Here is a 57,070-nt window from a genome sequence, read left to right on the forward strand (position 1 = left end):
CGAAGGGCTTGCTGAAGGGCTTGCTGAAGGGTTTGCCGAAGGACGTTCCGATGGGCCTGCGGTCGACTTTTCGTGCCGGCTGGCGCATACGAAGGCCAGCTTGTTGCCCTCGGGGTCGCGGCAGTAGGCGGCGTAGAAGTCGGGCGCGTACCGGCTGCGCAAGCCGGGCGCGCCTTCGTCCACCGCGCCGTGCGCCAGCGCTGCGGTCCAGCACTGGCGCACCACGTCTTCGGACGGCGCCTCGAAACTGACCTGGCAGCCATTGCCCCAGGTGGCGGGCAAGCCGTTGAACGGGGGCGCGACCACAAACGTCGGCCAGCGCGCCGAGCCCACGCCCCAGATCACGCCTTCCGGCCCTGCGTCGTCGATGGCGTTGCGCCGCGCCAAACCCAGCGGCGCCAACACGGCGTCATAGAAGTCCACCAGTCGCGGCCAATCGCGCGCGCCGATTTGGATGTGAGTGAACATACCGTCTCCTTCAGGAATGGCAGTTGCTGAACCTGTGCCGACGCCGCGCATCCCGCAAGGCACGCAAGCCGCACCCTGCCAGGAGGAACCATGACCGATTCCAAACCCGCGCCCGCCCCCAACCCGCCGCCCTCGCCGCACGTGGACCCCGCCGAAAAGGGCGCCACCGGCCAACCCGCGGCCGACGGGCCTCCGCAAGGCGAAGTCAATCGCGACCCGAATACCAATTCGGGCTATCCGGCCGGCGGCTCGCAAGCCGAGGAAGGCAAGGACGTCTACGGACGTCCGGTCGACCCGGCCCGGCCGAATCGAAAGTAAGGCCAAGGCGCCGGCCTGCGCGTCAGCTCAAGCCGGCGCCCTGCCCGAGCAGCAAGCACGGGGCCGACCCCACCTGCCCGTCCGGCCGCCAAAGCCGCATCCAGCCGAACCCAGCCGCACCCATTACGCCGCCGGCTCCAACTGAACCTTCAGCCAGCCGGGCTGGCGGGTGTCGAATGCCTTGAACGCATCCACCGCCTGCGTCAACGGCTCTTGTCGCGTCAGGATGGCCGCCGGGTCCACCGCGCCTGTGCGCACCAGCTCCATCAGCATCGGCACGTATTTGCGGTGATTGCAGTTGCCCATGCGCAAGGTCAGGTTCTTGTTCATGGCCTCGCCGATCGGAAACGTGCGGTCATTGGGCGGATATACGCCGATGATCGACAGCGTGCCGGCCTTGGCCAGCGCCTGCACCGCCCATTGCAACGCTTGCGACGGCGCGTTGCCCGGCCGCCAGTTCTCGCCGTCCGGCTTGGCATGGGGCGCACCCTTGCGCGCCTCTTCTTCCATTGACGCGTTCGTTTCCGCATCGCCCGCCGGGCCGTCGTGCGCATGCACCGCATCCACGCCCACGGCATCGATGGCGCAGTCCACGCCAATGCCGCCCGTCAAGCCCTTGATGCACGCTACGGGGTCTTCCGCATTGAAATCGATGACCTCGGCGCCCTGGGCGCGCGCCATGGCCAACCGGTCGGGCACGGTGTCCACGGCAAAGATCCGGCCGGCGTGCATGAGCTTGGCCGACGCGATGGCAAACTGCCCCACCGGCCCGCAGCCGAACACCGCCACGGTGTGGCCGGGCTTGATGTCGGCCAGGTCGGCGCCGAAATATCCGGTGGGGAAAATGTCCGACAGCATCAATGCCTGCTCGTCGCTGACGCCGTCCGGCACCTTGACCAGGTTGACGTTGGCAAACGGCACGCGCGCCAGCTCGGCCTGCAAGCCGTTGAACGGGCCGGTGGACTGCGGGCCGCCATAAAACGAGGTGCCGGCATCGCGCCCGTTGGGGTTGGCCACGTCGCACTGCGCGTAATAGCCGGCGCGGCAGTACGAGCAATAGCCGCAGGCGATGGTGGACGGAATCACCACGCGGTCGCCCACGCTCAGGTTGCGCACGCCGGGCCCCAGTTGCTCGACCACGCCCACGCCTTCATGGCCGAGGATGGTGCCGGGCTTCATGGATTCCATGGTGCCGCGAATAAAGTGCAGGTCGGTGCCGCAGATGGCGCTGGCGGTCAGGCGCACGATGGCGTCGTTGTCTTCCTGCAAGACGGGGTCGGGGACGGTGTCCAGACGGATGTCGCCGATGCCGTGAAATACAACAGCTTTCATTATTTGCTCCTTGAGGTGCCCGACCGGTTGTCTACCGGCGGCGCGTCCGGCGTGGAGTTGCCCGGGTCCCAGACGTCGTCGGGGTGCATGCCGGGCGGCACTTGTTGGCCGGCGCCGGTACGGTTGGGGTCCGCGGGGCGCCCCGCCAGCGTGCGTTCCGATTCCGGCACGGGCTTGCGGTCCGCCGCCTGCGGGTCGTCCTGATGGGAGTGTGGCTTGGTAGTCATCACGTGCTCCTTGGTGGGCGATGTGCGCGGCGACAGGATGGCGCCGCATGCGGGAGCACGCAGCAATCGCTATGCCCGGTCTGCGGGCGCGTAGCGGCGCACGCTGGCGCCAGGCACGGCGTGTTCGGGGTGTTCGGCGTGTTCGGCGTGCTGGACCGGCCCGTCCGCCGGACGCGTGCGCTTGGCCTCGGCCGCGAAGTACGCCACCGTGCGCGCGATGCCCTCGGCCGGGTCCACCCTGGGGCTCCACCCCAGCCGGGTACGCGCCAGCGTGATGTCGGGGCATCGGTGCGTGGGATCGTCCACCGGCAATTCGCGGTGCACCAGCGGCACGCGGGAGCCGGTCAGCTTGCGCACCATGTCGGCCATTTCCAGCATCGTCAGTTCGGCCGGGTTGCCCAGGTTGACCGGCTGCGCGAGGTCTTCGGGGCTTTCCATCAGGCGGACCAGGCCGTCGATCAGGTCGTCCACATAACAGAACGAACGCGTCTGGGTACCATCGCCGTAGACGGTCAGCGGCTGCCCCGCCAGCGCCTGCACGATGAAGTTCGACACAACGCGCCCATCATCCGGCGCCATGCGCGGCCCATAGGTATTGAAGATGCGCGCAATCTTCACCACCACGCCTTCGCGCCGCGCATATTCCATGAAAATCGTTTCCGCGCAGCGCTTGCCCTCGTCATAACAAGAGCGCGGCCCCACCGGGTTCACGTGCCCCCAGTAGCCTTCACCCTGCGGATGCTCCAGCGGGTCGCCATAGACCTCGCTGGTGGATGCCTGCAACACCCGCGCGCCGACATCGCGCGCCAGTTCCAGCAGTTGCATCGCGCCCAGCACGCACGTGCGCAGCGTCTTGAGCGGGTCGGCCTGATAGTGCACGGGCGAGGCCGGGCACGCCAGGTTGTAGATGCGGTCCACGCGCACGCGCGGCAGCTTGTCGACCACGTCGTGGCGCATGACGGTAAAGCGCGGGTGCGCGGCCAGCGGCGACACGTTGCACGCCCGCCCCGTCTGGAAATTGTCGACGCATATCACTTCCCACCCGTCGTTCAACAGCCGCGAGCAAAGGTGCGAGCCCAGAAAGCCCGCCCCGCCCGCCACCAGCGCGCGGCCGCTACGTGGAATATCGTTCATCATGCTGCCTCCAGGATCGTGTCGAACACATCTATCCAATCAGAAATAAAGCGGCCCATGCCAAAGCGTTCCAGCGCGGTCCGGCGCCCCGCCGCGCCCCAGGCCCGCGCCAGTTCGGGCTCGGCCACCAGTTGCCGCGCCACCGCCAGCAGCCGGTCAGGCCGCGTATCCACATAGCCGTTTTCACCGTTCTTGATCACGGTCGGCAGTTCGGTGGTGGCAAAGCCCACCACCGGCACGCCGCACAGCATGGCCTCTACCAAGGACAGGCCCAGGCTGGCATAGCGGATGGGGCTGAAAAAATAGCGATACCGCGCCATCACGGCGCCCACTTCCATATTGGGCACTTCGCCCAGCCCGCCCAATTCCTCCGAGCCCATGCCGATCAGGTCCATGGGCGTTTGCGCGCGCAGCTGGTCAAACAGGTCGCGGCCCAAGCGGCGGCCGCGGCGGCCCAGGTGGTTGATGACCACGATGCCTCGCGCGTTGCCGCCGTCATAGCTGACATCGGGCGGCGGCACGCCGTGCTCGACGATGCGCACCGGCATGCCGTCCGAGTCCCACATCGCGGCGTTGAACGGGGTCACGTGCACGACCAGGCCGCGCTCGTGCCGAAAGGGATGCATCGTATCGGTGGGATGCGGCTCGGGCGGGTTGTGTTCCAGGTAGACGCTGGGCAGCGCGCGTTGCGCCTCGTTCAGCCAGCGCGGCGCATCCGCCAGGTTCTGCCGCGACTGGTACAGCACGCAGTCGAACGCCATGCCGCGCAGGTTCTCGGCGGGCACCTGCACCACGTTCGCGGGCCACGGTATCTTGCGGCCCAGCGCGCCATAGCCCGACGGATTGCCCGGCAGGGAAGGCACCACAAAGTCATGCGGCACATGGCTCAGGGCATACAGATAATTGCCATGAACATGCCAGGTCAGAATGCGCAGGCGCCGACGCGGCGCCGCCACGGACTGCGTCATTGCACGGCCCCTTTGAGTTGATGTTGAACTTGCCCCAGTACGTCGGGCACCGTCACCGCCAAGGCGCACGGGTGCCCGATGGGGCATTCCTCGAACGCGCAGGGGCGGCACGCCATGTCGGCGGCCAGCACCACGTGGCGTGCGCTGTCGATGGGCGCCCAGCGCCGCTGGTCGCTGCCGCAGGCGATGACGACACTCATCGCGCCCACGCCCGCCGCCACGTGCGACACGCCCGTGTCGTTGCACACCAGCAGACGGCACATCGTCAGCAGCGCCGCCAGGCTGCCCAGGTTGGTCTGCCCGCACAGGTTGGTCAGCGGCACGCCCGCCTGGTCTTGCAGCGACTGCACCAGCGGCATCTCGCTGTGCATGCCGGTCAAGGCCACCTGCCAACCCTTTCGCGACAGTTCGCCGGCCAGCGCCGCGTATCGCTCCAAGGGCCAACGCCGCGACGGCAGCCGCGCGCCGACGTGCATCAGGATCAGCTTGGCGGGGTCCAGCGCATGCTTGCGCATCAATGCCTCGGCATCGCGCTGATCGGTCTGCGACACCGGAAATTCCAGCGCATCGTCATCCGCTTGCAGCCCCAGGTATCGCAACAAGGCCAGATAGCGGCGCGGCTCGGGCAGGTCGTCCGGCCACAACATGCGGCAGCCGGGAATCTGCGCGGTCGGGTCCGCCACAAAGCCGCCCCAGCGCCCCGCGCCCAACTGCGCGACGATGGGATTGGACTGCGTGCCGCTGCCGTGCAACTGCAAGGCCACGTCGGCGTGCAACGCGCGCACGCGCCGGTAGAACGCCGGCAGATCGTCCGGACGTGGCTGCTGTTCGGGAAAGGCCGGTATGCCGGGAAATTCGATCAGCTCGTCCACATACGCGTGAAAGCGGTCAACGAACTCATGCGCGTTGGGCAGGCCCACCAGAACGATGCGCGTGTGCGGAAACGCACGCCGCAATGCGCGCAAAGCGGGCACCGCGCACAGCATGTCGCCCAATTGCAAGGCGCGAAACACCACGAGCGTGGCGGGCGGGCGCAAGGGATCGAACAGCGGCGTCATGGTTCGCTCCTGGCAAACCGCAGCAGGCCGACCAGCCGCCACCAGATGGACAGCAGCGGGATGCAGGCCGACGTGATCGCCAAGTCGACCACGTTGCGCAAGCTGCGGCGCGTGCCGCGCAAGCGCCGCATGAAGAAATGCACGCTTAACGCCAGCCACGCGCCCGCCGCCGCGACGGCGGCAGTGAAATAGCCCAGCGCCGCCAACGCCACCGCGCCCACCGCCGCCGCCGTCACCCCCAGGTAAAAGCGTGGCGGGCGCGACCGGATGCGGCTGCGATACAGCAGGGGGTATTTCTTGCGCAACAGCATGTCGAACATCACTTTTTTCTGCATGCCCAGGCCCGCCGCGAACCGCACCGGGCGCATCGGATGCAGCACGCGTGCCAAGGGCGCGCGCTGCACCGAAAAGCCATGGTCCAGCAAGGCAAAATGCAAGTCTGAATCTTCGCGCCACGCCATGGTGTAGCGGGTGTCAAAGCCCCCTACCACTTGCAGCGCCGTGCGCCGCACGAAGCAATTGGCGGTGATGAATTCAGACCGCGTCAGGCCGGCCGCATCACGTTCGTAGTCGCTGGGCGGATCGGGCAGCGGCATTTCCGTCACGCCGGTCACCGCCGCCAGGTTGGGCCGCAGCGCCAGCACGCCATGCCCCAGCCAATCGGGCTGGGGGATGGTGTCGTCGTCGGTGAACGCAATGATTTCGCCGCGAGCGCTTTGCCAGCCCTGGTTGCGCGCGCCGGCCGGGCCGCGTGTGCCCACCACCGGAAGATAACGCAGTGCCGGCCGCCCGCCCCAGGCCGCCTGCAAGGCTTCGACCTGGCGACGCGTGCTGGCCAGCGCGGCGTCGTCGCACACCAGCACTTCGTACTGGTCGCGCGGAAAACGCTGGTTGCCCACCGCCTCCAGGCAGCGCGCCAGCAGGTCGGGGCGCCGATACGTAGGCACCACCACCGACACCAGAATGGACGCGTCGTCGCTCATCGTGGTTTCTCGACCAGATACGAACCGATCACCAGCGCATCCAGCGGCGACGTCCAGAAGCATTCCACGGCGTCGCGGGGCGAGCACACCACCGGTTCCCCGCGCGTGTTGAACGATGTGTTCACCAGCACGGGCACGCCCGTCAGCCGCTCAAAGGCCACCAGCAAATCGTAATAGCGCGGGTTCTGATCGTGCCTGACGGTTTGCACGCGCGCCGTGCCGTCTATGTGCCGCACGGCCGGAATCTGCTGCGCGCGATGCGGCAGCACGTCATAGACGAACAGCATGAATGGCGCGCAGATCGAGGGTGCGCCCCGGCCATCAAACCACTCCGCCGCCCGTTCTTCCAGCACCACGGGCGCCACGGGCCGGAAGTCCTCGCGGTCCTTCAAGCCATTCAAGCGCGCCTGCATGCCGCTATCCAGCGGCGAGGCCAGGATGGACCGCGCACCCAGGGCGCGCGGGCCGAATTCCATGCGCCCCTGGAACCAGCCCAGGATCTTTTCCTGGGCCAGCAAGGCGGCCGCCTCGCCCGCCACGTCGTCCAGCCGCCGGAACTCCAAGCGCGAGTTGTAGAGGAAACGTTCGATTTCCTCGTCGCCGTACGAAGGGCCCAGGTAGGCGTGTTCCATCGACCATTCGCGCTTGCAGCCGCGCCGGTGATAGTCCACGTACAGCGCCGCGCCCAGCGACGTGCCGGAGTCGCCCGCCGCCGGTTGCACCCAGACGGAATCGAACGGCCCGTCCTTGGCGATGCGCGCGTTCATCACGCAGTTAAGCGCCACGCCGCCCGCCATGCACAGGTCCTTGGCGCCCGTCTTTTCATGCAGCCACTGCACCATGTGCAGCGCGGTCTCTTCCAACACGTATTGCAACGAGCTAGCGATATCCTTGTGCTTCTCTTCGAAGGGCGCACCGCGCCGGCGCGGCGGGCCGAAGCGCTCGGCCAGGCGAGCGGGCTGCAAGGAATAGCCGCCCTCTTCCTCCAGCCGCAGGATGTCGCGAAATTCGGCGCGGTACTTCGGCTTGCCGAACGAGGCCAGCGCCATCACCTTGTATTCGTCGGAAGAATGCAGAAATCCAAGATAGCGCGTGACGTCTTCGTACAGCAGGCCCAGCGAATGCGGCAGGTCGATCTGCTTGAGCCGCGCGTACTCGCCGCCCGAAAAATGGCCATAGCTGGTGGTGGTCTTTTCGCCGCGCCCGTCCATCGTCAACACCGCCGATTCCTTGCACGGCGCGGCCAGGAACGCGCTGGCCTCGTGCGACAGGTGGTGGTCCAGGTACACCCAGCGGTCCAGGATATGTTCCAGCGTCAGGTCGTCAAAGCGCGGCGACTTCAAGTGGTGCGGCGCCCCATCCAGCAATTGGCGCGGCGCGTTCACCAGATAGGACAAGAACAGCGGGTCCCAGGGGGACTCGCCATTGGGTCCGAAGCCGGCGCGCGATGGCTCCAGCGGCAGCGCGATATCCAGCGGCCGGGGTTGGCCGTCGGCCAGCAGCGCGGGGTCGTACGAATAGACGATGTGATCCACGTCGCGCAGCCGGATATCCGCCACCGACAGGCAGTAGTCGATGGCGTAGTACGGCAGTTGCCAGGTGGTGAAGGGCACCGGGCGCTTGCCGTGCTTGACCCGCGTGAAGCGCTCTTCCTCGGCCGCCGCAAGGACGATGCCGTCCCGCACGAGCGTGGCGGAGCAGTCGTGGTAGGCCGCGTTAATGCCTAGTGTGTACATGGGTGGTCTCCTTGGCCGCGCGAGGACCGAACAGGTCCACGCGAGTCTCGTTCAACAGTTCCCGCGCCGCCGTCGCCACCTGAGTGGGCGCAACGCCGGCAAGGCAAGCTTGGTGTCCTTCCGGGCACACGCTGCGATAGCAGTATTTGCAGGGCACGTCGTGGTTCAGCACACGCGCGGGCGTCTGCCACGGCGTGTGTTGCGGATTGGTCAGGGCGTACAGGTCCACCACCGGCACGCCCAACGCGGCGGCAATGTGCGCCGGCCCGCTGTTGTTGCAGATCATCAGCGCCGACGCCTCAAGCGCCGCGCCCAGTTCGCCCAGCGTCAGGCCGTTGGACAGGTCGATCAGGCCGGGCAGCAGTTGCCGCGCTTCGGCCAGCGCCACGGCCAGCTCGGCGTCCTCGTGCCCACCCAGCAGCAGGATGCGGCGGCCATCGCCGCGCAGCTCGACCAGCGCCTGCACCATCTGCCGCGCCGGATAGCGCCGTGACGACGCGGTGGCGCCCGCATGCGCGCAGATCCAGCCGCCCGTCTCGGTCACGCCCGCGCGGTGCAGTTTGGCCTGTAGCGAAAAACGGTCCGAATCGCTGACCCGGAACGACATGCGGGCGTTGTCGCAATGCGCCCCGACGCTGGCCACCAGGTCCAGCTGGCGCTGCACTTCGTGGCGGATGCCCGAGGCCGGTTCGGTTTCCCGCACCCAGTCGGAGATCAGCCGATATGGGTTTTCGCGGCAGTGCGCCAGCACACGCGGTACGCCGGCCAGGTGGCACAGCAGCGCGGCGGGCAGCGGGCTTTGGCTGTACGCGGTGAAGATCACGGCGGCATCGGGCCGCAGCGCCCGCACACGCGCGATGGCGTCCAGGTCCTGGTCGCGGCCGTGCGAATCGTTCTTGACCCACGCCGGGTCGTACGCCAGCGCGGTGTCTACCTCCGGGATATAGGCTGCAACGCGTGCACCGGAATGGGACGTCAGCAAGGACAGGCGCCGTGCACCCGCCTGGCGCAGCGCGCGAAACGCGGGCGTGCACATCACCACGTCGCCCATGTTGTCCAGGCGTATGCACAGCACGTGCGCGCATTCCTGCCAGTTCCAGGCCATGGTCACCCCTTGCCCGGCGCCAGCGGCACCGGCGGGTTCGACAGCACGATCTGCGCGGCGGCGTCCAGGTCGGGCGCGCGGCAGTGCGGCAGCCGGTGGGGACCCTCGCGCCATTCGGTTTCGTTGCCGACGTCCAGCAAGATGGTGCGGCAGCCGGCCAGGTTGCCCGCTTCGATGTCGTCCAGGATGTCGCCGATGAACCAGGACGCGCGCAGGTCCAGGCCCAGCTCGTCGGCCGCGCGCAGCAGCAGGCCCGGCTTGGGCTTGCGGCAATCGCACTCGATGTCGTAGCCCTGAACCACGCCGTCGGGATGGTGCGGGCACCAATAGAAGCCTTCCAGGTGGGCGCCGGCCGCCATGAACATCGACGCCAACTTCACGTGCACGGCATCCAGGGCGCTGGCCGCGAACATGCCGCGCGCCACGCCCGACTGGTTGCTGATGACCACCAGCGGCAGGTCCGAGGCGGCCAGGCGCGACAGGCCCGCCAGCGCCATGGGCGCGTAGGCCATGCGCGCGGGGTCCACGTTGTAGGGTTCGTCCGCCAACACCGTGCCGTCCTTGTCCAGAAAGACCGCCGGCCTCAAGGCCATGACGTTTCCTTCATCGGCAGCACCATGATTTCAGGCACCACCGTTTCTTCCGGCTGCGTCAACACGAAGCGCACGGCGCGCGCCACATTGGCGGCGTCTTGCAGCGTGTTGGTATCGATGTCCGGAAAGCGGTCAAGCAGGAACGGGGTGCGCATGCCGCCCGCAATCACCGCGCTGACCTTGATGCCCGCGCCGCGCAGCTCGGCGTGCAACGCATGCGACAAGCCCATCAAGCCCCACTTGCTGGCGTGATAGGCGCTGGCATTGGGCCACGCGCGGCGCGCGGCGGTGGAGGCCACGTTGACGATGTGGCCGCCCGGGCTGAGCCGGTCCTTACCCAGCTTGGCCATCAGGAAGGGCCCCGTCAGGTTGGTGCGCAGCACGCGTTCCCACACGTCGGGGTCCAGGTCATCGATGGGCGCGGTCACGTCCACGCCCGCGCTATTGACAATGGCATCCAGCTTGCCGAACTGGCGCACCACCGCGTCCAGCCCTTCGCGCACGTCGGCCACCACACCCACGTCCATGATGCAGGCCATGACGTTGGCGCCCTGCTCCGACAGCCGGCGAGCCAGCGCGGTGGCGCGCTGTTCATCGACGTCGGTCACCGCAACGCTGGCGCCTTCCGCCGCCAACATTTCGCACAGCGCCGCGCCCAGGCCGCTGCCTCCGCCGGTCACCAGCACGCAGCGCCCTTTCAGGCTTTCAAAGTGGTTGTTCGCAAGGTCGGTCATCGTGTACTCCGTGATTGGTCCGGACCCGGTCCGGGGTTATTCGAGGGCTATGTCGGATCAAGCCGCAATGCGCGTGGCGTGGCGATCCGCGTGGACGGCGCCGGCCACCATGTGCCCGTAGACGGACATCAGGTCCTGGCCTACCCGCTTCCAGGTATAGAGACGGCGCGCGCGCATCCGGCCGGCCTCGCCCATGCGGGCGCGCAATTGCGCATCGGCGGCCAGCTCGGCCAGGCGCTGCGCCAGCGCGTCCGGATCGCGGGGCGGCACCAGGAAACCCGTCTTGCCATGCACCACCGTGCTGCGAATGCCGCCGGTGTCAGAGCCGACCACGGGTTTGCCGCAGGCCATGGCTTCGACCGGCGTAATGCCAAAGGGCTCGTACCACGGCGTGGTCACGAACACGTCGCTGGCGCTGTAATAGGTGGCCAGCTGGTCGCGGTGACGGCGCCCGGTGAATTCCACCCATTGCGCTACGCCCTCTTCGTCGGCAATGCGGCGCAGCCGGCCGATCTCGGGCGTCGAGACCTCGTCGGCGCTATCGCTGTTTCCGCCCACGATGCACAGCCGCGCGTTCACGCCATGCTGGTGGCGCAGGCGCCCCAGGGCACGGATGACGTTGTCAACGCCCTTGCGCGGCACCATCCGGCCCAGCTGCAACAGCGTGAATGCGGAATCGTCCCAGCCCAGTGCGGCGCGGGATGCGGCGACGGGACGCGGCGCCATTTCGGCGGCGTCGTAACCACAAGGCACGATCTCGATGCGACGGGGGTCGGCGCCATACAGTTCGATCAGGTCGGCCCGGTCTTGCGGGCACTCGGCCACGATACGGTCGGCGCGGCGCGTGATTTCGTCTTCGATATCAAAGCGCACGTCGGGAAACAGGTCGGCCTCTTGCTGGTGGCGGCGGCGCACCTTGCCCAGCGCGTGGAAGGTCACTGCCAGCGGAATGCCGAAGTGCTGGGCCACGGGAAGCGCGGCCATCGCGGACATGAAAAAGTTGGCGTGGATGACGTCATAGCCGCGCCCCTGCCGGCCGAAATAGCGCAGCAGGAAGGCCGAGAATTCATCCATGTACGGCAGCATTTTTTCTTTGGGCAGGTAGCTGTCGGGGCCTGCCGGCACATGCACGACACGCACGCCGCGCATCATGGTCTGCTCGGCCTCCAACGCGGGGTTGTCCTTGCGGGTGAACACATCCACCTGCATGCCGGCGCGCGCAAGTTCGCGCGCCACATTCGCCACATAAACGTTCTGGCCGCCGCTGTCCACGCTGCCTGCAATTGCAAGCGGCGAGGCATGCTCACTGATGATGGCAATTCTTTTCATGGTCCGACTCCGTTGATCGTGCCTGTTTCCAAGCCAACGATGAGCAAGTGGTGTGCCAAAGCGCACGCCACCACGGCGATGCAACGTGTCGATATTCAGGGGTCGGGTTTTGGACACGGCACTTCTTACACGCACGGTAAGAAGTGCCGTATCGCACGCTCAGGCCTCGGTGCCCTCTGCGCCTTTGTCGGCGCTTTTTTCTGCGCTTTTGTCTGCGCTTTTGTCAGTGCCTTTCTCAGCCCGTTTGCCACCGGCGGGCGGCAGCATTGCGCCCACGGTCGCCAGCAATTCGTTAGGGTCCACCGGCTTGGCCAGATGCACCTGAAAGCCCGCCAGCAAGCTGCGCAAGCGGTACTCGGGGCTGACGTGGCCCGACAGCGCGATGGCCGGCAGCCGATGCGCCAGCGACGCGCCGCGCCGCGCTTCCATGTCGCGAATGCGGCCCACGACCTCGTAGCCGTCCATGTCTCCCAGCGACAGGTCGCAGATCAGCACGCGCGGCCAGTGGTCGGGCGGCAGGTCGGCGAACGCCTTCAACACTTCCTGGCCCGTCGTGCATTGCGAAACGTCGGCGCCGTTGGACCGCAGGATCTCTGCCACCATGTCGCCCGCTTCCGGCTGGTCATCCACCACCATCACCGTGGCGCCTTGCAGGTCGGGCAGGCCGACGTCGGCGCGCAACGCGGTCGCCTCTACCGCGCGCACCGGAAAATCAGCGCAATAGGTCAGCCCGCCGGCCGGCCCCGTGGTGCTGTGGAACGCACCGCCCTGGCGCTGCACCTCCGCCGCCAATTGCGCCGGGTCCAACGCAGCGGCGGCGCGCAGCGGCTCGGGCATGTTCAGCGAAATGTCAGCGGGCACAGCCTCCGGCTCATCCGGCTGCGCCGCCACCGTCCGGCCGTCCGTGACGGCAAGCCGCGTCATCTGCCCTTCGCGTTGCAGGCGTATCTCGATGCGGCCGCCCATCGGCGTAACGGCAATGGCGTGCAGGCACATGTCCCACACCAGCTGCTGCAACGAACTGGGGTCGCCGGTGATGCGCGCGGCCTCGTTGCCGATGGTCGTGTACACGTTCACGCCCTTGTCCTGCGCCAGTTCGCGCGCGGCGTCCAGCACGCCCGCCACCACGGCCACCAGGTTCACGGGCTGGCGCGTTTCGCGCCCCATGGCTTCTTCCAAGGCGGACTGCTGGCGTTGCAGCGCCCACATCTGCGCGTACATGCCCTGCCGCTTGAGCAGGTCTTCATGACGGCCCTGCTCGATCACACGGCCCCGGTCCAGCACCAGAATGTTATGCGCGTGAACAATCGTGGAAAGGCGGTGCGCGATGATCAGCGTGGTGCGCCCGCGCGAGATGCGCTCCAATTCGCCCTGAATGGCGCGTTCAGTGCGCGTATCCAGCGCCGAGGTGGCTTCGTCGAACACCACGATGGACGGGTTTTTCAAGATGGCCCGCGCAATGGCGATGCGCTGCCGTTCGCCACCGGACAGCATCACGCCACGCTCGCCCACCGGCGTCTCGTAGCCGTCGGGCAGGCTTTCGATAAAGTCATGCACCCGCGCGCCCCGCGCCGCTTGCACGACCTGGTCGCGCGTGGCCTCGGGCCGGCTGTAGGCGATGTTGTAGGCAATGGTCTCGTTGAACAGCAGCGTGTCTTGCGGCACGATGCCCAGCGCGCGGCGCAGGCTGCGCACGTTGACCGTGCGCAGGTCCTGCCCGTTGATCAGGACGCGCCCGGCATCCGGGTCGTAAAAGCGGAACAGCAGGCGGGCCAGGGTGGATTTGCCCGAGCCGCTGCCGCCCACCACCGCCAGCGTGGTGCCGGCGGGCACGGTGAAATCGATGTCCCACAAAATCTGCCGGCCGGGGTCGTAGCCAAAGCTCACGCCCTCGAAACGTATTTCGCCCGCGCCCGGGTCCAGCGCGGGCAGGTTGGGGTCATCGCCCGTTTCAGGCGGATGCCGCAGCAGATCGCACACGCGTTCGGCGTTCACAAACGCTTCCTTGGCCTGCCGGAATATCAGGCCCAGCGTATTGAGCGGCAGGCATATCTGGATGATGTAGGCGTTGACCAGCACCAGGTCGCCCACCGTCATCTGCGCGGTGACCACCTGCTGCCCGGCCAGCAGCATCACCGCCGCCACGCCGCAGGCGATGATGCCCGACTGCCCCACATGCAGCCGCGACAACGACCGCTGGTTGCGGATGCCCACCTCGGTCCATTCGTTCAGGATGCGGCTCAGGCGTGAAGATTCCAGCGCTTCGTTCGCGTTGAGTTTCACTGCCTCGTAATTCAGCAAACTGTCAACCATCTGGCCGCTGGCCCGGGAATCCAGTTCGTTCAATCGGCGTTGATATCTGACGCGCTTTCTGACCAGCACCGTGGTGTAGGAAAAATAGGCAACGAACGTCACCGTGACAATCAGCGCGAACCAGGCGCTGTAGCCCATTACCAGGATCAGCACCACGGAAACGATTTCGACCAAGGTGGGCAATAGGGTGAACAAGCCCGTGCCCAGCAGAAAACCCAGGCCGGCCGTGCCGCGTTCGACATCGCGCGCCAGTCCGCCGGTATTGCGGGCGCCGTGAAAGCGCGCGCCCAGCTGTTGCAGCTGCCCGAACACTCGCACCGTGAAGTCGGCGACGGTGCGCTGGGCCACCTTGACGAAGACCACATCCCGCAGCTCGGTGAACACGCTGCCGCCAAAGCGGATCAAGGCATAGGCCAACAACAGGAACACGGGCAGCATCAGCGGGCCTGGCGCGCTGAAGGTGTCAACGATCGTTTTCAGAACGACCGGCACCAGCACCATCAGCAGCTTGGCGGCCACCAGCAATGCCACCGCCGCGCCGGTGCGACGTCGATACTTCCACAGCGCCGCCCAGATGGTGCGGTTGACTTCCTTGCGAGCGAAATCATTCGCGCTGGCGTCTGCTTCTTTCATGGGACCGGCCCTCAAAACGATGAGCGCCGGGGCCAGCAAATGCCGTTCCGCGCGTACCGGTTCCGGGTGAAAGGGGGTGCGGAAAAATCAGGCCGCGCGGACTTGGGCGCTGGCTCAGGCGCTGGCTTGGGCGTCCACCTGGGCGTGCACGCAGGCTTTGAACAGATGCGCGATGGCGCCGGACAGTGCTTCGTCAAACCAGGGGTTGGCGCCGCTGACCGCCACCACCACGCCATCGACCACCGCGCTGCCCCAGACCAGCACGTCGCCCTGGGCAACCAGATGCGGTTGCAACGCCAGCACCTCGTGGCTGGGCCGGCCGGTACGCCAGCTCAAGCGCGCCTTGGCGCGCGCATAGGCGCCATAGTCGGCGTCCCACGTGGACGTGTCGCCGATGCTTTTTTCGTACAGGATGGCCGATTCAAAATCGCCGTCGGCGGGCCGCGCCTGGGGGTCCAGGATCACCACGTGCAAGAAGCCGCTCTCGCCTACGCGCCGATCGGCGCGGGCCGCCTCCAGCATCGGCATGGCCAGCTGTACGGCTTGTTCTGCCGCCTCGCGGTGGCGGGTCTGGGGCAAGGTGTTCATGTGGGTCCTCCTGTTGACGGCGTCCACGGCGGACGCGGTGGGTTGCATTGGGAATGATGAACCGCCCCGCGTCACCCTGCGGCTTCCGTCTGCCAGACGGTGTTGAGCTTTTCGCAGGTGGCTGGGTCCAGGCGGCGACGGTGCTCGCGGATCAACTCCCATCCGGCCAGCGCGTCGCGGCAGGCGCGCAGGCGCTCGGGCCAGCCGGGCAGATCACGCAGCACGGCCAGGCTGCGCCGGGCCGCCATGCCCGCCGGCAGCCGCAGCCACGCGGTCCACAAGGCGTTGCGCGCCAGCATCCGGCGACGCAACGGCGCATCGCGCGACTTGGACGGCCAGTGGTAGGTTTCCAGGTCGGGCGCGTAAACGATGCGGCCCCCGTCAGCCATGATGTCCAGGCTTAACAAGGTTTCTTCGCCGCCGATGAAAAACGGTTCCCAGTAGCCGCCTGCGTCCATGAACGAGCGGGTGCGCATCACGTTCGCCCCCGCCATGAAGCCGACCAGCTCGGGGCCGATGCCGGCCAACGCCGGCAAGGGACTTTGCGCCATGGCCGCGCAAGCGGGGTCCAGCCGCGCGTCCGCGCCGACCAGGATGCGGGCGTTCAGCACGGCAATCTCGGCATGCGCGTCCAGCAGGTCGGCCGCGCGTTCCAGCGCCCCGGGCGCCCAGCAGGTGTCGTCATCGCAGAAAGCGACGTAGGGCGTGGTGACTTGAGCCACGCCGTGATTGCGCCCCGCCGCGCCCAGGTTCTTGCCCACGCGCACCAGCAGCACCGCCGGAAATTCCTGCTGTAAATGATCGGCCGTCCCGTCGGTGGACCCGTTGTCCACCACGATGACGGGGTAGCCCCGGCAAAACGCATCCAGCCGTTCAAGCGTGCGCCGCAGTTCGCGCCAGCGGTTGTGGGTCAGCACCACAATGGATACGCGCTCTTCGCTCACGGGCAGTCCCCTTTGCTGGACAGGCGCCAATAGCGCTCGGGCCGGGACAGGTCTTCGGGCAGGCCGTTGAACCCCTTGATCTGACTGGCGTAGGCGGCAATGGCGTCTGCCTTGTCGGCGGGATCGCCCGCGAAACTGGCTGGCGTCAGCATCAGCCCGCGCGCGTGCAACTGGACCAGCCGCTGCTGCACGGCGCCCGGCTGGGCGCGATACGGCGCGTCTTCATACAGGAACCATGACATGCCGGGCCAGGTTTCCCAGGTCAGCAGCGCCGCGTCGCTGACCCGGATGTGATCGCCATGGAACAGGCCCAGCGGTATCGCCACCGCGTCCGGCGCCAGCTCGTGCACCGTGCTGAGCAGCGCCTCGGTCAGCCGGGGCATGCCCGCATCCGGGCAGTCGATATATTGGCAATCCAGCAGGTCCAGCGAACGGCCCTCGCAACCCAGCATGCCCAGGGCGCGGCGGTTTTCTTCATGGCGCGCGCGCAGCGATTCGCCGGCGCTGGCGAATCCGCAGGCGCGGTCCCAGTCCGTCAGCACGCCCGGGTCTGGCGGCACGCCGGTGAATACGGTGACGACCGTGCTGCCCGGACACCGGGCAAGCAGGCTCCCGCAGCTGAATACCGCGTCGTCCAGGTGCGGAGAAATGACGACCAGCGACCCGGCGCATCGGCCGGGGTCGCGCGCCGCTGGGGTGCAAGAGAAAGCGTCTGGCATGAGGGGTGTCTGACCGGAATGGAATCTGCCCGCCATGCAGCAAGTCACGTACCCGACATAGGCCCCCCGACTGCCTTGTCCGGCTGTATCATCCCAGGCAACGCAGCCCATCGCGAGCCCTCCCCCCCATGTCCAACGTTCCTTCAGCGCCGGTCAACAAGCCGGGTCTTGCCATCAGCGATTTGCACTTTCCTGTTGTGGGCCTCGGCGCCTCGGCGGGGGGCATCGAAGCGCTACAGGATTTCTTTTCGAACACCCGCGACGAATCCAACATGGCTTACGTGGTGATCGTGCATTTGTCGCCCGACCACGAAAGCGTGCTGGACAAGATCCTGCAAGCCACGACCCGCATGCCGGTCGTGCAGGTGACCCACCCGCAGCGCATCCAGAGCAACCACGTCTACGTCATCCCGCCGGCCTCGATGCTGGCGATGAACGACGGCTATTTAAGCGTGTCGCCCGCCAGCCAACCGCAAGGCACGCGCGTCGCCATCGACGAATTCTTCCGCACGCTGGCCGACGTGCACACCACGCGCGCGGTCGGCATCGTGTTGACGGGCGGCGGGTCGGACGGGTCGGTGGGCCTGGCGCGCATCAAGGAACAGGGCGGCGTCACGTTCGCGCAGCAGCCCGAAGACGCCGAACACGACGCCATGCCGCGCAGCGCCATCGCGACCGGCATGGTGGACATCATTTTGCCGGTGGCGGCCATGCCCGAGCGGCTCAAGCAGATTGCCGACAACATGGCGGCCATCCATTTCCCACGGCTGTCCCAGGCCACCGGATCGGCGGCCGACGCAGAGCACGCAGCCGATCCCGACCAAAAAGACCGCAACGCGTTGCGCGACATCCTGACGCTGCTGCGCGCCCGCACCGGCCACGATTTTCGCCATTACAAGACCGCGACGGTCCTGCGGCGCATCGAACGCCGCATGCAGGTGACCGGCGTGTCCACCTTGACCGCATACGGCAAGCTGCTGCAAGACCGCGTGGAAGAAACGCCGCTGTTGCTATCGGACATGCTGATTGGCGTGACGCAGTTTTTTCGCGACAAAGAAGCTTTTACGTCGCTGGATAATTTCGTGCTGGCCAAGCTGTTCGAGCGGCACCAGAAAAATCCCGGCAGTCCCATGCGGGTCTGGGTCGCGGGCTGCTCGACCGGCGAAGAGGCGTATTCGCTGGCGATCCTGCTCAGCGCGCGCGCCGACGCGCTCAACTACAGCCAGAAGATCCAGCTATTCGCCACCGACATCGACGAGGCCTCTTTGGCCACCGGCCGCGCGGGCGCCTATTCCATGGCAATCGAAGCGGACGTGCCGTCCAGCCTGCTGCAAGGCTATTTCACCCGGCTGGAACACGAATACCGCATCAAGAAAGAAGTGCGCGAACGCGTGCTGTTCGCCGTGCACAACGTGCTGCGCGACCCGCCGTTTTCCAAGCTGGACCTGGTCAGCTGCCGCAACCTGCTGATCTACCTGGACCGCGAGGTTCAGCAAGACGTGCTGCGCATGTTCCACTTTGCGCTCAAGCCCGGGGGATACCTGTTCCTGGGCAGCTCGGAATCGGCCGATGCCTGCCCCCGACTGTTCCAGGTGGTGGACAAGCGCAACCGTATCTACGTGGCCAAGGAAACGCCCGCGCAGCTGCGCAACGTGCCGGCGTTGCCGGCCGCCCACGCGTTCGAACGCCCCAGCACCGCCGCCGCGCCCTTGACGCGCAACCGCCACAACAAGGTGTCGTACGCCGATGTCCACCAGCGCGCGCTGGAGATGTACGCGCCGCCCAGTGTCATCGTGGACGCCGAAAGCGACATCGTGCACATGTCGGAACGGGCCGGCAGGTTCTTGCGCCATGGCGGCGGCGAACCGTCGCGCAACCTGCCGTCCCTGGTCTATCCGGAACTGCGCACCGAACTGCGCACGGCAATGTTCCAGGCGCTGCACACGCGCAAAAGCGTCGAGGCGCGCCGCGTCAAGATGAAGATCGGAGACCGCCAGGCCTACGTCAACATGGTGGTGCGGCCGTTTCGCCACGAAGAAACGTCCAACGACTACATGCTGGTGCTGTTTGACGAAGTGGAAGACGTGATGAGCCCCGAAGCCATCGCGCCCATCGTCGGCGCCTCGGCCGTGCTGACGCAGCTGGAGGCCGAGCTGCAAGGCACGAAGGACCAGCTGCAATCCACTATCGAACAATCCGAGACCTCCACCGAAGAATTGAAGGCTTCCAACGAAGAGTTGCAGGCCATCAACGAAGAGCTGCGCTCGGCCACTGAAGAGCTTGAAACGGGCAAGGAAGAGTTGCAGTCGGTCAACGAAGAGCTCATCACGGTCAACGCCGAACTGAAGTCCAAGGTGGACGAGACGGCCAAGATCAACGACGACTTGCAAAACCTGATTGCGTCCACCGACATCGCCACGTTGTTCGTCGACCGCAAAATGCACATCCAGTGGTTCACGCCACGCGCTACCGACGTGTTCAACGTCATCAACAGCGACGCGGGCCGCTCGCTGCTGGACATCACGCATCGGCTGGACTACCCCGACATGGCGCGCGACGCGGCAGGCGTGTTTGAATCCCTGCGCGCCGTGGAACGCGAAGTGTGCAGCGACGCCGGCCGTTGGTATCTGGCCAGGCTGCTGCCCTACCGCAGCGCCGAACACCGCATCGAAGGCGCGGTGCTGACCTTCATCGACATCACCGACCGCCGCCAGGCCGAAGACCGCGTGCGGCTGGGTGAAGCGCATCTGAAGCTGATGACGGAAAGCGCGCGCGACTTCGGCATCCTGACGCTGGACAACGACGGCATCATCACCAACTGGAACGTGGGCGCCGAGACCATGTTCGGCTACAGCCGCTCAGAGGCCATCGGCAAGTCGTTCTCCATCATCTTTACCGACGCCGACAACGAAGCCGGCCGACCACAGAAAGAGCTGGAACGCGCCCGGCATATCGGCTATGCGCCCGACGAACGCTGGCACCGGCGCAAGGACGGCGGCCTGATCTTCTGCACGGGCGGCGTCAACCGCATGGACGACCCGCACTATCAGGGCTTTGCGAAGATCGTGCGCGACGTGACGGAACTGAAGCTGCGCGATGCCGAACAAGAGTCGCGCCTGGACCGCGCGCGCGCCGACAACGTGCTGAAGGACGAATTCTTCGCCATGGTGTCGCACGAGCTGAAGCATCCGCTGAACCTGATCCAGCTGAACGCGGAATTGCTGGCGCGCACGCCGGCGGTGCGCAATTCCCCGGCAGCAGCCCGCTCGGCAGACCTGATCCAGCGGTCGGTCAAAGGGCAAGCGCGCATCATCGACGACCTGCTCGACCTTTCCCGCGTGCGCACGGGCAAGCTGGGCCTGAACCAATCGATATTCGATATCACCGCGATAGCCACCAACATTCTTGAAGTGCTGGGCCCCGTGGCCAGCACGGCAGGCCTGACGCTGCGCGGCGAGTTCGACCCCAACCGCGCCATCCATCTGAATGCCGATCCGCTGCGCGTGGAGCAGATCATCTGGAACCTGCTGAACAACGGCATCAAGTTCACCCCGCCGGGCGGCACCGTCACGCTGAAGCTGGACGTGGAAGACGAACGCTTGCGGCTGGATGTCATCGATAACGGCCAGGGCATCGACGCCCAGTTCCTGGGCAAGGTGTTCGACATGTTCAGCCAGGCGGATCTGCGCCAGCGCAATCTGGCCAGCCCCGGCCTGGGTATCGGCCTGGCGGTGGCCAGCGAACTGGTTGAGGCCCACGGCGGCACCATCCAGGCGCATTCGGATGGCAATGGGCGTGGCGCGCGCTTCACCGTGCGCATGGCGCTGGCCAACACACAGCAACAGGAAGTGCAGCTGCCGCTACCCGGCGAGAGTCCCCTCAAAGGGTTGAAGGTGCTGATCGTGGATGACTCCGAGGATATTCTTCACATCATGCGCGAGCTGCTCGAAATGGAAGAGGCCTGCGTCACGGCGGTGGGCAGTGGCCGCGAGGCGCTGGAAGCATTCGCGAATGCGCCGTTCGATCTGCTGCTGTCCGATATCGGCATGGCTGACATGGACGGGTATGAGTTGATCCGCGCCATTCGCGAAAAGCATCCGGACAGCGCGGTGCCGGCCATCGCACTAACCGGCTTTGGTTCGAAGGAAGACATGAACGAGGCGCTGCAAGCCGGCTATTCCGCGCACATCAGCAAGCCGGTGTCGCTGGACAACCTGCTGGACATCGTGCGCCATCTGCGCGACGGCGGCTAAGGGGGAACGCGGCGCGCTTCAGGCGCCGGCCTGCCCTTGCCCGGAACTCCGGTGGCCCGCCAGCACCTGAAACGCCCGCGCCACGTCGTCGGGAATTTCGGTATCCAGCACGTCGTGCTTCCACCCCCGCTTGGGCGGCCACGGCACGCCCAGCAGCGCCAGCTGCTTCTGGTTATAGCCGCCGCCCGCGGTTTGCCATCGCAGCAGCCATTCATTGGTGACTTCCATAAGGCTCACCTCAAAGAAGGAACGGCCGCTATCGCAGCCAGATCGCTACCGCCCATACCACGAGCAAGATCGCCACAAGCGCTCCGATAAAGGTTGCGAACTGCCGCCACGGCCCACGGCCGGAAGTGGACTTGCGCGCAGCGTGTGCTTGAGCTTCGTCCGAAGACGGCTGAGTAGGGTTTGGCGTTTTCATTTCAGCTCCGATCCGCCCGAACGGCGGCGATGCCTGGCATGCGTTGTCCAGCACGTAGCGTGCCCAAGCCGGACCCCGGGGGTCCCGCCACGCTATGCCGTCTAGTGCTGCCACACTATTGCAGCTGTCAGGGTCTGCGCTCATACTCGGCGCTCACACAAACATCAAGGTTCCGAGATGGAAAAAGACATCCAAAATCAGGGTGCACAGGCCGCCCGGAACGGGTGGAGCCTGTTCGATTGCCCCTACCTGCGGGCGCAACAAATGCCCGGCCACACCGGCGAGCCCATTTCCGAATGGCGCGCCAAGGTCGCCGCCTGGGAAGCCGGCTGGAAGACGGAAGTGGAAAGTTGGCTGGGTCGTTCCCAACCGCCCGCCGTCGTGCGCGACATGCCGGTACTGCACTGACGCCAGCCGCTTCCCCCTGACTATCCGGGGCCGGGTTCGGTACTTGCTACCGCCCCTCAGGTGCACATGGCGGACGCCGGTCCGCCGCATTCGCAACTGTGGAGGGAGACCTGATCATGGCTCGGAATACCAACTCGCAAGATCGCCAGGCGGCCATTGCGTGTGAACTCGGCGTCCAACAAGGCTTCGACTCGGCCCGCGAGCTCGAAAGCCGGATCGCATTCCTGGAAAATTATTTGTCAGACACCGGAAAATCCGGCTATGTGCTGGGCATCAGCGGCGGCGTGGATTCGACGGTGGCGGGAAGAATGGCGCAGTTGGCCACCGAGCGGCTGCGCCTGAAGGGACGCCGCGCGTTCTTCGTGGCGGTGCGCTTGCCGTACGGCGAACAGCACGACGAAGAGGATGCCGCGCGCGCGCTGGACTTCATTCGCGCGGACCACGTCATGCAGGTCGATATCAAGCCGGCGGTAAACGCCCAGCGTGACGCGCTGGAAGCAGCGGGATTGGTATTCACCGACAAGGCAGCGGAAGACTTCGTCGCTGGCAACATCAAGGCGCGTCAACGCATGGTGGCGCAATACGCGATTGCCGGCGCGCTGGACTGCCTGGTCATCGGCACCGACCAGGCGGCGGAAGCGCTGATGGGTTTTTTTACCAAGCACGGCGATGGCGCGGCCGACCTGCTGCCGCTACGCGGTCTGACCAAGCGGCGTGTGCGCGCGCTGGGCGTGGTGCTGGGTGCACCCGCCAAGCTCATCACCAAGGCCCCCACGGCCGACCTGGAATCGCTGCGGCCGGGCCTGCCGGACGAGGTGGCGCTGGGCGTCTCGTACGACGAGATCGATGATTTCCTGGAAGGCCGGCCGGTACGCGACGATGCGCGCGAGACGATCCTGAAGCAATACGACGCGACCGCGCACAAGCGCTTGGCGGCCGCCGCGCCGCCGGCGCCCGGCACGGACGACCGGGGCAGCGGCAACGACGCCCCAAACGGCAACGAGTACCCCTCGGCGGCGGCTTAGGGCTTCCAGGCCCCGCGCGGGGCCAAGGGGCTGCGGGGCAGCCTCTTAGCCCCGCCCCAGCCCATCACCCCACCATGCCGTGGTACTTGCGCCCGATTTCCATCGTGGCGCGGTAGAACCCTTCCTTGCTGCCGCAGTCGTAGCGCACGCCGTCGTACTCGTAGCCGTACACCTTGCGATCCTGCAACAGCGACGCGATGGCGTCGGTCAATTGAATTTCGCCGCCCACGCCCGGCTGCGTGGCCTTGAGCGCGTCAAAGATCTGGGGCTCAAGAATGTAGCGGCCCACCACCGCGAGCTCGCTGGGCGCGTCCTCGGGCTTGGGCTTTTCCACGATGCCGGACACCTGCACGACGCTTTGCGAGGCCGGCTTGCCCGACACGATGCCGTACTGATTGGTCTGGCTGCGCGGCACGTGTTGCACCGCCAGCACGCTGCCTTCGAACTCGCGCGCCACTTTCATCATCTCGCCGATCACCGGCGTGTCGGCGTCGATCATGTCGTCGGCCAGCAGCACCGCGAACGGCTCGTCGCCCACGATGGCCGCCGCGCACATCACGGCGTGGCCCAGCCCCAGCGCGGCCGGCTGGCGCGTGTAGACGCATTTGACGGAATCGGGAATCACGTTGCGCACGCTGTCCAGCAACGCCACCTTGTTTTTCAACTCCAGGTCGCGTTCCAATTCAGGCATGCGGTCAAAGTGGTCTTCAATGGCGCGCTTGTTGCGGCCGGTGACGAAGATCAATTCGGTAATGCCCGCCGCCACGGCCTCCTCGACGGCATATTGGATCAGGGGCCGGTCAACGATGGGGAGCATTTCCTTGGGCATGGCCTTGGTGGCCGGAAGGAAACGCGTGCCCAGGCCGGCAACGGGAAATACCGCTTTTCGAATGGGAAGCATGGCTTGGCTCTCACTGTGATGACAACCCGGAACGGGGTGCCGGAATTGAGCAAAAATCGTGCCCGCGATCCGGGTTGCGTGGGAGCCGGTGGCATCACGTCAATTTATCGGCGGCGCCCGGCCCCTGACCCAGCTCCGCGCCCGTGGCCGGGTCCGCCGACGGGTCCGACGCGGTGCGTGCCACCATGGCTTGCAGCGCCAGCGTTTCTTCTTCCGTCAGCCCAACGCTGGCCATGCCGTCGCCATCGATGGCGCGCTGATCTTCGCGGGCCGTCACGTAGGTGAAGTTTTCGTCGCTGTTCCACGAACCGCGCATATCGCCTTCGCCCTGCGACATGTTGAAGTACACGTTGGCAAAGCGCGGATCGCCCGGCAGTTTTCCGGGCGGGAAATTGGGCTCCATGGAATACAGCGCCTTTTCAAAGGACCGCTGGTGCGCGACTTCGCGCGTCATCAAAAAGCCCAGGGCTTCCTTGACGCCGGGGTCGTCCGTGGCGTTGATCAAGCGTTCGTAGATGATCTTGGCGCGGGCTTCGGCGGCGATATTCGAGCGCAGGTCGGCGGACGGATCGCCGATGGTGTCGATATAGCCCGCATTCCACAGCTGGCCGCCCGAGTTGGTCAGCGCCGGCCCGCCGCCGTACAGCACTTGCGTCACGTGCGAATCGTTGCCCGGCCCGTTCAAGCGCCGGTAGATCTCGGCCTCGGATTCCGTGGCTTCGGCCAGCGCGCCCTTGGCGCCCTTGTTCAGCATGGCCACCATGGTCCCGATCACTTCCAGATGGCTCAGTTCTTCGGTGGCGATGTCCAGCAGCATGTCTTTGCGGCCGGGATCGTCTTCGGCAATGGCCTGTGTGAAATATCTACACGCCGCCGCCAGTTCTCCTTGCGGCCCGCCAAATTGTTCCAGCAGCAGGTTCGCCAGACCGGGATTGGTCTGCGAGACGCGGACGGTGTACTGCAATCGTTTGTTGTGAGCAAACATGGTTTATCTCCTTTGACGCCGTTCCCCTAATGGCCCGGCTGCCGCGACCCTCGCAACCGCCATGCCGAAACTGCCTACGCCTGCTTGAGCTGGCCTTCGCGCGCGGCGCGCGCATCGTCCAGCGATTCCACCGCCCCGTCATCATGCGGCATCGCGCCCTTGCGGCTGGCTTGCAGGTCCCACAGCGCGCGGAACGGCCCACGCGCGCGCAGCAGTTCATCCAGCGTGCCGTCTTCAACGACCGCGCCGTTTTCCAGCACCACGATGCGGTCGTAGCGCGCCAACGAAGACAGACGGTGCGCGGCGGCCACCACCGTGCGGCTGCGCATCAGTTCCGCCAGCGCGCGCTGGATCAGCATTTCGGAATGGCTGTCCAGCGCCGAGGTGGCTTCGTCGAGCAAGAGAATGGGTGCATTTTTCAAAAATGCGCGCGCAATACCGATGCGCTGGCGTTCGCCGCCGGACAACATCGCGCCGCGTTCGCCCACCACGGTGTCATAGCCCTGCGGCATCTTGCTGATGAACTCGGCGCAATGCGCCTGCGCGGCCGCTAGCAGCACGTCTTCCTCGGACGCATCCGGACGGCCATAGCGGATGTTCTCCATCACGCTGCGGCGGAACAGGCTGATGTCTTGCGGCACCACCGAGATCGCGTCCTTCAGGCTTTCCAGCGTGGCGTGGCGTATGGGTTGCCCGCCGATCAAGATGCTGCCGCCGTCCGGTTCGTCGGCCCGTTGCAGCAAGGACAGCAGCGTGGACTTGCCCGCGCCGGAGGCGCCCACCAAGCCGACCTTCTGCCCTGCCGGTATCGTCAAGGACACGCCCCGCACCGCGCGATTGCCGCCTGGGTAGGTGTAGTGCACGTTGTCGAACACGATAGATGCGGATTCCGGGCGCAGCGGTCGCGCCCCGGGCAGGTCGGGCACGGCGGGCGGACGCGCCACCACGCGCAGCATTTCGCCGATGACGCCAAACTGCTGCGCGGTGCCGACCAACGCCAGCGCCAGGTCGCGCGACCCATGCAGGATGCGAAAGGTCAGCGCGCTGACCACCACCACATCGCCCGGCGTGGCGTTGCCGCGTTGCCAGGAATGCAGCACCCAGAACAGCATGGCGCTGGCCGCCAGCCACAGGCAGGCATCATGGATCACGCGGGCTTTTTCCACGTACATCCAGCTGCGGCGTTGCGCGCGGGCTTCTTCGCCCAGCGCCCGCTCCAGCCGCGCGCGCTCACGCGCCTGGGCCGAAAACGCCTGCACCGCCCAGATGTTCGAAATGGCGTCGACGATTTCGCCGCCGACGTGGGCCGCCTGTTCGCCATAGTGCTGGTGCAGGCCGCGCCCCCGGGCGCCAAAGGCGATGATGACCGCGCCCAACACGATCACGAAGCACAGCAAGGCGGTAGCCATGCGCCAGTCCACCGTCGACAACACCACAATGGCGCCGATGAAGTCCACGCAGGGCGGAATGATGCTCCACACCGCCGCGCCATAGATCGCGCCCGCCGCCGTGGCGGTGGCGGTGATGCGGTTGGCCAGCGCGCCGGAATGGTGCTGGCGGAAGTAGCGCGTGGAGTGGTGGCTCAGGTGTTCGAACAGTTCCACCCGCAAGGCCGCGCAGGCCGCCACGATGTTGCGGCAGCCCAGCCAGCCGCCACTGCGCCACAACGCCGCTTCGACGGCGATCAGCGCCAGGAACACGCCCAGCGGCCACCACACATCACCGGCCGACGCCTGCCCGCCGGCCATGGCGTCCACGATCAGCTTCATGGCGTACTGCACGGCGACCGAGCACGTGCCGGCCAACACCACCACGAAGGCCAGCAACCCGAACGCCAGCCGTCGCTGGGCAACGTAGCGCCAGATAAACGCCAACGGTCGGGTGGGCAATGCTTGTTGATCCGACGACATGGTTCAACCCCCTAGTGCAACGGCGCGCGGCGCGTCCAGCAAGCCGACCGGGCCATCACCAAAGCGCGCTGCCTGTTTACGCAGCTCGACTTCCAACGGCGCGTACACCGCGCGTTGGCCTGTGTACGACGGCGCGCTGAGCAAGCCGGTCGAACAGTAGCGGTTGTCTTCCCACCCGGGGTAGTCCGTGACCGGGTACAGGCAGATGCCCGCCACATCCACTCCCGCGCCGCGCGCGAGCAGCGCCTGGTCCGCCACGTAGCGCAGCCACGGCGCGCGCGCCGCGCCTTCCGCGCCCGTCTCTGCGATCAGGATCGGACGGCCATGGCGCTGCGCCTGCTCTGCCAGCAACTCCCCCAGCGGCCGGTAGCGCGGGTCGTCATGGCGCAACTGCGGGCCGCAATGCAGCCACTGGTTGTGCGGGTAGTAATTGACGCCCACGATATCCAGGTAGCGCTCGTCACCGCCCAATTCCGGCTGCGTGCGGCCGGTGATCATGTCCACCGCTTCGAACTGCGAGGCGTTGGCGGCGGCGGCCGGGCCGTCGTCACCGGGTTGCCACGGATGCACCGCAATCATCGGCTCGGCGGCCAAAAAACGCGCGCCGGGATCGATCTCGCGAATGGCGTCGGCCGCCTGCACAAAGGCCCGCACCAGCTGCCGCTTAAGCTCGCCTCCCCGCCCGGTGCCGCATGGGCTGAAGTGCGCCATGTCGCCGCCTGCCCAGCTCCAGTACGAAATCTCGTTGATCGGGCAAAACCAGGTCGGCAGCTCCGACTCTTGTGCGATCAGGCGCGCGACGGCGGCGGCATAGCGCGCAAACGCCTCGGGAAAGCGGCTGGACCAGATGTCGATCCACTGGGGCCAGCCAAAGTGGCATAAATCCCAGATGACCTGCATGCCGGTCGCGCGCGCCGCCCGCAACATGGGCAGCACGCTGGACCAGTCGTAGGCATAGGGCGCCGGGTTGACCAGGTGCCAGCGCACGCCGTCGCGCGCGGTGCGCAGCCCCAGCGACACGGCGTGGGCATAGTCCGACTCGGCCCATTGGGCGTGGCCGGTGGAGGCCAGCAGATCCAGCTGGCGTCCGTCGGGAAAGCGGTGGCATGAACATTCGAAACCCGCCAGGAAAGCACTTTGAAAATGCATCGGGCGCCCCCGCTCAGGCGACAAGCGCGGTGTGCACCTCGGCGTTCTTCGCGGCGATGGCCTCGTACGTGGCCAAGGCCTGCGCGACCACCTGGTCCATGTTGTAGTAGCGATACGTGGCCAAGCGCCCCACGAAATGCACACCGGGGGTGGCATCCGCAAGCGCCTGGTAACGCTGGAACAGCGCGGCGTTTTCGGGTCGCGGGATCGGGTAGTAAGGGTCGCCCTGCGCCGACGGATATTCGTAAGTGATGGCCGTGCGCGCATGCTGCTGGCCGGTCAGGTGCTTGTATTCCGTGACGCGGGTGTACGGCACATCTTCGGACGGGTAATTCACCACACCCACCGGTTGATGCCATTCTTCGTCCAGCGTTTCGTGGCGGAACTTCAAGGATCGATACGGTAGCGCACCGAAGCGGTAGCCGAAGTATTCATCGATGGGGCCGGTGTAGATCAGGCCATCGAAGGTGAACGCAGCGCGGGCTTCTTGATAATCCAGCCCCAGGGCCAGCGATATGTTCGGATGGTCCAGCATGCGTTCGAACATGCGTGTGTAGCCGTGCAGCGGCATGCATTGATGGCGGTCGGTGAAGTAGCGGTCGTCGGTGGACAGGCGCGTGGGTACGCGGGCGGCCACGGAACGGTCCAGCTGTGACGGGTCCAGCCCCCACTGCTTGCGCGTGTAGCCGCGAAAGAAGGTCTCGTACAGTTCACGGCCAACTTGCGACACCACGAAATCTTCCGACGTGGCCACGTTGGCGATGGGTTCGGCCACCGACTTCAGGAAGCGCTCGGCCTCTTCGGCCGAAAAGCGCTTGCCGTACAGCTTTTCCAAGGTGGTCAGGTTGATCGGCATGGGGACCAGCCCCTTGGGCGTTTCCGCCAGCACGCGGTGTTCATAGCTGCGCCACGCCGTGAAGCGCGACAGGTATTCCAGCACCTTGGCGGAATTGGTGTGGAAGATGTGCGGACCATAACGGTGCAGCAGCAGGCCGGCATCGTTGAAGTAGTCATACGCGTTGCCGCCCACGTGCGGGCGCTTGTCCACCACCATCACGCGCTTGCCGCTGCCGCGCGCCAGCCGTTCGGCAAGCACGCTGCCGGCAAAGCCCGCGCCCACGATCATGTAGTCGTAGTGCCGCACGGTGCCGGCCGACTTGACGGCGCGCGCGGGCTCGTGCGCCGCCGCGCGACGCGTTGCGCTGCTGGTGTAGGCGCGGTTCATCACGCGGCACATGCCGTCCCAGCTGGCGTCCCACGACATCCCGCGCAGCGCATGGTCAGCCTTGGCAAGCAGGAGGTCGGGGGTCTTGGCGGCCTGCAACGCGGCCGCGGCGGCGTCCACGAAGGCGGACGCGTCCCGCGCGATGAACACCACTTCAGAACCGCCATAAGTGCGCACCACGTCGTTGATGGGCGTGGACACCACGGGCCGCCCCGCCGCCAGATATTCAGGCGTCTTGGTCGGGCTGATGAAGCGCGTGGATTCGTTCAGCGCGAACGGCATCAACGCAACGTCCCAGCCCGCCAGATAAGCAGGCAACTGGTCATACGAACGCGGTCCCAGGTAATGGATGTTGGCGGCCTGCGGCAATTCAGCGGGGTCTATCTTGACCACCGGGCCAATGAACACAAAATGCCAGTCGGGCGCCAAGGCCGCCACCTCGGCGACCAGACGCGTGTCGAAGCGTTCGTCCAGCACACCGTAGAAGCCCAGGCGCGGACCGGGTATTTCTTGCAAGTCGGCCGGAATTTGCGTGACGGCGCGCGCCTGCCCAAAGTGCGCGCAGTCCACGCTGCTGGGAAACGCGTGCACATTGGGATGCAGGCGGCTCTTGGATTCATACAGGCTGTGGCCGCCGCAAAACACCACGTCGGCGCGCGCCAGCAGGCGCTTTTCCATGTCGACCAATTCCGGCGGCGCGCCACGAAATGCGGACAGCTCGTCCATGCAGTCGTACACGACGAGGCTGGCTTCGACCTGATCCGAGAACGGCAGGCTCATGGGCGTGTAGTACCAGAGCACCGGCCGCGTCACGCCGTCGGCCCAGAGCTTTTCCTGCAACAGTCGGCGGTGGCTTTCCACCCAGTTATCGCGCGCCAGGTGCGGGGTCAGCACGGTGACGCCGTCGCACTGGTTCTCCTCCAGCCAGCCATGCCGCGCGCTGTACACCCAAACTGGCTCTTCAACGTAATAGACGGTGTGCGAGCGCGCAAACCGGGTCATCAGATGTTGGGGGCGCTGGAACACGAAGTTCCAACGCAAGTGCGAAAAGCAAACGATGGCGGGAGTATCGCGTGCCAGCCATGAGCTGCCCGACAAGGCATCTTCAAGGTAGGTGCGTTCGGCTGCCGGCTGGTGGCCGGATCGAGAGTCGACAGTGCTGCTCATGGGGATACTCCAAGGGAGAAATAAGGGGCAAGGGAAGGGCGCGACGGATGCCGCAATTGGCGTGCCGAAAACTTGCCGATTGCGGGGCCGGATCACGCGGTCTTGCGCAGGCGGGCCGGCTGTCTTGCCGCCTGTTCGCCGTCAGGCTTTTGAAGGGACTTGCGGCGGCGTCGCGGGCACGCCAATTGCTCGCCTGCCGGACTCGTTGAACCCCGCCAGGAGAGCTCCCATGCCCCAATCCCCAACAGACGGTTCCCGCAAGACCATCCCCGGCCAGCCCGACGTCAACGCTGGCGCGTTGCGGCCGTCGTCCAAACCTCAGGCATCGCGTGACATTCCAGACATTGACCATCCGCCCGCCGCGCGCAGCCACGAGGGCACGGGCTTTGACCGCGCCGAGGCCCAGGAAGAAACCGAGGCGCGCACCGGCACCTTGCCCGGCTCGAACGACACGCGCCCCGCGCCGCCGCGCGAGGAGTCGGAAGATGATCGTTGAAGCCTTTCAACGCCCGGACGGCAAATGGAGCTTTCGCGGCATAGCCATGCTGGGCGTGCAGCAGGACGCCCGCGCCTATCCCAGCTGCGAAGCCGCCGTAGAAGCCGCCCGCACCGAATATCCGGACTACGCGGTGTCCATTGTTGAACCTGAATTCCAGGAGCCCCCCATGAAGCCCACGCAAGCAGAGAAAGCCACCAACCCGCCCACCGCTGGCAGCGGCGCGGTGGAGCCGTCCACCGAGGACCAGGTGGATATCGCCAACCGTGTTCAGGACGGCATCAAGCACGCCGATGACCATAGCGAGAAAGGCCGGCAGCCGGCCACCCGCGCGGGCGGCGTCAAACCCATGGATGGCAACCCCAACCCCGAGCGCGACACCGAAGGCGATACCTTCAAGCCGGCGGACGACACACCGGCGGTGTTGCCCAAACGTTCTGGCCCGGTCTCGCAATGAACGCGCCGCTGCGGGCCGGCCCGGCCGCCACCCTGCCCCGCCGCCATCCGTGGGCGGGTTTTTTATTGGGCTTCGGCATGGGGGGCTTTTTCGACGGCATCCTGCTGCATCAGATATTGCAATGGCACCACCTTCTTTCCGGTCTGAACGCGGCATCCCTGGCTGATTTGCGCGTGCAAGTCGTGGCCGATGGCGTTTTCCACGCGCTGATGTATGTGGTGGCCGGGGCAGGCTTGTGGAGTCTGTACCGCTCGCGCGGTGCCGGCATGCCGCCGCGCAAGCGTTTGCTGGCCGAATTCCTGATCGGCTTTGGGGCATGGCATGTGATCGATGCCGTGTTGTCGCATTGGGTGGTGGGCCTGCATCGGCTACGCATGGATGTGGCCGACCCCTTGCCCTGGGAGCTGGCGTGGCTGGTCCTGTTTGGGATCGTGCCGCTTCTGGCGGGGTGGGTGCTGCGGCGGCAAGGAGCGGGCGCGGGGGGCGCGGGCGGCGCGGGCGGCGCCGCCGTGTCCGCGTTGCTGGCCGTGGTCATCACCACGGCGGCGGCCCTGAACCTGTATCCGGTGTCGGCGCCGGCCCAGGACACGTCGGTGGTGGTGTTGCGGCCGGGCGCCAGCGCGGCGGGCTTGCTGGCCGCGCTGGACGGCACGGACGCCCGCGTGGTGTGGGCGGACGCGTCGGGCGGCGTGTGGGTATTGGCGGATGCGCCCAGCGCGACGTTGTTTTCCCTGTTTGGCGCGGGCGCGCTTTACGTCAGCGGCGCCAGCGCACCGGGCGGCTGCTCGGCGTGGATTGCGCCGCGCGACGGGCGGGCCTGATAGGCGCTACCCGTGACGGTGCTGCCGGGACGGCGCTGCCCCGACGGGCGCTGCCCCGACGGGCGCTGCCCGGAACGGCACTGCCCGGGGCGGGCTCCTGGGGAAGGTGCTCCCGGGAAGGTGCTCCCGGGGAAGGTGCTCCCGGGAAGGTGCTCCCGGGGAAGGTGCTCCCGGGAAGGTGCTCCCGGGGAAGGCGCTCCCGGGGAAGGCGCTCTTCTTTGGGCACGGCACTTGCTGTATAGGACCGCGGCCTGCGCCGCATTCCTTTGCAGACCCGCACGGCGTGGGCGGGACCCTTCCACACACGTCCTTGGATTACAGGATCGACCATGGCCTCCCCCACCTTGCCCTCCGTGCCGCAAGCCGCCCCGCTGCCGCTGGCCGGCGCCGCGACCTCGCTTCCGATCACGCCCGCGACTCGTTTGCCGCTTGCCGGTCCCGCAACCGGCTTCCGGCTGTCGCTAGGTATTTTGTTGGCCATCGTGTTCTGGATGGTGGCCGGCTCGCTCCTGGTGACGCTTTGGCTGGCGTCGCAGCGGCTGGCGTAGCCGGCCAGTCGCGCCCGCGCGTGCAGGGCGCCATCCGTTCAGGCCGCCATCTTTTTGCAGCTGTCGGCGCAGCGCCGGCAGGCTGCAACGCAGTCGTCCATGCCACCGACGCCTTCGCAGCTGTCCGCGCAAGCGGCGCATATTTCGGCGCACGCGCCGCAAACGCGATCGTGTTGTTCGATGCCAATCAGCATCGTGTGCGCGGCCGTACGGCAGATTTCTGCGCAGGCCATCATCAGGCGGAAGTGTTCCGGTTCGACATGTTCGCCGCCCGCCTCCAGGCAGTGGTTGGACGCGGTTTGCAGGCAGTGCCGATAGCAGGCCAGGCAGTTGTCGATGCAGGCTTCCATTTCTTTGTTCACGGCGGTCATCGCTGATCTCCTTGCATAGTTATCCCGGGGTGGGACCGCAAGGGCCGCAAATCGCATTCCTGCCGCGCTCGGCGCGCCGGTCAAGCGATGTCGGTCTTCGCCAAGGGGCCGTCGGTGGTCGCGGCCAGGCTGCGTAGTTGCTGGTAGGCCGCTTCCCATTGCGCCACCGACGCCCGCAACCGGCCCGTGGCGTCGGCCGTTGCCCCGCCCGTAGCGATTTCTTCACTGGCCAGCAAAATACGCTCGCGCAGCAGGCGGGCGGCGGACCAGATGGCATCGTCAACCTGCTCCGCCTGCGCGGCGTTCAGCGAGGCGGAGGAGAATGCGTGGCCGGTGTGGCACCGATACCGGACGGGCACGCCCGTGTCCACGCGCCAGATTGCGCCACCACATTCCGGGCAGGTCAGCCCCGCCTGCCGCCCGATGCGTTCGAGCACGGCCGCCGAGGACTGGCCCGTTTCCGTCATGCGCGACTCGGTGCGCAGCGTTTCGGACGGCCCGCCACCCGCCGCGCGAGGCGCCACTGTTGTGTTGATCGCTTTAGCCATCGCATTTCCAATTTGTTGAAGCGGCAGCACCTGCGCCGTGGGCACGGCCGCGATCGCGTTGGCAGGCATATCCTGCGCCACGCTGTCCTGCGGGTCCTGCACGATGGCAAAACCGCCACACGCGTGCACCGATTTCAGCCCGGCCGAGCCATCGTCCAGGCGCCCGGTCAGGACGATGCCCACGACGCGCGGCCCGTAATGCACGGCGGCTGAACGAAACAACGGGTCCGCCGCCGGCCGCGTGAAGTTTTCCTTCGGGCCACGCGTCAATACTGTGGCGTCATGCTGCAAAATCATGTGCCGGTCGGGCGGCGCGATATAGACGACGCCGGGCGCGAAGGGCTGGCCATCCTCGGCATGTTGCACCTGCCAGCGCGTACGGTTTTGCAGCAGGCTGGGCAGGACGCTGCGGTAGCCGTCCACATGCATCGCCACGAACACCGATGCGCGCAGGCCTGGGTCCAGATCGCCCAACAAGACCTCCAGCGCGGCCAGACCGCCCGTGGAGACCGCCACCACCACGATGTCTCGGTTTTGCATGATGCGCCCCCTTTGCTTTACATGGCGACCGGCCTTTTTCAGCGGCCGAACATGTTGGTCTTGTGTCCGCCCGAGCCCGCCTTGCCGCCGGGAATCTGCCCGTCGGGCGCCGGGTTGGCCGATGAGCCCTTGACCGTGCCCTGCCCCTGCACCGGCTGCGACGGCGTGGTGCCCGGCGCGGCCTGCGGCACGGTGGGCGGCGGGCGCGACGGATCGCCTTTGGATGGTGCCGGTGCGCCGCTGTCCGGCGCGGGCCCCTGGGGCGCCGGCGTGCCGGCAGGCGGCGGGCCGCCCTGCCCCGCCGGCCCCGCCGGGCCACCGGCCGATTGCGCGAAGGTCAACGGCGCCCAGGCCAGGCCCGCCGCCAAAGCAAGGGCAAGCACTGAGCGGCGAGCCCCATGCAAGCTATGCCCAGGATGTGTCATGGCGTGTTCTCCTTTAAGGCTTGCTACGCGAACCGGCGCCGCGATTGCGCTGGCTCTGCTGATCCTGGCCGGTGCCGATCTGCGTGACATGGCCTTCTTTCTTGGTGCGGTTCTGCGTGTCGCGGTGGCTGGCCTGCGCTTCGCGCGGGGTGTCGTCGGCGGTGGGGTTGGGCTTGTTGTCTTTGGATTTCATCGCGAATTCCTTTTGAAAAGTGGCGCTTGTCTTCCAGCAAGCTGCATTCCTGAAACCGCCGTCGCATAGCACCGTTACCGCACGGTTTTTTCAGGGTGCGTCCCGCATAGGTATGTAGATTTTTCCGACCGGGCACCCAGTGATTCCCCGTGCTAACGTCGTCGAATATCATCCTGCTTTTCCCATTTTTGGAACGACATGACCCTTTCCAGTGCCGCTTTTGTTGTGGGTATCGGTGCTTCCGCCGGCGGCGTGGAGGCCCTGGAAGGTTTCTTTGCGGGCATTCCCAAAGAGCCCGACATGTCGTTCATCGTGGTGACGCATCTGGGCCCGGGCCGCGAAAGCCATCTGCCGGAGGTCATCGGCCGCCACACGTCGTTGCCGGTCAACACCGCGAAAAACGACATGGCGATCGAGATGAACCAGATCTATGTGCTGGGGGCGGACGCCGACATCTCGATCAGCCAGGGCCGCATCAAGCTTGCCGCCACGTCCGGCCAGCGCGCCGGGCGGCGCCCCATCGATCAGTTCTTCATGTCGCTGGCACGCGATTATGGCCAGCGCGCGGTGGGCATTGTGCTGTCCGGCAGCGGTTCCGACGGCACCCTGGGCTTGAAGACCATCAAGGAATATGGCGGCATCACCATGGCCCAGGCCCCGAATGGCAACGGGCCGGCCTATGCCGAAATGCCCGACAGCGCCATCGGCGCCGGCATCATCGACTTTGCGCTGCCCGCAGTCGAAATGGGCACGCGCCTGCACATGCTTGACGCCGCGCCGACCTCCCCGATCGGCCTGTTAAGCGCCGACGAAGACGAAGCCATGCCCCCCGAAATGGAAAGGATCAAGTCGGACATCTATGCGATTTTGCTGACCCGCACGGGCCATGATTTCAGCGGTTACAAAAGCAAGACCTTCATGCGTCGCGTGCATCGCCGCATGAAGGTGAACCAGTCGGACTCGCTGGAGGCCTACCTGGCGTACCTGCGGCAAACGCCCCAGGAAGCCGGCGCGCTGTTTCGTGACCTGTTGATCAGCGTGACCGACTTCTTCCGCGACCCCGAAGCGTTCGAGGCGCTGGCCAAGCTGGTGGTGCCGCAGCTGCTGGAAGGGCGCAGCGTTGGCGATACCGTCAGGGTGTGGGTGCCTGGCTGTGCCACCGGCGAAGAAGTCTATTCGCTTGCCATCCTGCTGCGCGAGCACATGGACAAGATGGATACGCCTCCGCGCGTGCAGCTGTTCGCCACCGACATCGACGAGCGGGCGCTGAATATTGCGCGCACGGCCCGCTATCCGGGCACGCTGCTGGACAGCGTCAGCCCGGAACGCCGCGAGCGGTTCTTCATTGCCGATGGCGAAAGTTATCTGGTCAGCAAGCAGATCCGCGAACTGTGCATTTTTTCGCCGCACAGCGTTTTGCGCGACCCGCCCTTTTCGCGCATCGACCTGGTGTCGTGCCGCAATCTGTTGATCTATTTCGGCGGCACCATTCAGAAGCAGGTGTTCCCGACGTTCCATTACGCGCTGCGCAGCGGCGGCTATCTGTTCCTGGGCATGTCGGAAAACACGACGCAGTTCTCCGATATGTTCGGCCCCGTGGACAAAAAGCATCGGATTTTCCAGCGGCGCAGCGACATCGCCGTACGCCCGCGCCCGCATTTCAACCTGCCATCGGCGGGGATGCCGTCGTCGCAGGACCTTCTGCATCGGCGCCTGCCGGCCAGTGCCACGGGGCTGCGCCAATCCATCGATTCGCAGGTGCTGAACCAGCATGCGCCACCGCACGTACTGGTCAACAAAGATGGCGACGTGGTGTATTACTCGGGCCGCACGGGCAAGTACCTGGAGGCGGCGGCGGGCGTGCCGACGCGCCAGATCCTGGCGCTGGCGCGCAAGGACCTGCGCCTGGACCTGCGCGCGCTGCTCAACGACGCCATGTCCACCGGCGTGACGGCCACGCGGCATAACGTGGCCATCGAAGGCGACGACGGCCGCGTGCAGCTGCTGCGCCTGACGGTGGACCCGTTGCTGGAGAACCGCGAAGGCGAACCGCTGTACCTGGTGCTGTTCGCCGACGACGGCCCGCCCGTCAGCCGCGAAGAGGCCGACGCCTATCTGCACGCCGCGCACATCGGCGCGGCCGAACAGATTGAAAGCGAGCTGCGCGAAACGCGCGACCGCCTGCAATCGACCATCGAGGAATACGAAACCGCGCTGGAAGAATTGAAGTCATCCAACGAAGAGCTGGTCTCGGTCAACGAAGAGCTGCAATCGTCCAACGAAGAACTGGAAGCCTCCAAGGAAGAACTGGTGTCGCTCAACGAAGAGCTGCACACCGTGAATGCCGAACTGCAAGGCAAGGTCGACGAGCTGGACCGCAGCAACAGCGACCTGCACAACCTGTTTGCCAGCACCGCGTTCGCCACGCTGTTCCTGGACGGCAACCTGGTGATCCGCAGCTTCACGCCGCCCGTGTCAGACGTGTTCCGCATCTTGCCCAGCGACCGGGGTCGGCCCATTACCGACCTGGCCAGCCGCGTCCCGTTGCCCTCGTTCGCGCAAGACATCCAGCAGGTATTTCGATCCCAGGAAGTGATCGAGCGCCGCATTGAAGGCGATGGCGACGCCAAGCACTACCTGCTGCGGCTGGCGCCTTACCGCGATGCCAACAACCGCGTGGACGGCGTGGTCGTCACCTTCATCGACATCACGCAGATCACGCAGGCCGAAAAGCGGCATCGCATCCTGATTGCCGAGCTGCAACACCGCACCCGCAACCTGCTGGCGCTGGTGCAGAGCATTGCGTATCGCACCCTGGGGCGTGGCGAGCCCTATGACCGGCTGGACAGCCGGCTGTCGGCGCTGAGCCGGGTGCAGGGCCTGCTAAGCGATGCGTCGCACGAGGCCGTGGATTTTGGCGAGATCGTGCGCCGCGAGCTGGACGCCGTGGGGCACGGGCAGCACGTGTCGGTGCAAGGCGAGCCCACGTTCGTCAGCGCGGAATGCAGCCAGTCACTGGCATTGGCGCTGCACGAACTGGGCACCAACGCGCTCAAGCATGGCGCCTTGAAATACGCCAGTGGGCAGTTGCAGGTGCAATGGCACACGCGGCCACAGGGCGACGGGCAGACGCTGGTTGTGGAATGGCACGAGTCCGGCCTGCCCACGCCGCCTGATACGCGCCGCAAGGGCTATGGGCGCGAGCTTATCGAACAGGCACTGACGTTCACCCTGCAAGCGCGCACGTCGCTGGATTTCAGGGAAGATGGCCTGCGCTGCCGTATCGAAGTTCCATTACGACCGTCGACCGACTTTAAGATCGCGGCCAAGTAAAAGGATCACCGTGACTGAAACTCTCCCACTGTCGGCTTGCAAGTTGCTGATCGTTGAAGACGAATACGTCATTGCGGAAACGCTGGCGGAAGCGCTGCGCGAAGTGGGCGCCGAGATCGTCGGCATGATCGGATGGCTGGACGAGGCGACGCGCTTTGCCGACACACACGCCGGGCAATTCAATTGCGCGGTGGTGGACATCAATTTGCACGGCACGCTGTCTTATCCGCTGATCGATGCGTTGACGGCGCAGGGCGTGCATGTGGTGCTGCTGACGGGGTTTGGCGTCGAGGCCCTGGAAGCGTGCTATCGCGAATTCCCCCGTTGCGAAAAGCCCTTCAACCAGGCCAGATTGATATCGATGCTGCTGTCCCGGTTCGGCCAGTAGCCTGACGCCGCCGCACGGCGGCACAACATTTGCTGCCCACCGCGAGTCCAACCTTGCGGAGGCGGTATGTTGAGTCAATGGATTTCCGGAACGCGCGCGCTCGCGGACCATCCCATCGCCCTGTGGCTGATCGCGGCGGCGGTCGCGGCCACCCTGTATTTGATATTGATCTTTGCGTTCCGCCTCGTGCGCACGCGGCTGGAGCGGCGCGCGGCGCAGCCCGGGCACGGCATGGCGGCGGGCGCGATCCGCGTCATGCAGCGCACCAGCTGGATCCTGCTGGCCATCTTCGCCTTGCTGATCGGCATCGACGTGGCGGGCGCGCCGTTCCCCTGGAGCGAAGGCGGTGCACAACATTTGTGGTTTGTGCTGATCGCGCTGCAACTGGCGCTATGGCTGGACCGCGCGGTGGACGTGGGCTTGAGCCACGCGCTGCACAATCGTGGCACCGTGACCGCAACCTTGCTGAGTTTTCTGCTGCGTGCGCTGGTGTGGGTGATCGCGCTGCTGGCCATGCTGGACAACCTGGGCGTGAACATCACCGCGCTGGTCGCCAGCCTGGGGATCGGCGGCGTGGCCGTGGCCTTGGCGGTGCAGACCATCTTGAGCGACCTGTTCGCGTCGATCTCCATCGGGTTGGACAAGCCCTTTGAAGCCGGCGACTTCATTGTGTTCGGGCAGGTGGCCGGCAGCATCGAGCACGTGGGGCTGAAAACCACGCGCATTCGCAGCCTGGGCGGCGAGCAGATCGTCTGCTCGAATACCGAGCTGCTCAAACAGACCATCCAAAACTACAAACGGATGCAACAACGGCGCATCGTGTTTTCAGTGCGCATTACGTACAAAACCGACGTGGAGAAAGTGGCCGCCGTGCCGGGCATCATTCGTTCGCAGATCGAGGGCCAGAGCGACACGCGCTTTGACCGCGCGCATCTGGCCCGATTTGGCGAGGGCGCGCTGGAGTTCGAGGCGGTCTATTACGTGCTGACGGCGGATTACAACCACTACATGGACATCCAGCAGGCGATCAACCTGGGGATCATGCGGCAGTTGCAGGCGGCGGGCATCGCGCTGGCGTTGCCGGAACAGATTCTGCATATGCCGCGGGATGCGGCGGATGCGGCGCCGGCGGCGGAAGACGCGGCAGGGAATACGGCCGGGAATGTGGCGGGAAATGCGGCGGGATCCTCGCCCGGCAAGGGCGGTGGGTCGGCGGGGGGACGCAACCCGGGGGCGAGTGCGCCGCCCGCGCCGCTACCGGCCTAGCAGCTTAGCGGCTTAGCGGCTTAGCGGCTTAGCGGCTTAGCGGCTTAGCGGCTTAGCGGCTTAGCGGCGTAGCGGCTTAGCGGCGTAGCGGCTTAGCGGCCGGGCCGGGCGGAAACGCCCGGCATCCCGGCCATTACAGGCCGCGCGTGCTGCGCAGCCATTGCTGGTCGGCGATATTGGCGTCACCCAAGCGGTCGATACCGGGGGTCTGCTGCGGGTCCAGGCCCGGCATCGGATTGGGCAGGGCATCGGGCGGCCAGCGCCCGTCCTTGTCCCGTTCCTGGCCCGGCGCGCGGCGGTCCGGATTCTCGGCCGGGGATTGGTCGGGCTGGCCCTGGTTGGGCTGCGGCGAGGTCGGCTTTTGCTGCAACGTCGACGGGATGTTCATGGCAGGCTCCTGGCGTTGGTGGGGCAACGGCCCCCATTGATGGGATGACGGAATGTCGGGATAACGCCATGCCGGAGCAACTGCCATGCCCGCAACGCCGCCGGGAACGCGGTTTGCTTGGGGGGCACTCGCCTGGGGCAATGGCCATGACAAGGCGGCCCCCTTACCGGAGCGCAACGATGAACGCTATCGAACGAGTCGCGACATTCATGCAGGAAAACGACCTGACGCTGGTGACCGCCGAGTCCTGCACGGCGGGGCTGATTGCCGCCACCCTGGCCGACATTCCCGGCGCCGGCCAATTGCTGGACTGTGCCTTCGTCGTGTATTCCGTTGAGGCCAAGCAGCGTTGCCTGGGGGTGCCGCAGGCCACGCTGCGCTCGCACAATCTGACCAGCGAAGCCGTCGCGCGCGACATGGCGCTGGGCGCGGCGCGCAAAAGCCCCGCGAACGTGGCGGTGTCCAATACCGGCGTCACCGACGCCACCGACGACGAAATTCCCAGCGGCACGCAGTGCTACGCCTGGGTCTTCAAGATGGGCAATGCCGACGCCCACCCCGTGGTGTTCACCGCCACCAAGCGTTTCTCGGGCGACCGCAACAGCATACGCAAGGCCAGCGCCGAATATGCCCTGCAAGGGGTGGTGGAACACTATCGGGCGCTGCAAGAAGGCGGGGGCCGGGCCGGGGGCGGGGGCCAGAATGCCTAGTACTGCCGGCCCCCCCCAGTGCAAGATGATTTCGTTCAAAGCCGGTTCATAATCTTCAAGCGCTGCAAGGTGGGCAGCGCTACGCTCAGGGTTTCGCGGCGCCGGGGCCGGCTTGTTCCCAAGCCTGCACCGCCGCCCGCCCTTCCCGTGGCACCTACCCGGAGTACAAGCCCATGAGCACCATCACCACCCCCGACGGCGTGCAGATTTTCTTCAAGGACTGGGGTCCCAAGACCGCCCAGCCCATCATGTTCCACCATGGCTGGCCCTTGTCCAGCGACGACTGGGACGCGCAGATGCTGTACTTCGTGAACAAGGGGTTTCGCGTCATTGCGCACGACCGCCGTGGCCACGGACGCTCAAGCCAGGTCAGCGACGGCCATGATATGGACCACTACGCCGCCGACGCGTCCGCCGTGGTCGAACACCTGGACCTGCGCAATACGGTGCACATTGGCCATTCGACGGGCGGTGGCGAAGTGGCGCGCTATGTCGCCAAATTCGGCCAGCCGCAAGGCCGCGTCGCCAAGGCCGTGCTGGTCAGCGCCGTGCCTCCGCTGATGCTCAAGACCGAATCCAACCCGGGCGGCCTGCCGATGGAAGTGTTCGACGGCTTCCGCGAAGCGCTTGCCGCCAACCGCGCCCAATTCTACGTAGACGTGGCCTCGGGCCCGTTCTATGGCTTTAACCGTTCGGGCGCCAAGGTGTCGCAGGGCGTCATCAACAACTGGTGGCGCCAAGGCATGATCGGCGGCGCGCGTGCCCATTACGAAGGCATCAAGGCGTTTTCCGAGACCGACCAGACCGAAGACCTGAAGGCCATCACCGTGCCCACGCTGGTCATGCACGGCGACGACGACCAGATCGTGCCCATCGACGACGCCTCGCGCCTGTCGGTCAAGCTGCTGAATAACGGCACGTTGAAGGTGTATCAAGGCTTGCCGCACGGCATGTTGACGACCCACGCCGACATCATCAATCCGGACCTGCTGGCCTTTATCAAGGGCTGATTTACCGCGTGTACCCGGGAAGGGGCGGCGCAAATCGCCCCTTTTCAGAATATTCCGACACACGCATGTGGCAATGGCCTATATACTCGCCTATTGCCGACAGCAGATTGGGCGCCAAACGCGCAAAAACTGCACCGCTTCGACGCTCGAATCAGCCCGGTAATCATCTCTGTCCGGGGTCCGAAGCCTGCTTTAGGGTGGGCTAGCCGCAGTAAGCCGCAACGTCGGCGCGCTGCCCGGGCACGATCCACACCGTACGCTTCGTCGCGGCACCGCTTGAACATTCTCTTCCCAAAGCGCTGTCATCTCCTCCATTGCCTCGCCCGCGCACGCCGAAAGGCCTACGCCTAGCGGGGCCTTTCGTCCAAGAAGAACCGACATGAACGCCGTGCCGCAAGACAAACTCATTACCGCCCTGGACCACGCCCGACTGCTGGGCATGATCACCCGCCCCGCCACCGCCGCGACCCTGTCGCGCGATGCCGTCGATGCCGCGCAGGAATTGCTAGACTCCGCGCCCATCATCGCCATCGAGGAAGTCACGCCCGACATCATCACGATGCGTTCGCGCGTGCGCCTGCTGAACGACAAGGGCGATGAAATGGTTGTCACGCTTTGCTATCCGGCCGACGCCAACCTGGCGCAGGGCCAGGTGTCGGTGATGTCGCCACTGGGCCTGAGCCTGATCGGCTCGCGCACCGGCCAGCTGGTCACGTGGACGGCGCCGAACCAGACCGAGCATTCGGCCAGCATCGAAGAAATTCTGTACCAGCCCGAAGCGGCTGGCGACACCACGGCCTGATGCAACGCGGGCGGTGTCATACCCCCCGCATTGGCAAGGCGCTGAAGTTTTCAGCGCCTTTTTTTTCGCGGTGATTTTCAGGCCGAATGTTCAGGCCAATATTCAGGCCGAATATTCAGGCCGAATCTTCGGGCCGGGTCTTCGGGCCGGGTTTTTGCCCGGATCGCGTGATGGCGCAGGCTACACGTCGAAGAACACCGTTTCGTACGGCCCCTGCATATGGACGTCGAATCGGTAGATAAGCTCGCCACCCCGCTCGTCCTTGCGCGCCAGCAGGCTGTGGCGCCGCGCGGCATACACGGAATTGAGGACCGCGTCCGCTGCATTCGCCTCGGCCTCGTCCTGGAAGTACACGCGCGTGAACACGTGCAGCAACAGCCCTCGCATGGTCACGATCATGTCGATATGCGGCGCCTCGCCGTCTGCCTGCGACGCCGGCTTGACCGTGTGAAACGCGTAGCGGTTGCCCAGGTCGGTGCCTGTGCCGCAACGCCCGAAGCCCCGAAACCCCATGGCCGATGCCTCGTACACATTGCGCGGATACCGGCCCTGCCCGTCCACGTGCGAGATTTCCACCAGTGCTTCCGACACCGGCATGCCATCGCCGTCCAGCACACGGCCTTCCAGGCGCATGCGCGTACCGCGCGCCTCGTCATCCGCCAGCACGGTGTCAAAGGGCTGATCGAAGTCGTAGCCGTACTGCGCCGCCGTCAAGCCGTACGCGAAATACGGGCCGACCGTCTGCGATGGCGTCTGCCCAAAATTGTCTTGCAAGCCTTGCATCAACATGACCCCTCCTTAGCCGTTTTCAAACGGCGTGCAACGCGCCCCGCGCAGCACGATGTCGAACTGATATCCCAACGCAAAACCTTCTTCGGTCAGGCCCACGCTGAAGTCCGCGATCAGCCGGCTGCGCGCCGCTTCCGGCGTACCATTCAGCATCGGGTCGAAGGCATGCAACGGGTCGCCCGGAAAGTACATTTGCGTGACCAGCCGTGTACCGAAGTGCTGGCCGAAAAGGGATAGATGAATATGCTGCGGGCGCCAGGCGTTGGGATGGTTGCCCCAGGGATAGGCGCCCGGCTTGATCGTCAAGAAGCGGTATCGCCCGTCCGCATCGGTCAGGCAGCGGCCCGCGCCCAGAAAGTTCGGGTCCAGCGGCGCGTCGTGGCGGTCGGCCTTGTGCACATAGCGGCCGGCCGCATTGGCCTGCCAGATTTCGATCAGCGTGTGCGACACCGGCCGCCCAAGATCGTCAACTACCCGGCCGGCCAACACCATGCGTTCGCCGATGGGTTCACCATTGCGGCGCGCATTGCGCGTCAGGTCGTGGTCCAGCTTGCCCACACTGTCGTCGCCAAAGACCGGCCGGCGCATTTCGCCCAACGCGGCGGCCAGGGGCACGAGCGGCAGTGTCGGGCCGCGCAATTGCGTCGAACGATAGTCCTCGTAGAGATAGGCCGGATGGCTGGCCCAGTCGCGCGGCGACAGGCCCGCGGGTGGGCGCGAGCTTGACGCCAATGAGGGTCGCGATGACGGGCGCCGCGGCTGCGGCGGGACAGGAGCGGTTTCGGATGAGGTCATGGGTGTCTCTCGGTCGGAATATCAGATTGGCGTGCCTGGATCAGGCGCACCAGGCCCAGCAACAGGGCGGTGTGTGGCACCGGCACGCCCGCCGCGCGCGCCCGTGCCACCACTTCGCCGTTGATCGTTTCAATTTCGGTAGGCCTGCCCGCCAGCACGTCCTGCAACATCGACGGCTTGTGGCCGCGATGATGCGCAATGGCGTGCGCGACGCTGGCATGGCAGGCGGCCGCGTCGGCGTCGACGCCACTTGCGCGGGCCACGGCGATCACCTCGGACACCACGGTGCGCGCCAGCATCGGGCCGTCAGCCACGTTGGCCAACTGACCGACCGCGCAGCCCGAGACGGCGCACAGGCTGTTAAGCGCGGCGTTGAAGGCCACCTTTTCCCAGATCGCCTTCCAGACGTTGGGGTCGACTTCGCATTGCAAACCGGCATCATTGAGCACTGTCGCGATGTGCATGACGTCGGTGTCTACGTTGCCGTCGCCTTCACCATCCCCGCCGCTACCGCGCGCCGGCCACATGCGGATCACGCCGCCGCCATGCGATCTGACGTGGCCGGGCCCCGCCAGATCGGCCGGCCACGTTGTCATGCCGACCAGGATGCGCGCCGGGTCCACATGGCGCGAAACCGCCTCCAGGTTGCCCAACCCGTTCTGCAAGGTCAGCACCCGCGCAGGTGCGCGAAGCAGCGGCGCCACGCTGCGTAGCGCGGCGTCGGTATGCAGGCTTTTGGTGAAGAGGATCAACAGGTCCGGCGGCTGCCGGTGGTGCTCCGGCCGCGCCACCGTCATGCCATGGATGCGCCTGTCGCCCTGGTCGGTCTCCAGCCGCAAACCGCTGCGGCGTATCGCCTCCAGATGGGCATCGTCGATATCCAGCAACGTCACCTGCCGGCCGCTCTCGGCCAGCAACCCGCCAAACAGGCAACCCATGGCGCCCGCGCCCAGCATCGCGATATTCATCGTGTGCCCCCCACGACGGCAACGGTGCGCAGCGGCGGCGCCGCGCGCCTGCCGGGGATATGCCGGCGCACCATCAGCAACGCAATCAGCGCAAACACCATGACCGTGCCCAGCAACAGCAGGTAGCCCTGCGCGCCGCCCAGCGTGATGACGGTTGCGCCGACGAAGGCGCTAAGGATGGCGCCAAGACGCCCGAAAGCCAGCGCTCCCGCCGTGCCGGTGGCGCGCACGCCGGTGGCATAGACGTACGCGCACAGTGCATACATGGTGGATTGCACGGCATTGACGAACAGCCCGTGCACGCCGAACCCAAACACCAGCAAGGAAGAGCTTTGCCGCACGTCGACCATCAGCATCAGGAAGGCGCTGCCCAGCGCGCCCACGCAGCAGATGGCAAGCGGCCAACGCGAGCCCCAGCGCGTCATGGCGACGGCGCACACCAGCGCCCCGATCACGCCTCCGAGGTTGTAGGCGGTCAGCCCGGACGCGGCCACCGCCAGCGGCAAGCCTTCCGAGGTCAGCATCGTGGGCAACCAGCTGAACGCGCTGTACACCGCCGTCAGGCACATGAAGAAGGCCACCCAGATGGCGATGGTGTCGGCGCCGTAGCCCTTCGAGAACAAGGCCCGCACGCCACGCTGCGGCTGGGCGCCCGGCTGTTCAAGCGCCTGCTCGACGGCGTCGGTGTAGTGCACGCCTTGCGGCATGGGCCGGCCCATGCGGCCCAGCAACGCGCCCAACTCGTTCCAGCGCTCGGGTCGGCGCGCCAGGAATCGGGGCGATTCGGGCAACGTGGCCATCAAGGCAAAGCCCAGGGCGATGGGCAGCGATCCGCCGATGAAGAACGAAGCGCGCCACCCATACAAAGGTAGGACATACGCCGAGAACAGGCCCGCCAGCATCCCGCCCAAAGGCACGCAGACGATGGTGGCCGTGACTGCCAGCGTGCGGCGGCGCGCGGGCGTGAATTCGGCGGTAACCGTCGTGGAACTGGGCAGCGCGCCACCGATGCCCAGGCCGGCAATGAAGCGCAGCACGACCACGGTCAGGGCATCGGGCGCCAGCCCGATGGCGCACGTGGCTGTGCCAAACACAAACACGCTGACGATGACGGCCATGCGGCGGCCGTAGCGGTCGGCGAACAGGCCGGCGCACGCGCTGCCGATCCCCATGCCGATCAGGCCGGACGCCACGGCGGGCGCGAAAGCCTCGCGCGTGATGCCCCATTCCTGGATCATCATCGGAATCGCAAAGCCGATCAGTTGGCCATCAAACCCGTCCATGACGATGGACAAGGCGGCAAGCATCACCACAAACTTCTGCATGGACGTGAAGGGGCCGTTGTCCAGCAGATCGCCGACGTCGGCGCTACCGGGGTCGGCGTTACGGCGGTCGGGCGGCGCGGCGCGAACCGCCGCGTTCTGGGCACTACGAGTCATGCTGGTTCTCCTTTGCGGAAATAGCCCGCGTTCAGTCCCAGGGCGGCACCATGGGCAGCCCCACATAGTTTTCCGCCAGCGTGGTGCACGCGGCGCGTGATTGCGTCAGGTAGTCGAGTTCGGCGTCTTGTAGCTTGCGGTCAAAGGCGTCCGCGTGGGGATAACGGTGCAGCAACGCCGTCATCCATTTTGAAAACCGCTGCGCGCGCCAAACGCGGCGCAAGGCGTCAGCGCTGTAGGTGTCCAGCAGGTCGTCTTTGCCATGCCGATAGAAACGAGTTAGCGCGCGCGACAGCAGGCACACGTCGGACACGGCCAGGTTCAAGCCCTTGGCGCCGGTTGGCGGCACCACATGGGCGGCGTCGCCCGCCAGGAGCAGGCGACCGTGCCGCATGGGCTCGGTCACCCTGCTGCGCATGCCGATGACGGTCTTGTCGAAGATGGGGCCTTCCTTGGGCGCCCAGCCGTCTGGCGTGGCCAGGCGGGCGCGCAGCGTGGCCCAGATGCGGTCATCGGACCAGTCGCAGGGGGCGTCGCGCGGGTCGCATTGCAGGTACATGCGTTGCACCTCGCGCGACCGGGTGCTGACCAGCGCAAAGCCGTCGGCGCCCAAGGCGTAGATCAGCTCGTCGGAAGATGGCGGCGCCTGGCACAAGATGCCAAGCCAGCCGAACGGGTAGCGGTGCTCAAGGGTGTGCAAGGCATGGGGAGCGATGGCGGCGCGGCTGACGCCGTGCGTGCCGTCGCAGCCCACGACAAAATCCGCGCGCAGCGAGACGGGGACGCCGCCGTCATCGCGGAACCGAACCACGGGTCCGGATGACGCCGTGGTGTGTGGGGCGCGGGGCACATCGTTGGCATGGGTGACGTCGTGCAGCGTCACGTCGGTGACGTTGAAGCGCACGTCGCCCCCCGCCGCCAACCGCGCATCGAGCAAGTCGTTGATGACTTCGTGCTGCGCGTAGACCATTACCGCGCGCCCGCCCGTCAGGTCGACAAAGTCGATACGGCGGTCAACGCCGCCCACCCGCAACACCGTGCCTTCGTGCCGAAAGCCTTCGCTGCGCAGCCGCCCGCCCAAGCCGACTTCGGTCAACACGTCGACCGTGCCCTGCTCCAGCACACCCGCGCGCACGGTGGCGCGGATGGTTTCCTGGCCACGGCATTCCAGCACCACGGAATCGACGCCCTGCAAGTGCAACAACTGCGACAGCATCAGCCCGGCCGGGCCGGCCCCGATGATCGCTACCTGAGTACGCATACATGGTCCTTTGGCAAAGGGAAGGCGGAAAGGAAGGTGGAGTGGAAGGCGAAGTGGAAGGCGAAGCCAACGCCGAGAGCAACGCCCGCCCCGCGTCAAAACGCGTAGTCACGTGGCGTGGTTTGCACCGTGAGCCAGCGCAGGTCGGTAAAGGCGTCGATGCCGGCCTTGCCGCCAAAGCGCCCCATGCCGCTTTCCTTCATGCCGCCGAACGGCATCTGGGCCTCGTCGTGGACGGTGGCCCCGTTGACGTGGCAAATGCCGGATTCAATCCGACGCGCCACGGCGATGGCGCGCCCCACGTCGCGTCCGAACACCGCCGACGCCAGACCGTATTCGTTGTCGTTGGCGCAGGCCACGGCTTCTTCCACGCCGCTGACGCGCACGATGCCCGTCACCGGCCCGAAGGCCTCTTCGCGGTACAGCCGCATGCTGGGCGTCACGTGGTCGATCAGGGTGGCCGGCATCAAGGTGGTGTTGGACTTGCCGCCCGCCACCAAGCGGCCGCCTTGCGCCAGCGCGTCGTCGATCAGGGCATTGCAGAGCTTGACCGCGTTCATGTCGACCACGGCGCCCAGCGCCACGGCGGCTTCGCGCGGATCCCCCAGCGGCAGCCCGGCTGCGCGGTCGGCCAGCTTTTGCACGAAGGCGTCGGCCACCGTGCGGTCGACGATGATGCGTTCGGTGGCCATGCAGGTCTGCCCGGAATTGGCAAAGGCGCCGAACACGGCGGCACGCGCGGCCGCGTCCAGGTCGGCGTCATCAAGCACCACGAAAGGCGCCTTGCCGCCAAGCTCAAGAACGACAGGTTTCAGATGATTTGCGCACGCCGAAGCGATACGCCTGCCTACCTGCGTGGACCCCATGAAGCTGACGCGCCGCACCGACGGGTGCGCCACCATGGCCTCGACGACGGTAGCCGCGTCGGCCGGCGCGTTCGTGATGAAGTTCAGCACGCCTCGCGGAAAGCCCACCGCTTGCAGTGTGTGCATGACCAGCCCATGCGTGGCCGGGCACAAGCCGCTGCCCTTGAGCACAACGGTATTGCCGCAAGCCAGCGGCGTGGCGATGGCGCGCACGGCAAGAATGACCGGCGCGTTCCAGGCCGCGATGCCCAGCACCACGCCCGCCGGCTGGCGCACGGCCAGCGCCAGGTTGCCCGGCACATCGGACGGGATGACCTCGCCGCTGACCTGGGTGGTCAGCGCGGCCGCCTCCAGCAGCACGCTGACGGCAAGTTGGACATTGAACCGTGCCCAGCCGGCCGAGGCGCCGGTTTCAAGTGCCATGATGTCGGCAAACGATTGCGCCCGGGCCTGGATGGCTTCTGCCGCGCGCATGAGTAGTTGGCGCCGTTCACCCGGGCCGGTGGCCGACCAGGACGGAAATGCGGCCGACGCGGCTTGCACGGCGGCCACGGCGTCCTGCACGCTGGCCGCGGGCGCCAGCGAGGCAATGCTGCCGTCCAGCGGACTGTGGCGCTTGAACGTCAGGCCGCCGCGCGCGCCGGTGGCGTCGCCGTTGATCAATAGGGACACCTGCGCGGGTTCACCCTGCACGGGGACCTGCACGGGGGAAAGCTGCACTGGGGAAACCTGCACTGGAAATACCTGCATGGCGCTGTGGCCTCCTTGGGGATACGACTTGCCGCGAGCCCGGGTGACGGGCATCCAGGGATAGGGTCAGGACACCCGCACTTCAACCAGCGTGGGGCTGCCGCTGGCCATGGCGTCGGCCAGTACCGCGCCCAGGCGCGCGGCGTCCGACACGCGCACGCCGCCGCAGCCCAGCCCCCGGGCCAGCGCAACGAAGTCAATGCCGGGCAGTTCGGTGCCCATGACCTTGTCGTGCGGCCCGAAGCCGAATGCCGGCGCAAAGTCTTGCAGCGCGGCATAGCGGCGGTTGTTGAGAATGACGAAGGTGATCGGCAGCTTGTGCTGCGCGGCGCTCCAGAGCGCTTGTATCGAGTACAGGCTGGAACCGTCGCCGATCAGCGCGATGACACGCCGGTCGGGCTTGCCCAGCGCCACGCCCACCGCTGCGGGCATGCCATAACCCAGGCCGCCGCTGTCCATGGTGTAGAAGGTTTGCGAGCGCACGTGCGGCAGATAGTGCTGCATGACGGGCGGGCGCTGGGGGCTTCTTCCACGACGATGTCGGACGGGTCGCGCATGGCGGCCAGCGTCTGCAGCACGAAGGCGGTGGACATCGGCGAAGACGGGCCGGGCGCGGGGCTGGCGGCGCGCCGCGCGGGCAAGGGCCGCATGATGGGCGCGGGGCGCGCCAGCAAATCGCGCAGGCACAGGCGGATACTGCCCACGGCCGCCAACCCCGCCGGCGCCCACGCCGCCGTGTCCGGGTCGTCGGTCAGCAGGCAAAGCTCGGCGCCGTCGGGCACGTGCGGCCCGGCGCCGTCGACGTGATAGGTAAAGGCGGGCGCCCCCACCACCAGGATCAGATCGTGCCCTTGCAGGCGGGCGACGATGCCCTCGCGCGCGGCCGGCAAAAACCCGGCGAAGAGGCGATGGCGTTCCGGGAAGCTGCAACGGCCCGACATGGGCGCGGCCCACACGCGCGCGCTGTGCAGTTCGGCCAGCGCCACGATTTCGTTCCAGGCGCCGTCGCGGTCCACGGCAGCGCCCACGACCATGGCGGGGCGTCGGCAGGCGTCCAGCAAGGCGCCGATGCGCCCGATGGCCTCGGGCTGCGGGCGCAGTTCAGTGCTGACGCCGCGATGCGCCAACGGCGGCGAAGGCGCGTCCCAGTCGTCTACGGGCACGGACACCAGCACGGGCCCACGCGGCGGCATCATGGCCAGGTAGTAGGCGCGCGCGATGGCCAGTGGCACGTCTTGCGCGCGGGCGGGCTCGGTGCTCCATTTGACGTAAGGCCGGGGCAACTCGGTGGCATTGCTGGAAGACAGGAAGGGGTCGAAGGGCAGGATGCCGCGCGCCTGCTGGCCGGCGACCACCACCATGGGCGTACGGTTCTTGTATGCCGTGAACAGGTTGCCCATGGCGTTGCCGACCCCGGCCGCCGAATGCAGGTTGACCATCGACGCGTTGCGCGTGGCTTGCGCATAACCGTCGGCCATGCCTACCACCGTGGCTTCCTGCAAGCCCAGCACATAGCGGAAATCATCGGGAAACCCGCGAAACATGGGCAGCTCGGTTGACCCCGGGTTGGCGAATACCGACGTCATGCCGACGCGGCGCATCAGGTCGTAGACGGCGTCGCGCACGGTGGGCGGCTGCGGGGGCGGGACCAGGTCGGACTCGCTACCAGAGGCGTTCAGCGCGCCTAAAAGGCCAAAAACGGGTCCGTTCATAGCTTGGGTCCTTGTGGTGAGGTGGCGGGGTTGACGAGGCGCCGGGCTGGGCCTGGGCACGGTCAACAGCGATGGCAGAGTGTCGCCCCCCCTAGCAGACTTGAGAATTGATATATCGAGACAAAGTCATTACGCTTTGGCATGCCATTCGACCTACACCAATTGGCGGCATTCAACGCGGTCGTAGCCGCCGGCAGCCTCGGACGTGCCGCCGACGCCATGCATGTCACGCAGTCCGCACTAAGCCGCATCGTGCGCCGCCTGGAAGGCCAGGTCGGCGCTCCACTATTCGAACGTCATTCCAAGGGCATGCAGCTGACCGATATCGGGCTGACGCTGTTGCCGCATTCCACCGCGCTGCTGCGCGATGCCGAAAGCGCCAAAGAGGAAATCCGTGCGCTGCTGGGGCTGGCCAAGGGCACCATCCGGGTCGGCACGGTGGGCAGCATTGCGTGCCTGATTCTTCCCACCGCGCTGACCCGAACCTGCAATCGCTGGCCCACGTTGCAGGTGCAGGTGGTGGAAGGCGTATGGGATCGCCTGGCCAGCGCGCTGCTGTCGCGCGAGATCGACCTGGCGCTGGGCGCGCATACCGACGACACGGACGAAATTGTCTCGGTGCCGGACTGCCGTTGGGAAGACACGAGCTACGTGGTGGCCAGCACCAGCCACCCGCTGCGCTCCCGCCCCGGTCTCAGCCTGGCCGATACGCTGGCGTACAAGTGGGCGATCCTGCCGCGCGGCACCGAGCCCTTCGAACACATGAACCAGCTATTCACGCGGCACCGCTTGTCCATGCCGGACGTCACGGTTGAAACGCGTTCCATCACGGTGCTGAAGAATCTGATTGCGCATTCGGAATTTTTGGGTTGGATGCCAGAACCGATGTATCACGCCGAACTGCGCGCGGGCCTGCTTGACCGGCTGCCGATTCCCGGCGCGTCCGACACGCGCATGCTGACGGCGTTTCGGCGCACGCAAGGGCTGCTGCCCCTGCCCGCCGCGAAGCTGCTGAACGAACTGCGCCAATTGACCAACGGCGTGCCGCTGCGGTAAGCGGCCGGGCGATACCGCCGCGCCACGCTGTTGCGCTAGCGGCCCGCCCGCCCCGCTTCCTGCAATTGCCGCCACAGGATCTTGCCCGTGCTGGACTTGGGCAGCGCGTCCACGAATTCAACGATGCGCGGCGCCTTGTAGGCGGCCATGCGGGCGCGGGCCCACGCGATCACCTCGTCTTCGCGCGCGCTGCCCTGGGCCTCGGGCCGCAGCACCAGCAGCGCCTTGACGGTTTCGCCCCGGCACGGGTCGGGCACGCCGATGACGCAGGCCTCGTGCACGGCGGGATGCTCGTACAAGGCGTTCTCGACCTCGGCCGGCCACACCTTGTAGCCCGACGCATTGATCATGCGCTTGAGCCGATCGGTGATGAAGAAATAGCCGTCCTCGTCCACCCGCCCCAGGTCACCGGTGCGAAAGTAGCGTTCGCCTTCCAACATGAAAAATGCCTCGTCATCGGCGGCCGCGTTGTTCCAGTAACCCAGCATCAGCTGCGCACCGCGTGTGACCAGTTCGCCCACTTGCCCGGCCGGCAATTCTTCAAGCGTAGCCGGGTCCACCACGCGCGTATCGACGCCGAAAGTCGGCACTCCGATGCACTGGCGCTTGTTGCGGTGCATGGGATTGCAGTGCAGGAACGACGCGGTCTCGGTCAGCCCATAGGCTTCGTTGAAGACGATGCCGTAGCGCTCGGCCAGCATGGCCGATACCGCCTCGGGCATGGGCGCGCCGCCGCCGCACAACAAGGCCAGGCGCGACAGGTCATACGATTCGATGTCGGGCTGCGCAAAGAAGTCCACCACCATCGCCGGCGGCGCGGCCCACACGCTGACGCGATGCCGCGCCATCAATTGCGCGGCCACCTGCCGGTCCCAGCGCGGCAGCAGCACGACGGTGGCGCCCAGCAGGATGGGCAGGTTCATGCAATTCTGCATGCCCAGCAGGTGAAACAGCGGCGCCACGCCCATGATGACGGCTTCGGACGTCAGCCCGCGCCACAGCGCCGACCCCGTCACCGCCGCGCCCAGCGTGCCGTGCGTGTGGCGGCAGCCCTTGGGCCGCCCGGTGGTGCCGGACGTATAGGGCAGCAGGCACAGATCGCCCGCGTGCGCCCGGTGCGGTTTGGGCGGCGCGTTGACCGCCAAGGCGCCGTACCAGGGCACGCCGCCCGGCATGTCTACCTTGTCGCGCGGCGCGGCGATCCAGTCGGGCGGCGGCGTCTGGCCATCGCCGCCCTCGCCCAGGTAGTCGGAATAGGCATGGACGATGACGCGTTCCAGCCTGCCGTCTTCAACAAAGCCCGCCAGCCGTGGCGCCAGTTCCTGCGCGGCAAACGCCACGCGCGCACCGCTGTCCTTCAGATAGTGATCCAGCTCATCTTCCGTGCTCATCGCGTTCACCGGCACCACGACCGCATCGGCGCGCAGCACGGCGTAGTAGGCGATGATGAATTGCGGGCAGTTCTGGCTCAGCAGCAGCACGCGGTCGCCGGCTGCAACGCCCGCGCTGTGTTGCAGATAGCCGGCCATGGCGTCGACCTCGCGCTTCAGGCGCGCATAGTCCAGCACCGTGTCGTAGAACACGATGGCGGGCTTGTCGGGATAGCGGGTGGCCGACGCCTCCAGATTGAAGACGAGGCTGGAGCGGGGCTGGTTGATGTGGGCCGGCAAGCCCTTGGGCCATACCCGGGGCAATACCTTGGGCTCCAACCGAAAATGCGCTTGCTGCATGCGTGTCTCTCTCCGAGTCCCGCGCAAGGTGCCGGCCGCTTTACGCGGCCATGCCCCGCGCGATGATTTCTTTCATGATTTCATTCGAACCGCCGTAGATCTTGCCCACGCGCGCATCCGCGTACATCCGCGCAATGGGCGTTTCCAGCATGTAGCCGTAGCCGCCGTGCAATTGCAGGCATTCGTCGATGACCTGGCAGTTCATCTGGGTGGTCCACCACTTGGCCATCGCGGCGGTGGGCAGGTCCAGCGTGCCCTGCAACTGGCGCGCGATGCAATCGTCGACAAAGCGCGCGGCGATGGTCGCAACGGTTTCGCATTCGGCCAGTTTGAAGCGCGTGTTCTGCATGTCGATCAGCGCCTGGCCGAAGACCTGCCGCGTCTTGGTATAGGCCACGGTGTCGTCGATGGCGCGCCGCATGGTGGCTACCGCGCCCACCGCGATCAGCAGCCGTTCGCGCGGCAATTGCTGCATCAGCTGCGTAAAGCCCTGCCCTTCGACCTCGCCCAGCAGGTTGGCGACGGGCACGCGCACGTCGTCAAAAAACAGTTCGGCGGTATCTCCGCTTTTCTGGCCCAGTTTTTCCAGCAGCCGCCCGCGCCGAAAGCCGGGCAGATCATCCGTTTGCACCATGATGAGCGACACGCCGCGCGATCCGGCGTGCGGGTCGGTCTTGGCCACCACGCAGATCAGGTCGGCGTGCAGGCCGTTCGTGATGAAGGTCTTGGAACCATTGAGGACGTAGCTGTCGCCGTCGCGCCGGGCCGTGGTGCGCACGCTTTTCAGGTCGGACCCGGCGCCCGGCTCGCTCATCGCGATGGCGCCTACGTGCTCGCCGGTGGCCATGCCCGGCAGCCAGCGCTGCCGCTGCGCTTCGGTGCCGTAGTTCAGGATGTAGTGCGCCAGGATGGCGCTGTGCACGTTGTTGCTAAAGCCATGGACCATGGCGCGCGCCTGCTCGGCCGCCACGATGGCTTCGTGCGCGAAGCTGCCCGCGCCGCCGCCATAGGCCTCGGGCATGCTGACGCACAGCAGGCCCAGGCGCCCGGCCCGTGTCCAGATGTCGCGATCGGCGTGCTGCTGCTTGCGCCACCGTTCTTCGTCCGGCGCGAATTCCTTGTCGAAGATGCGGCGCGTCGCATCCTGGAACAACGCCAGGTCGGCGTCCATCCATGCGGCGCGTGGCGGTTCCATCGGATTAGGCAGGCGCGTCATGGGCGGCCGCCACCCACGACCAGCACCTGCCCGCTGACGTAGTTCGATTCAGGCAGGCAGAACAGATAGACCGCGCCCGCCGCCTCGGCGGGCGTGCCGGCGCGGCCCAGCGGGATCAGGCTTTCGGCGTTCTTGAGCACCTGCGGGTTGACGCCCACCTTGATCTGACGCCCCTGGATGTCCAGCGTGGTGTCGCCATCGGCCACGGCGTCGGTCAGCCGCGTCTTGATCAGGCCGAACGCCACGCTGTTCACGTTGACTTTGTAGCGGCCCCATTCCTTGGCCAGCGCGCGCGTCAGACCATTGATGCCGGCCTTGGCGGCGGCGTAATTGGCCTGGCCGGCGTTGCCCATCACGCCCGAGGTGGACGAGATATTGACCACCTTGCGGAACACTTCGCGCCCTTCGGCGGCCTCGGCCTTGGCGGCTTCGCGGATGAAGCTGGACGCGGCGCGCAGGATGCGGAAAGGGGCGGATAGATGCACGGCCAGGATTTCATCCCATTGCTCGTCCGTCATTTTCTGAATGACGTTGTCCCAGGTGTAGCCGGCGTTGTTTACGATGATGTCCAGGCCGCCGTAGGTATCGATTGCCGCGTTGACGAAACGGTCGGCAAAGCCCGGCGCGGTGACGCTGCCGGGGCATGCCTGGGCCTGGCCGCCCGCTTGGCGGATGCGCGTCACCGTGTCTTGCGCCGGTCCGTCGTCCAGGTCGTTGACGACAACCCTTGCGCCTTCGCGCGCCAGTTTCAGCGCGATCTCCTGGCCGATGCCACGGCCCGAGCCGGACACCAGCGCTACCTTGCCTTCAAGTGTTCCCATCGTTGTTGTCTCCTGACTGCGTGCGGGGCGGCGAGTATCGGGTATCGATCCGCCGCCAGATGTTGGATGCGTGTGGCGCTGGCCGCCGTCACGCGGCCTGGTACAGCGTGACGACGCAAGCGCCGCCCAGCCCCAGGTTGTGCTGCAACGCCAGCCGCGCGCCCTCGACTTGCCGCAAGTCGGCCTGCCCACGCAACTGCCAGACCAGTTCGGCGCACTGCGCCAGGCCCGTCGCCCCCAGCGGATGGCCCTTGGACAGCAGGCCGCCGGATGGATTCGTCACCACGCGGCCGCCGTAGGTGTTGTCGCCATCGACAATGAATTTTTCGGCTGTGCCCTCGGGCGTCAGGCGCAGGCCCTCGTAGGTGATCAATTCGTTTGCCGTGAAGCAGTCATGCAATTCGACGACGTCAAGGTCGGCGGGGTCCACGCCCGCGGCCTCGTACACGCGGTCGGCGGCGGCGCGCGTCATGTCCAGACCGACCAGCCGGCGCATGTCGGCGGAGTCGAACGTGGACCGCGTGTCGGTCGTCATGGCCTGCGCGGCGATGCTGACGCCGGGCCGCAAGCCGTGGCGCCGCGCAAACGCGTCCGAACACAGAATGGCCGCCGCCGCGCCGCAGGTGGGCGGGCAGCATTGCAGGCGCGTCAGCGGATCGAAGATCATGGGCGCGTCCATCACTTCGGGCAGCGTGACGGTCTTGCGGAATACGGCGTAGGGATTGCGGGCCGCGTGCTGGCGCGC

Annotated in this window: 52 protein-coding genes and 1 pseudogene (1 of these 53 cut by a window edge); 15 read left to right on the plus strand and 38 right to left on the minus strand. The window is 66.4% G+C overall.

All coding sequences use genetic code 11. The features are described 5' to 3' along the window. Positions 1–468 (minus strand): VOC family protein (locus YH64_RS20830; protein WP_143215473.1); only part of this gene is annotated, 468 nt, incomplete at its 3' end. A gap of 90 nt (positions 469–558) precedes the next feature. Between YH64_RS20830 and YH64_RS20835 the strand changes: the two genes are divergently transcribed. Further along, positions 559–786, plus strand: a complete 228-nt coding sequence (locus tag YH64_RS20835; protein ID WP_046807150.1) for a hypothetical protein — start codon at positions 559–561, stop codon at positions 784–786. A gap of 123 nt (positions 787–909) precedes the next feature. On the opposite strand, the gene YH64_RS20840 is transcribed toward YH64_RS20835, so the two are convergent. The 15 genes from YH64_RS20840 to YH64_RS20910 form a co-directional block, all read right to left on the minus strand. Then, positions 910–2,118 (minus strand): zinc-dependent alcohol dehydrogenase, encoded by a 1,209-nt coding sequence (locus YH64_RS20840; protein WP_046807149.1) that lies wholly within the window; start codon positions 2,116–2,118, stop codon positions 910–912. After that, positions 2,118–2,345, minus strand: a complete 228-nt coding sequence (locus tag YH64_RS20845; protein WP_143215474.1) for a hypothetical protein — start codon at positions 2,343–2,345, stop codon at positions 2,118–2,120. The genes YH64_RS20840 and YH64_RS20845 overlap by 1 nt, the downstream gene beginning before the upstream one ends. Before the next feature lie 69 nt (positions 2,346–2,414). Then, positions 2,415–3,479: a UDP-glucuronic acid decarboxylase family protein gene (locus YH64_RS20850; protein WP_082134641.1), complete on the minus strand. Its 1,065-nt coding sequence runs from the start codon at positions 3,477–3,479 to the stop codon at positions 2,415–2,417. Then, on the minus strand, positions 3,479–4,447 hold the full coding sequence (locus YH64_RS20855; protein WP_046807147.1) for a glycosyltransferase: 969 nt from the start codon (positions 4,445–4,447) through the stop codon (positions 3,479–3,481). Before YH64_RS20855 ends, YH64_RS20850 begins: the two co-directional genes overlap by 1 nt. After that, positions 4,444–5,505, minus strand: coding sequence for a glycosyltransferase family 9 protein (locus YH64_RS20860; RefSeq protein WP_046807146.1), 1,062 nt, complete (start codon positions 5,503–5,505; stop codon positions 4,444–4,446). Before YH64_RS20860 ends, YH64_RS20855 begins: the two co-directional genes overlap by 4 nt. Continuing rightward, a complete protein-coding gene (locus YH64_RS20865) occupies positions 5,502–6,488 on the minus strand; it encodes a glycosyltransferase family 2 protein (protein WP_143215475.1) in 987 nt (328 codons plus the stop codon). Before YH64_RS20865 ends, YH64_RS20860 begins: the two co-directional genes overlap by 4 nt. After that, positions 6,485–8,224, minus strand: coding sequence for a carbamoyltransferase C-terminal domain-containing protein (locus tag YH64_RS20870; protein ID WP_046807144.1), 1,740 nt, complete (start codon positions 8,222–8,224; stop codon positions 6,485–6,487). Before YH64_RS20870 ends, YH64_RS20865 begins: the two co-directional genes overlap by 4 nt. Continuing rightward, complete coding sequence (locus tag YH64_RS20875; protein WP_052946115.1) at positions 8,205–9,329, minus strand: glycosyltransferase family 9 protein; 1,125 nt, start codon at positions 9,327–9,329, stop codon at positions 8,205–8,207. The genes YH64_RS20870 and YH64_RS20875 overlap by 20 nt, the downstream gene beginning before the upstream one ends. Before the next feature lie 2 nt (positions 9,330–9,331). Next, the gene (locus tag YH64_RS20880; protein WP_046807143.1) at positions 9,332–9,922 is read right to left on the minus strand and encodes an HAD-IIIA family hydrolase; all 591 of its coding nucleotides are present in this window, start codon (positions 9,920–9,922) and stop codon (positions 9,332–9,334) included. Beyond that, entirely contained in the window at positions 9,913–10,656 is a 744-nt protein-coding gene (locus YH64_RS20885; protein ID WP_046807142.1) for an SDR family oxidoreductase, read from the minus strand. The genes YH64_RS20880 and YH64_RS20885 overlap by 10 nt, the downstream gene beginning before the upstream one ends. A 57-nt stretch (positions 10,657–10,713) precedes the next feature. Continuing rightward, entirely contained in the window at positions 10,714–11,985 is a 1,272-nt protein-coding gene (locus tag YH64_RS20890) for a glycosyltransferase family 1 protein (RefSeq protein ID WP_046807141.1), read from the minus strand. 159 nt (positions 11,986–12,144) lie between these two features. Then, on the minus strand, positions 12,145–14,931 hold the full coding sequence (locus tag YH64_RS20895) for an ATP-binding cassette domain-containing protein (RefSeq protein WP_046807140.1): 2,787 nt from the start codon (positions 14,929–14,931) through the stop codon (positions 12,145–12,147). Positions 14,932–15,045: 114 nt separating this feature from the next. After that, positions 15,046–15,519: a hypothetical protein gene (locus YH64_RS20900; RefSeq protein ID WP_046807139.1), complete on the minus strand. Its 474-nt coding sequence runs from the start codon at positions 15,517–15,519 to the stop codon at positions 15,046–15,048. A 71-nt stretch (positions 15,520–15,590) separates the two neighbouring features. Then, positions 15,591–16,463: a glycosyltransferase family 2 protein gene (locus tag YH64_RS20905; protein ID WP_104144153.1), complete on the minus strand. Its 873-nt coding sequence runs from the start codon at positions 16,461–16,463 to the stop codon at positions 15,591–15,593. Beyond that, positions 16,460–17,182: a PIG-L deacetylase family protein gene (locus tag YH64_RS20910; protein ID WP_046807138.1), complete on the minus strand. Its 723-nt coding sequence runs from the start codon at positions 17,180–17,182 to the stop codon at positions 16,460–16,462. Before YH64_RS20910 ends, YH64_RS20905 begins: the two co-directional genes overlap by 4 nt. A gap of 128 nt (positions 17,183–17,310) precedes the next feature. On the opposite strand from YH64_RS20910, the gene YH64_RS20915 reads away from it, so the two are divergent. Then, a complete protein-coding gene (locus tag YH64_RS20915) occupies positions 17,311–21,435 on the plus strand; it encodes a CheR family methyltransferase (protein ID WP_046807137.1) in 4,125 nt (1,374 codons plus the stop codon). 18 nt (positions 21,436–21,453) lie between these two features. On the opposite strand, the gene YH64_RS20920 is transcribed toward YH64_RS20915, so the two are convergent. Beyond that, positions 21,454–21,663, minus strand: a complete 210-nt coding sequence (locus YH64_RS20920) for a hypothetical protein (RefSeq protein ID WP_046807136.1) — start codon at positions 21,661–21,663, stop codon at positions 21,454–21,456. A gap of 370 nt (positions 21,664–22,033) precedes the next feature. Here YH64_RS20920 and YH64_RS20925 point away from each other — a divergent pair, with 370 nt between their 5' ends. Both YH64_RS20925 and nadE read left to right on the plus strand, forming a co-directional pair. Next, positions 22,034–22,264 (plus strand): CrpP-related protein, encoded by a 231-nt coding sequence (locus YH64_RS20925; RefSeq protein ID WP_046807135.1) that lies wholly within the window; start codon positions 22,034–22,036, stop codon positions 22,262–22,264. Positions 22,265–22,380: 116 nt separating this feature from the next. Beyond that, positions 22,381–23,289, plus strand: coding sequence for an ammonia-dependent NAD(+) synthetase (gene nadE, locus YH64_RS20930; protein ID WP_082134640.1), 909 nt, complete (start codon positions 22,381–22,383; stop codon positions 23,287–23,289). 64 nt (positions 23,290–23,353) lie between these two features. Here nadE and galU read toward each other — a convergent pair whose 3' ends face one another. The 5 genes from galU to glf form a co-directional block, all read right to left on the minus strand. Further along, positions 23,354–24,190, minus strand: a complete 837-nt coding sequence (gene galU, locus YH64_RS20935; protein WP_046807134.1) for a UTP--glucose-1-phosphate uridylyltransferase GalU — start codon at positions 24,188–24,190, stop codon at positions 23,354–23,356. A 94-nt stretch (positions 24,191–24,284) separates the two neighbouring features. Beyond that, a complete protein-coding gene (locus tag YH64_RS20940) occupies positions 24,285–25,175 on the minus strand; it encodes a manganese catalase family protein (RefSeq protein ID WP_046807133.1) in 891 nt (296 codons plus the stop codon). A gap of 74 nt (positions 25,176–25,249) precedes the next feature. Then, positions 25,250–27,085, minus strand: coding sequence for an ABC transporter ATP-binding protein (locus tag YH64_RS20945; RefSeq protein ID WP_046807132.1), 1,836 nt, complete (start codon positions 27,083–27,085; stop codon positions 25,250–25,252). 3 nt (positions 27,086–27,088) lie between these two features. After that, a complete protein-coding gene (locus YH64_RS20950) occupies positions 27,089–28,234 on the minus strand; it encodes a beta-glucosidase (protein WP_143215477.1) in 1,146 nt (381 codons plus the stop codon). Between the two features lie 13 nt (positions 28,235–28,247). Then, entirely contained in the window at positions 28,248–30,626 is a 2,379-nt protein-coding gene (gene glf, locus YH64_RS30840; RefSeq protein ID WP_082134639.1) for a UDP-galactopyranose mutase, read from the minus strand. Positions 30,627–30,855: 229 nt separating this feature from the next. On the opposite strand from glf, the gene YH64_RS20960 reads away from it, so the two are divergent. The 4 genes from YH64_RS20960 to YH64_RS20975 all read left to right on the plus strand — a co-directional run bounded on the left by YH64_RS20960 (position 30,856) and on the right by YH64_RS20975 (position 32,948). Beyond that, complete coding sequence (locus tag YH64_RS20960; RefSeq protein WP_046807130.1) at positions 30,856–31,122, plus strand: hypothetical protein; 267 nt, start codon at positions 30,856–30,858, stop codon at positions 31,120–31,122. Next, entirely contained in the window at positions 31,112–31,579 is a 468-nt protein-coding gene (locus YH64_RS20965) for a hypothetical protein (protein WP_052946113.1), read from the plus strand. The genes YH64_RS20960 and YH64_RS20965 overlap by 11 nt, the downstream gene beginning before the upstream one ends. Further along, positions 31,576–32,400 (plus strand): DUF2243 domain-containing protein, encoded by an 825-nt coding sequence (locus YH64_RS20970; RefSeq protein WP_046807129.1) that lies wholly within the window; start codon positions 31,576–31,578, stop codon positions 32,398–32,400. The genes YH64_RS20965 and YH64_RS20970 overlap by 4 nt, the downstream gene beginning before the upstream one ends. A gap of 329 nt (positions 32,401–32,729) precedes the next feature. Next, positions 32,730–32,948, plus strand: a complete 219-nt coding sequence (locus YH64_RS20975) for a hypothetical protein (protein ID WP_046807128.1) — start codon at positions 32,730–32,732, stop codon at positions 32,946–32,948. Positions 32,949–32,986: 38 nt separating this feature from the next. On the opposite strand, the gene YH64_RS20980 is transcribed toward YH64_RS20975, so the two are convergent. The 4 genes from YH64_RS20980 to YH64_RS20995 all read right to left on the minus strand — a co-directional run bounded on the left by YH64_RS20980 (position 32,987) and on the right by YH64_RS20995 (position 35,025). Continuing rightward, positions 32,987–33,319: a four-helix bundle copper-binding protein gene (locus tag YH64_RS20980; protein ID WP_046807127.1), complete on the minus strand. Its 333-nt coding sequence runs from the start codon at positions 33,317–33,319 to the stop codon at positions 32,987–32,989. 80 nt (positions 33,320–33,399) lie between these two features. Continuing rightward, entirely contained in the window at positions 33,400–34,407 is a 1,008-nt protein-coding gene (locus tag YH64_RS20985; RefSeq protein WP_046807126.1) for a chemotaxis protein CheB, read from the minus strand. A gap of 38 nt (positions 34,408–34,445) precedes the next feature. Then, positions 34,446–34,832, minus strand: coding sequence for a hypothetical protein (locus YH64_RS20990; protein WP_143215478.1), 387 nt, complete (start codon positions 34,830–34,832; stop codon positions 34,446–34,448). 13 nt (positions 34,833–34,845) lie between these two features. Next, complete coding sequence (locus YH64_RS20995; protein WP_046807124.1) at positions 34,846–35,025, minus strand: hypothetical protein; 180 nt, start codon at positions 35,023–35,025, stop codon at positions 34,846–34,848. Positions 35,026–35,223: 198 nt separating this feature from the next. Between YH64_RS20995 and YH64_RS21000 the strand changes: the two genes are divergently transcribed. From YH64_RS21000 to YH64_RS21010, 3 genes are all read left to right on the plus strand, one after another. After that, on the plus strand, positions 35,224–38,358 hold the full coding sequence (locus YH64_RS21000; RefSeq protein ID WP_046807123.1) for a CheR family methyltransferase: 3,135 nt from the start codon (positions 35,224–35,226) through the stop codon (positions 38,356–38,358). Positions 38,359–38,368: 10 nt separating this feature from the next. Beyond that, positions 38,369–38,746, plus strand: a complete 378-nt coding sequence (locus YH64_RS21005; protein WP_046807122.1) for a response regulator — start codon at positions 38,369–38,371, stop codon at positions 38,744–38,746. A 66-nt stretch (positions 38,747–38,812) separates the two neighbouring features. Beyond that, on the plus strand, positions 38,813–40,012 hold the full coding sequence (locus tag YH64_RS21010) for a mechanosensitive ion channel family protein (RefSeq protein ID WP_255444620.1): 1,200 nt from the start codon (positions 38,813–38,815) through the stop codon (positions 40,010–40,012). A 133-nt stretch (positions 40,013–40,145) separates the two neighbouring features. On the opposite strand, the gene YH64_RS21015 is transcribed toward YH64_RS21010, so the two are convergent. Then, entirely contained in the window at positions 40,146–40,400 is a 255-nt protein-coding gene (locus YH64_RS21015) for a hypothetical protein (RefSeq protein WP_046807121.1), read from the minus strand. A 179-nt stretch (positions 40,401–40,579) separates the two neighbouring features. On the opposite strand from YH64_RS21015, the gene YH64_RS21020 reads away from it, so the two are divergent. The 3 genes from YH64_RS21020 to YH64_RS21030 all read left to right on the plus strand — a co-directional run bounded on the left by YH64_RS21020 (position 40,580) and on the right by YH64_RS21030 (position 42,922). After that, positions 40,580–41,110 (plus strand): CinA family protein, encoded by a 531-nt coding sequence (locus YH64_RS21020; protein WP_104144171.1) that lies wholly within the window; start codon positions 40,580–40,582, stop codon positions 41,108–41,110. A 173-nt stretch (positions 41,111–41,283) separates the two neighbouring features. Continuing rightward, positions 41,284–42,120, plus strand: coding sequence for an alpha/beta fold hydrolase (locus tag YH64_RS21025; RefSeq protein WP_046807289.1), 837 nt, complete (start codon positions 41,284–41,286; stop codon positions 42,118–42,120). Between the two features lie 379 nt (positions 42,121–42,499). Next, the gene (locus YH64_RS21030) at positions 42,500–42,922 is read left to right on the plus strand and encodes a GreA/GreB family elongation factor (RefSeq protein WP_046807288.1); all 423 of its coding nucleotides are present in this window, start codon (positions 42,500–42,502) and stop codon (positions 42,920–42,922) included. Between the two features lie 180 nt (positions 42,923–43,102). Here YH64_RS21030 and pcaG read toward each other — a convergent pair whose 3' ends face one another. The 7 genes and pseudogenes from pcaG to mdlC form a co-directional block, all read right to left on the minus strand. Continuing rightward, entirely contained in the window at positions 43,103–43,711 is a 609-nt protein-coding gene (gene pcaG / locus YH64_RS21035; protein WP_046807287.1) for a protocatechuate 3,4-dioxygenase subunit alpha, read from the minus strand. A 9-nt stretch (positions 43,712–43,720) separates the two neighbouring features. Then, positions 43,721–44,506, minus strand: a complete 786-nt coding sequence (gene pcaH, locus YH64_RS21040; protein WP_082134649.1) for a protocatechuate 3,4-dioxygenase subunit beta — start codon at positions 44,504–44,506, stop codon at positions 43,721–43,723. After that, positions 44,503–45,474 (minus strand): ketopantoate reductase family protein, encoded by a 972-nt coding sequence (locus YH64_RS21045; protein WP_046807285.1) that lies wholly within the window; start codon positions 45,472–45,474, stop codon positions 44,503–44,505. The genes pcaH and YH64_RS21045 overlap by 4 nt, the downstream gene beginning before the upstream one ends. Then, positions 45,471–46,913, minus strand: a complete 1,443-nt coding sequence (locus YH64_RS21050) for an MFS transporter (protein WP_046807284.1) — start codon at positions 46,911–46,913, stop codon at positions 45,471–45,473. Before YH64_RS21050 ends, YH64_RS21045 begins: the two co-directional genes overlap by 4 nt. A 31-nt stretch (positions 46,914–46,944) precedes the next feature. Beyond that, positions 46,945–48,174 (minus strand): 4-hydroxybenzoate 3-monooxygenase, encoded by a 1,230-nt coding sequence (locus YH64_RS21055; protein WP_046807283.1) that lies wholly within the window; start codon positions 48,172–48,174, stop codon positions 46,945–46,947. A gap of 95 nt (positions 48,175–48,269) precedes the next feature. After that, the gene (locus YH64_RS21060; RefSeq protein WP_082134648.1) at positions 48,270–49,790 is read right to left on the minus strand and encodes an aldehyde dehydrogenase family protein; all 1,521 of its coding nucleotides are present in this window, start codon (positions 49,788–49,790) and stop codon (positions 48,270–48,272) included. A gap of 66 nt (positions 49,791–49,856) precedes the next feature. After that, positions 49,857–51,391, minus strand: a pseudogene (gene mdlC / locus YH64_RS21065) (benzoylformate decarboxylase). A gap of 252 nt (positions 51,392–51,643) precedes the next feature. Here mdlC and YH64_RS21070 point away from each other — a divergent pair. Next, positions 51,644–52,558: a LysR family transcriptional regulator gene (locus tag YH64_RS21070; protein WP_046807282.1), complete on the plus strand. Its 915-nt coding sequence runs from the start codon at positions 51,644–51,646 to the stop codon at positions 52,556–52,558. Positions 52,559–52,593: 35 nt separating this feature from the next. Here YH64_RS21070 and YH64_RS21075 read toward each other — a convergent pair whose 3' ends face one another. The 4 genes from YH64_RS21075 to YH64_RS21090 form a co-directional block, all read right to left on the minus strand. Further along, a complete protein-coding gene (locus YH64_RS21075; RefSeq protein ID WP_046807281.1) occupies positions 52,594–54,288 on the minus strand; it encodes a long-chain-fatty-acid--CoA ligase in 1,695 nt (564 codons plus the stop codon). A gap of 40 nt (positions 54,289–54,328) precedes the next feature. Next, positions 54,329–55,504, minus strand: coding sequence for an acyl-CoA dehydrogenase family protein (locus tag YH64_RS21080; RefSeq protein ID WP_255444624.1), 1,176 nt, complete (start codon positions 55,502–55,504; stop codon positions 54,329–54,331). After that, complete coding sequence (locus YH64_RS21085) at positions 55,501–56,325, minus strand: SDR family NAD(P)-dependent oxidoreductase (protein WP_046807280.1); 825 nt, start codon at positions 56,323–56,325, stop codon at positions 55,501–55,503. The genes YH64_RS21080 and YH64_RS21085 overlap by 4 nt, the downstream gene beginning before the upstream one ends. A gap of 88 nt (positions 56,326–56,413) precedes the next feature. Then, a protein-coding gene (locus YH64_RS21090; protein ID WP_046807279.1) for a lipid-transfer protein crosses the window boundary here: on the minus strand, positions 56,414–57,070 show its 3' portion. Its footprint extends 528 nt past the window's final position; only the last 657 of its 1,185 coding nucleotides appear in the window; its start codon lies off the right edge, out of view — the gene reads right to left on this strand; its stop codon occupies positions 56,414–56,416.

Source organism: Achromobacter sp. LC458 (assembly GCF_001005835.2).
GTDB classification, from domain to species: domain Bacteria; phylum Pseudomonadota; class Gammaproteobacteria; order Burkholderiales; family Burkholderiaceae_B; genus Achromobacter; species Achromobacter spanius_B.

Coding starts and splice junctions, on each gene's coding strand:
- YH64_RS20835 (WP_046807150.1), top strand. CDS start 559: ATGACCGATTCCAAACCCGCGCCCGCCCCCAACCCGCCGCCCTCGCCG.
- YH64_RS20840 (WP_046807149.1), bottom strand. CDS start 2,118: ATGAAAGCTGTTGTATTTCACGGCATCGGCGACATCCGTCTGGACACC.
- YH64_RS20845 (WP_143215474.1), bottom strand. CDS start 2,345: ATGACTACCAAGCCACACTCCCATCAGGACGACCCGCAGGCGGCGGAC.
- YH64_RS20850 (WP_082134641.1), bottom strand. CDS start 3,479: ATGAACGATATTCCACGTAGCGGCCGCGCGCTGGTGGCGGGCGGGGCG.
- YH64_RS20855 (WP_046807147.1), bottom strand. CDS start 4,447: ATGACGCAGTCCGTGGCGGCGCCGCGTCGGCGCCTGCGCATTCTGACC.
- YH64_RS20860 (WP_046807146.1), bottom strand. CDS start 5,505: ATGACGCCGCTGTTCGATCCCTTGCGCCCGCCCGCCACGCTCGTGGTG.
- YH64_RS20865 (WP_143215475.1), bottom strand. CDS start 6,488: ATGAGCGACGACGCGTCCATTCTGGTGTCGGTGGTGGTGCCTACGTAT.
- YH64_RS20870 (WP_046807144.1), bottom strand. CDS start 8,224: ATGTACACACTAGGCATTAACGCGGCCTACCACGACTGCTCCGCCACG.
- YH64_RS20875 (WP_052946115.1), bottom strand. CDS start 9,329: ATGGCCTGGAACTGGCAGGAATGCGCGCACGTGCTGTGCATACGCCTG.
- YH64_RS20880 (WP_046807143.1), bottom strand. CDS start 9,922: ATGGCCTTGAGGCCGGCGGTCTTTCTGGACAAGGACGGCACGGTGTTG.
- YH64_RS20885 (WP_046807142.1), bottom strand. CDS start 10,656: ATGACCGACCTTGCGAACAACCACTTTGAAAGCCTGAAAGGGCGCTGC.
- YH64_RS20890 (WP_046807141.1), bottom strand. CDS start 11,985: ATGAAAAGAATTGCCATCATCAGTGAGCATGCCTCGCCGCTTGCAATT.
- YH64_RS20895 (WP_046807140.1), bottom strand. CDS start 14,931: ATGAAAGAAGCAGACGCCAGCGCGAATGATTTCGCTCGCAAGGAAGTC.
- YH64_RS20900 (WP_046807139.1), bottom strand. CDS start 15,519: ATGAACACCTTGCCCCAGACCCGCCACCGCGAGGCGGCAGAACAAGCC.
- YH64_RS20910 (WP_046807138.1), bottom strand. CDS start 17,182: ATGCCAGACGCTTTCTCTTGCACCCCAGCGGCGCGCGACCCCGGCCGA.
- YH64_RS20915 (WP_046807137.1), top strand. CDS start 17,311: ATGTCCAACGTTCCTTCAGCGCCGGTCAACAAGCCGGGTCTTGCCATC.
- YH64_RS20920 (WP_046807136.1), bottom strand. CDS start 21,663: ATGGAAGTCACCAATGAATGGCTGCTGCGATGGCAAACCGCGGGCGGC.
- YH64_RS20925 (WP_046807135.1), top strand. CDS start 22,034: ATGGAAAAAGACATCCAAAATCAGGGTGCACAGGCCGCCCGGAACGGG.
- nadE (WP_082134640.1), top strand. CDS start 22,381: ATGGCTCGGAATACCAACTCGCAAGATCGCCAGGCGGCCATTGCGTGT.
- galU (WP_046807134.1), bottom strand. CDS start 24,190: ATGCTTCCCATTCGAAAAGCGGTATTTCCCGTTGCCGGCCTGGGCACG.
- YH64_RS20940 (WP_046807133.1), bottom strand. CDS start 25,175: ATGTTTGCTCACAACAAACGATTGCAGTACACCGTCCGCGTCTCGCAG.
- YH64_RS20945 (WP_046807132.1), bottom strand. CDS start 27,085: ATGTCGTCGGATCAACAAGCATTGCCCACCCGACCGTTGGCGTTTATC.
- YH64_RS20950 (WP_143215477.1), bottom strand. CDS start 28,234: ATGCATTTTCAAAGTGCTTTCCTGGCGGGTTTCGAATGTTCATGCCAC.
- glf (WP_082134639.1), bottom strand. CDS start 30,626: ATGAGCAGCACTGTCGACTCTCGATCCGGCCACCAGCCGGCAGCCGAA.
- YH64_RS20960 (WP_046807130.1), top strand. CDS start 30,856: ATGCCCCAATCCCCAACAGACGGTTCCCGCAAGACCATCCCCGGCCAG.
- YH64_RS20965 (WP_052946113.1), top strand. CDS start 31,112: ATGATCGTTGAAGCCTTTCAACGCCCGGACGGCAAATGGAGCTTTCGC.
- YH64_RS20970 (WP_046807129.1), top strand. CDS start 31,576: ATGAACGCGCCGCTGCGGGCCGGCCCGGCCGCCACCCTGCCCCGCCGC.
- YH64_RS20975 (WP_046807128.1), top strand. CDS start 32,730: ATGGCCTCCCCCACCTTGCCCTCCGTGCCGCAAGCCGCCCCGCTGCCG.
- YH64_RS20980 (WP_046807127.1), bottom strand. CDS start 33,319: ATGACCGCCGTGAACAAAGAAATGGAAGCCTGCATCGACAACTGCCTG.
- YH64_RS20985 (WP_046807126.1), bottom strand. CDS start 34,407: ATGCAAAACCGAGACATCGTGGTGGTGGCGGTCTCCACGGGCGGTCTG.
- YH64_RS20990 (WP_143215478.1), bottom strand. CDS start 34,832: ATGACACATCCTGGGCATAGCTTGCATGGGGCTCGCCGCTCAGTGCTT.
- YH64_RS20995 (WP_046807124.1), bottom strand. CDS start 35,025: ATGAAATCCAAAGACAACAAGCCCAACCCCACCGCCGACGACACCCCG.
- YH64_RS21000 (WP_046807123.1), top strand. CDS start 35,224: ATGACCCTTTCCAGTGCCGCTTTTGTTGTGGGTATCGGTGCTTCCGCC.
- YH64_RS21010 (WP_255444620.1), top strand. CDS start 38,813: ATGTTGAGTCAATGGATTTCCGGAACGCGCGCGCTCGCGGACCATCCC.
- YH64_RS21015 (WP_046807121.1), bottom strand. CDS start 40,400: ATGAACATCCCGTCGACGTTGCAGCAAAAGCCGACCTCGCCGCAGCCC.
- YH64_RS21020 (WP_104144171.1), top strand. CDS start 40,580: ATGAACGCTATCGAACGAGTCGCGACATTCATGCAGGAAAACGACCTG.
- YH64_RS21025 (WP_046807289.1), top strand. CDS start 41,284: ATGAGCACCATCACCACCCCCGACGGCGTGCAGATTTTCTTCAAGGAC.
- YH64_RS21030 (WP_046807288.1), top strand. CDS start 42,500: ATGAACGCCGTGCCGCAAGACAAACTCATTACCGCCCTGGACCACGCC.
- pcaG (WP_046807287.1), bottom strand. CDS start 43,711: ATGTTGATGCAAGGCTTGCAAGACAATTTTGGGCAGACGCCATCGCAG.
- pcaH (WP_082134649.1), bottom strand. CDS start 44,506: ATGACCTCATCCGAAACCGCTCCTGTCCCGCCGCAGCCGCGGCGCCCG.
- YH64_RS21045 (WP_046807285.1), bottom strand. CDS start 45,474: ATGAATATCGCGATGCTGGGCGCGGGCGCCATGGGTTGCCTGTTTGGC.
- YH64_RS21050 (WP_046807284.1), bottom strand. CDS start 46,913: ATGACTCGTAGTGCCCAGAACGCGGCGGTTCGCGCCGCGCCGCCCGAC.
- YH64_RS21055 (WP_046807283.1), bottom strand. CDS start 48,174: ATGCGTACTCAGGTAGCGATCATCGGGGCCGGCCCGGCCGGGCTGATG.
- YH64_RS21060 (WP_082134648.1), bottom strand. CDS start 49,790: ATGCAGGTATTTCCAGTGCAGGTTTCCCCAGTGCAGCTTTCCCCCGTG.
- YH64_RS21070 (WP_046807282.1), top strand. CDS start 51,644: ATGCCATTCGACCTACACCAATTGGCGGCATTCAACGCGGTCGTAGCC.
- YH64_RS21075 (WP_046807281.1), bottom strand. CDS start 54,288: ATGCAGCAAGCGCATTTTCGGTTGGAGCCCAAGGTATTGCCCCGGGTA.
- YH64_RS21080 (WP_255444624.1), bottom strand. CDS start 55,504: ATGACGCGCCTGCCTAATCCGATGGAACCGCCACGCGCCGCATGGATG.
- YH64_RS21085 (WP_046807280.1), bottom strand. CDS start 56,325: ATGGGAACACTTGAAGGCAAGGTAGCGCTGGTGTCCGGCTCGGGCCGT.